Source organism: Helicobacter pylori, assembly GCF_017594925.1.
Lineage (GTDB): Bacteria > Campylobacterota > Campylobacteria > Campylobacterales > Helicobacteraceae > Helicobacter > Helicobacter pylori_DP.
The window spans coordinates 1-56,810 of the sequence record NZ_JAALNT010000009.1; the positions used below are offsets into that span (position 1 = coordinate 1).

General features: G+C 38.8%; 49 protein-coding genes, 4 tRNA genes and 4 pseudogenes. 30 read left to right on the plus strand and 27 right to left on the minus strand.

Translation table 11 applies throughout. From position 1 onward, the window contains the following. The 5 genes and pseudogenes from G6069_RS04450 to G6069_RS04470 form a co-directional block, all read right to left on the minus strand. Nucleotides 1–85 (minus strand): annotated as a pseudogene (locus G6069_RS04450) (exodeoxyribonuclease VII large subunit); the annotation flags it as partial. Next, nucleotides 81–380, minus strand: a pseudogene (locus tag G6069_RS04455) (site-2 protease family protein); the annotation flags it as partial. The pseudogenes G6069_RS04455 and G6069_RS04450, both read right to left, overlap by 5 nt. A gap of 1,152 nt (nt 381–1,532) precedes the next feature. Then, nucleotides 1,533–2,690 (minus strand): cell division protein FtsZ, encoded by a 1,158-nt coding sequence (gene ftsZ / locus G6069_RS04460; protein ID WP_000233610.1) that lies wholly within the window; start codon nt 2,688–2,690, stop codon nt 1,533–1,535. A 128-nt stretch (nt 2,691–2,818) separates the two neighbouring features. Further along, the gene (gene ftsA, locus G6069_RS04465) at nt 2,819–4,300 is read right to left on the minus strand and encodes a cell division protein FtsA (RefSeq protein ID WP_197293507.1); all 1,482 of its coding nucleotides are present in this window, start codon (nt 4,298–4,300) and stop codon (nt 2,819–2,821) included. A 14-nt stretch (nt 4,301–4,314) separates the two neighbouring features. Continuing rightward, nucleotides 4,315–5,778 (minus strand): peptidylprolyl isomerase, encoded by a 1,464-nt coding sequence (locus tag G6069_RS04470; protein WP_197293508.1) that lies wholly within the window; start codon nt 5,776–5,778, stop codon nt 4,315–4,317. 128 nt (nt 5,779–5,906) lie between these two features. Here G6069_RS04470 and G6069_RS04475 point away from each other — a divergent pair, with 128 nt between their 5' ends. Continuing rightward, entirely contained in the window at nt 5,907–7,226 is a 1,320-nt protein-coding gene (locus G6069_RS04475) for an adenosylmethionine--8-amino-7-oxononanoate transaminase (protein WP_197293509.1), read from the plus strand. A 96-nt stretch (nt 7,227–7,322) separates the two neighbouring features. On the opposite strand, the gene gatC is transcribed toward G6069_RS04475, so the two are convergent. Genes gatC through G6069_RS04490 form a run of 3 tightly spaced genes read right to left on the minus strand, consistent with a single transcriptional unit; the run spans nt 7,323 to nt 10,189 of the window. Continuing rightward, nucleotides 7,323–7,604 (minus strand): Asp-tRNA(Asn)/Glu-tRNA(Gln) amidotransferase subunit GatC, encoded by a 282-nt coding sequence (gene gatC / locus G6069_RS04480; RefSeq protein WP_121029221.1) that lies wholly within the window; start codon nt 7,602–7,604, stop codon nt 7,323–7,325. Nucleotides 7,605–7,618: 14 nt separating this feature from the next. After that, the gene (gene gpmI, locus G6069_RS04485; RefSeq protein ID WP_197293510.1) at nt 7,619–9,094 is read right to left on the minus strand and encodes a 2,3-bisphosphoglycerate-independent phosphoglycerate mutase; all 1,476 of its coding nucleotides are present in this window, start codon (nt 9,092–9,094) and stop codon (nt 7,619–7,621) included. A gap of 12 nt (nt 9,095–9,106) precedes the next feature. Next, a complete protein-coding gene (locus G6069_RS04490) occupies nt 9,107–10,189 on the minus strand; it encodes a hypothetical protein (protein ID WP_197293511.1) in 1,083 nt (360 codons plus the stop codon). 111 nt (nt 10,190–10,300) lie between these two features. Here G6069_RS04490 and glyS point away from each other — a divergent pair, with 111 nt between their 5' ends. From glyS to G6069_RS04575, 17 genes and pseudogenes are all read left to right on the plus strand, one after another. Continuing rightward, entirely contained in the window at nt 10,301–12,406 is a 2,106-nt protein-coding gene (glyS, locus tag G6069_RS04495; protein ID WP_197293512.1) for a glycine--tRNA ligase subunit beta, read from the plus strand. After that, nucleotides 12,396–13,694 carry a TolC family protein gene (locus G6069_RS04500; protein WP_197293513.1) on the plus strand — a complete coding sequence of 433 codons (1,299 nt, stop codon included), beginning with the start codon at nt 12,396–12,398 and terminating at the stop codon, nt 13,692–13,694. Before glyS ends, G6069_RS04500 begins: the two co-directional genes overlap by 11 nt. Beyond that, nucleotides 13,691–14,770, plus strand: coding sequence for an efflux RND transporter periplasmic adaptor subunit (locus G6069_RS04505; protein ID WP_197293514.1), 1,080 nt, complete (start codon nt 13,691–13,693; stop codon nt 14,768–14,770). Before G6069_RS04500 ends, G6069_RS04505 begins: the two co-directional genes overlap by 4 nt. Further along, on the plus strand, nt 14,770–17,829 hold the full coding sequence (locus G6069_RS04510; protein WP_197293515.1) for an efflux RND transporter permease subunit: 3,060 nt from the start codon (nt 14,770–14,772) through the stop codon (nt 17,827–17,829). The genes G6069_RS04505 and G6069_RS04510 overlap by 1 nt, the downstream gene beginning before the upstream one ends. A 15-nt stretch (nt 17,830–17,844) precedes the next feature. Further along, nucleotides 17,845–18,126 carry a DUF3240 family protein gene (locus tag G6069_RS04515; RefSeq protein ID WP_000880326.1) on the plus strand — a complete coding sequence of 94 codons (282 nt, stop codon included), beginning with the start codon at nt 17,845–17,847 and terminating at the stop codon, nt 18,124–18,126. 456 nt (nt 18,127–18,582) lie between these two features. Continuing rightward, nucleotides 18,583–20,235 carry a dynamin-like GTPase family protein gene (locus G6069_RS04520; protein ID WP_197293516.1) on the plus strand — a complete coding sequence of 551 codons (1,653 nt, stop codon included), beginning with the start codon at nt 18,583–18,585 and terminating at the stop codon, nt 20,233–20,235. Further along, entirely contained in the window at nt 20,232–22,571 is a 2,340-nt protein-coding gene (locus G6069_RS04525; protein ID WP_197293517.1) for a dynamin family protein, read from the plus strand. The genes G6069_RS04520 and G6069_RS04525 overlap by 4 nt, the downstream gene beginning before the upstream one ends. Further along, nucleotides 22,568–24,154 (plus strand): annotated as a pseudogene (locus G6069_RS04530) (dynamin family protein). Before G6069_RS04525 ends, G6069_RS04530 begins: the two are co-directional and overlap by 4 nt. Nucleotides 24,155–24,263: 109 nt before the next feature. Next, a complete protein-coding gene (locus G6069_RS04535) occupies nt 24,264–25,202 on the plus strand; it encodes an NAD(P)H-dependent glycerol-3-phosphate dehydrogenase (RefSeq protein WP_000401698.1) in 939 nt (312 codons plus the stop codon). A 13-nt stretch (nt 25,203–25,215) separates the two neighbouring features. Next, complete coding sequence (gene glyQ / locus G6069_RS04540; protein WP_197293518.1) at nt 25,216–26,112, plus strand: glycine--tRNA ligase subunit alpha; 897 nt, start codon at nt 25,216–25,218, stop codon at nt 26,110–26,112. 1 nt (nt 26,113) lies between these two features. Beyond that, the gene (locus G6069_RS04545) at nt 26,114–26,845 is read left to right on the plus strand and encodes a GTP cyclohydrolase I (RefSeq protein ID WP_197293519.1); all 732 of its coding nucleotides are present in this window, start codon (nt 26,114–26,116) and stop codon (nt 26,843–26,845) included. 9 nt (nt 26,846–26,854) lie between these two features. Beyond that, nucleotides 26,855–27,634 (plus strand): zinc ribbon domain-containing protein, encoded by a 780-nt coding sequence (locus G6069_RS04550; protein ID WP_197293520.1) that lies wholly within the window; start codon nt 26,855–26,857, stop codon nt 27,632–27,634. Beyond that, nucleotides 27,635–28,816: a lipid IV(A) 3-deoxy-D-manno-octulosonic acid transferase gene (gene waaA / locus G6069_RS04555; RefSeq protein ID WP_197293521.1), complete on the plus strand. Its 1,182-nt coding sequence runs from the start codon at nt 27,635–27,637 to the stop codon at nt 28,814–28,816. Nucleotides 28,817–28,834: 18 nt separating this feature from the next. Beyond that, on the plus strand, nt 28,835–29,563 hold the full coding sequence (locus G6069_RS04560; protein ID WP_197293522.1) for an RluA family pseudouridine synthase: 729 nt from the start codon (nt 28,835–28,837) through the stop codon (nt 29,561–29,563). An 8-nt stretch (nt 29,564–29,571) separates the two neighbouring features. Further along, a complete protein-coding gene (gene lgt / locus G6069_RS04565) occupies nt 29,572–30,426 on the plus strand; it encodes a prolipoprotein diacylglyceryl transferase (RefSeq protein WP_197293523.1) in 855 nt (284 codons plus the stop codon). Next, complete coding sequence (rdxA, locus tag G6069_RS04570) at nt 30,423–31,055, plus strand: oxygen-insensitive NAD(P)H-dependent oxidoreductase RdxA (RefSeq protein WP_197293524.1); 633 nt, start codon at nt 30,423–30,425, stop codon at nt 31,053–31,055. The genes lgt and rdxA overlap by 4 nt, the downstream gene beginning before the upstream one ends. A 64-nt stretch (nt 31,056–31,119) precedes the next feature. Further along, nucleotides 31,120–31,686: a hypothetical protein gene (locus tag G6069_RS04575; protein ID WP_197293525.1), complete on the plus strand. Its 567-nt coding sequence runs from the start codon at nt 31,120–31,122 to the stop codon at nt 31,684–31,686. A 2-nt stretch (nt 31,687–31,688) separates the two neighbouring features. Here G6069_RS04575 and G6069_RS04580 read toward each other — a convergent pair whose 3' ends face one another. Both G6069_RS04580 and recO read right to left on the minus strand, forming a co-directional pair. After that, nucleotides 31,689–32,345 carry a CinA family protein gene (locus G6069_RS04580; protein ID WP_197293526.1) on the minus strand — a complete coding sequence of 219 codons (657 nt, stop codon included), beginning with the start codon at nt 32,343–32,345 and terminating at the stop codon, nt 31,689–31,691. A gap of 10 nt (nt 32,346–32,355) precedes the next feature. Further along, complete coding sequence (gene recO, locus G6069_RS04585) at nt 32,356–32,970, minus strand: recombination protein RecO (RefSeq protein ID WP_197293527.1); 615 nt, start codon at nt 32,968–32,970, stop codon at nt 32,356–32,358. Between the two features lie 80 nt (nt 32,971–33,050). Here recO and accD point away from each other — a divergent pair, with 80 nt between their 5' ends. From accD to G6069_RS04600, 3 genes are read left to right on the plus strand one after another with little or no spacing between them, the layout of a single operon-like run. Then, the gene (accD, locus tag G6069_RS04590; RefSeq protein WP_022576453.1) at nt 33,051–33,920 is read left to right on the plus strand and encodes an acetyl-CoA carboxylase, carboxyltransferase subunit beta; all 870 of its coding nucleotides are present in this window, start codon (nt 33,051–33,053) and stop codon (nt 33,918–33,920) included. Nucleotides 33,921–33,933: 13 nt separating this feature from the next. After that, the gene (gene rlmH, locus G6069_RS04595; RefSeq protein ID WP_001203878.1) at nt 33,934–34,386 is read left to right on the plus strand and encodes a 23S rRNA (pseudouridine(1915)-N(3))-methyltransferase RlmH; all 453 of its coding nucleotides are present in this window, start codon (nt 33,934–33,936) and stop codon (nt 34,384–34,386) included. Between the two features lie 9 nt (nt 34,387–34,395). After that, nucleotides 34,396–35,409 carry a LapA family protein gene (locus G6069_RS04600; protein ID WP_197293528.1) on the plus strand — a complete coding sequence of 338 codons (1,014 nt, stop codon included), beginning with the start codon at nt 34,396–34,398 and terminating at the stop codon, nt 35,407–35,409. A 578-nt stretch (nt 35,410–35,987) separates the two neighbouring features. Here G6069_RS04600 and G6069_RS04605 read toward each other — a convergent pair. The 6 genes from G6069_RS04605 to G6069_RS04630 all read right to left on the minus strand — a co-directional run bounded on the left by G6069_RS04605 (nt 35,988) and on the right by G6069_RS04630 (nt 38,715). Beyond that, on the minus strand, nt 35,988–36,350 hold the full coding sequence (locus tag G6069_RS04605; protein WP_000953806.1) for a hypothetical protein: 363 nt from the start codon (nt 36,348–36,350) through the stop codon (nt 35,988–35,990). 277 nt (nt 36,351–36,627) lie between these two features. Continuing rightward, nucleotides 36,628–38,118, minus strand: coding sequence for a Na+/H+ antiporter NhaC family protein (locus tag G6069_RS04610; RefSeq protein WP_197293529.1), 1,491 nt, complete (start codon nt 38,116–38,118; stop codon nt 36,628–36,630). 126 nt (nt 38,119–38,244) lie between these two features. After that, nucleotides 38,245–38,332 (minus strand) — tRNA-Ser (locus G6069_RS04615). A gap of 34 nt (nt 38,333–38,366) precedes the next feature. Then, a tRNA-Cys gene (locus G6069_RS04620) sits at nt 38,367–38,441 on the minus strand. 73 nt (nt 38,442–38,514) lie between these two features. Beyond that, a tRNA-Leu gene (locus tag G6069_RS04625) sits at nt 38,515–38,601 on the minus strand. A gap of 39 nt (nt 38,602–38,640) precedes the next feature. Then, nucleotides 38,641–38,715 (minus strand) — tRNA-Gly (locus G6069_RS04630). Nucleotides 38,716–39,029: 314 nt separating this feature from the next. Here G6069_RS04630 and G6069_RS04635 point away from each other — a divergent pair. The 8 genes and pseudogenes from G6069_RS04635 to G6069_RS04670 all read left to right on the plus strand — a co-directional run bounded on the left by G6069_RS04635 (nt 39,030) and on the right by G6069_RS04670 (nt 48,125). After that, nucleotides 39,030–39,407 (plus strand): RidA family protein, encoded by a 378-nt coding sequence (locus G6069_RS04635; protein ID WP_000665796.1) that lies wholly within the window; start codon nt 39,030–39,032, stop codon nt 39,405–39,407. Nucleotides 39,408–39,429: 22 nt separating this feature from the next. Then, nucleotides 39,430–40,662, plus strand: coding sequence for an NAD(P)/FAD-dependent oxidoreductase (locus G6069_RS04640; RefSeq protein WP_197293530.1), 1,233 nt, complete (start codon nt 39,430–39,432; stop codon nt 40,660–40,662). Nucleotides 40,663–40,702: 40 nt separating this feature from the next. Further along, entirely contained in the window at nt 40,703–42,055 is a 1,353-nt protein-coding gene (locus tag G6069_RS04645) for an alanine/glycine:cation symporter family protein (RefSeq protein WP_197293531.1), read from the plus strand. A 6-nt stretch (nt 42,056–42,061) separates the two neighbouring features. Next, a complete protein-coding gene (gene alr / locus G6069_RS04650; protein ID WP_197293532.1) occupies nt 42,062–43,195 on the plus strand; it encodes an alanine racemase in 1,134 nt (377 codons plus the stop codon). A gap of 67 nt (nt 43,196–43,262) precedes the next feature. Beyond that, nucleotides 43,263–44,033, plus strand: coding sequence for an amino acid ABC transporter substrate-binding protein (locus G6069_RS04655; protein WP_197293533.1), 771 nt, complete (start codon nt 43,263–43,265; stop codon nt 44,031–44,033). Next, entirely contained in the window at nt 44,017–44,730 is a 714-nt protein-coding gene (locus G6069_RS04660; RefSeq protein ID WP_197293541.1) for an amino acid ABC transporter permease, read from the plus strand. Before G6069_RS04655 ends, G6069_RS04660 begins: the two co-directional genes overlap by 17 nt. A 63-nt stretch (nt 44,731–44,793) precedes the next feature. Continuing rightward, nucleotides 44,794–46,491 (plus strand): annotated as a pseudogene (locus G6069_RS04665) (DUF262 domain-containing protein). Between the two features lie 251 nt (nt 46,492–46,742). Continuing rightward, nucleotides 46,743–48,125 (plus strand): MFS transporter, encoded by a 1,383-nt coding sequence (locus tag G6069_RS04670; RefSeq protein ID WP_197293542.1) that lies wholly within the window; start codon nt 46,743–46,745, stop codon nt 48,123–48,125. A gap of 354 nt (nt 48,126–48,479) precedes the next feature. On the opposite strand, the gene G6069_RS04675 is transcribed toward G6069_RS04670, so the two are convergent. From G6069_RS04675 to recR, 11 genes are all read right to left on the minus strand, one after another. Next, a complete protein-coding gene (locus G6069_RS04675) occupies nt 48,480–48,719 on the minus strand; it encodes an outer membrane beta-barrel protein (protein ID WP_231627969.1) in 240 nt (79 codons plus the stop codon). Between the two features lie 101 nt (nt 48,720–48,820). Continuing rightward, complete coding sequence (locus G6069_RS04680) at nt 48,821–49,306, minus strand: GNAT family N-acetyltransferase (RefSeq protein ID WP_197293535.1); 486 nt, start codon at nt 49,304–49,306, stop codon at nt 48,821–48,823. A gap of 88 nt (nt 49,307–49,394) precedes the next feature. After that, nucleotides 49,395–50,150, minus strand: coding sequence for a 7-carboxy-7-deazaguanine synthase QueE (locus tag G6069_RS04685; RefSeq protein ID WP_197293536.1), 756 nt, complete (start codon nt 50,148–50,150; stop codon nt 49,395–49,397). Continuing rightward, nucleotides 50,147–50,749, minus strand: coding sequence for a 6-pyruvoyl trahydropterin synthase family protein (locus tag G6069_RS04690; protein WP_039084972.1), 603 nt, complete (start codon nt 50,747–50,749; stop codon nt 50,147–50,149). Before G6069_RS04690 ends, G6069_RS04685 begins: the two co-directional genes overlap by 4 nt. A 1-nt stretch (nt 50,750) precedes the next feature. Next, complete coding sequence (locus tag G6069_RS04695) at nt 50,751–51,410, minus strand: hypothetical protein (RefSeq protein ID WP_197293537.1); 660 nt, start codon at nt 51,408–51,410, stop codon at nt 50,751–50,753. Next, complete coding sequence (surE, locus tag G6069_RS04700) at nt 51,407–52,210, minus strand: 5'/3'-nucleotidase SurE (RefSeq protein ID WP_039083081.1); 804 nt, start codon at nt 52,208–52,210, stop codon at nt 51,407–51,409. Before surE ends, G6069_RS04695 begins: the two co-directional genes overlap by 4 nt. Further along, the gene (locus G6069_RS04705) at nt 52,207–53,118 is read right to left on the minus strand and encodes a polyprenyl synthetase family protein (protein ID WP_197293538.1); all 912 of its coding nucleotides are present in this window, start codon (nt 53,116–53,118) and stop codon (nt 52,207–52,209) included. Before G6069_RS04705 ends, surE begins: the two co-directional genes overlap by 4 nt. Before the next feature lie 15 nt (nt 53,119–53,133). Continuing rightward, nucleotides 53,134–53,676 carry a GTP cyclohydrolase I FolE gene (gene folE / locus G6069_RS04710; protein WP_022576468.1) on the minus strand — a complete coding sequence of 181 codons (543 nt, stop codon included), beginning with the start codon at nt 53,674–53,676 and terminating at the stop codon, nt 53,134–53,136. Next, entirely contained in the window at nt 53,677–54,609 is a 933-nt protein-coding gene (gene htpX, locus G6069_RS04715; RefSeq protein WP_231627980.1) for a zinc metalloprotease HtpX, read from the minus strand. Continuing rightward, a complete protein-coding gene (truD, locus tag G6069_RS04720; RefSeq protein WP_197293540.1) occupies nt 54,596–55,741 on the minus strand; it encodes a tRNA pseudouridine(13) synthase TruD in 1,146 nt (381 codons plus the stop codon). Before truD ends, htpX begins: the two co-directional genes overlap by 14 nt. Next, nucleotides 55,738–56,319: a recombination mediator RecR gene (gene recR / locus G6069_RS04725; protein ID WP_001099598.1), complete on the minus strand. Its 582-nt coding sequence runs from the start codon at nt 56,317–56,319 to the stop codon at nt 55,738–55,740. Before recR ends, truD begins: the two co-directional genes overlap by 4 nt. Before the next feature lie 147 nt (nt 56,320–56,466). Here recR and G6069_RS04730 point away from each other — a divergent pair, with 147 nt between their 5' ends. Beyond that, nucleotides 56,467–56,673 (plus strand): 2-hydroxymuconate tautomerase family protein, encoded by a 207-nt coding sequence (locus G6069_RS04730; RefSeq protein WP_001115888.1) that lies wholly within the window; start codon nt 56,467–56,469, stop codon nt 56,671–56,673. Nucleotides 56,674–56,810 lie beyond the last annotated feature (137 nt).

The window sequence follows — 56,810 nt, forward strand, 5'->3', positions numbered from 1 at the left end:
TAGAAGCCCTTAAATCCGCTACTAAATCGCTCAATAAAAAATCGCTCTCATGCCCAATAGCTGACATGCTGAAAGTTCTAGCCAAACAATATCCATAGCTTTTGGAAAGGGCTTTTTTGCGCGTAGCTATCATTTGCTTGATGGGTTTTATTTTCTTCATTTTCTTCTTTATCCATGCCCTTTAATTTCACATAGCCCCCAAGCGGGATCAAAGACAAAGCGAATTGCGTGCCAAAAAGCTTAAAAAAACAGAGTTTTTTACCAAAACCAATGCTAAACACTTCTACTTTCACCCCACAAATCCTAGCGATAATGAAATGCCCTAATTCATGGACAAAGATTAAAAACGCCAGCATCAAAACCGCTACAATGAACATCATGCTCCACAGCTTACACGACGCTTCCCTGAAATGTGGCTAAAATTTTTTCTCATGGCCATTAGCATAGCTTCTTGGGGTGGAAAACAGCAAAACTAACACGCCTACCATTTACTTTTTAAGAAAAAATGGCAAGCGTATTGAGATCCTAGACTATCATGGTTTAAGCTATGAGACATTAAGAGAGAAATTGTTAGAATGCGCCGCAGCAAGAAACAAAATGGACGACCTAGAAAGAAACAAAAGCTACAAAAGGAGACGTTGGAGCTAGGATTAACCTATGAAGACTATAAAAACAAATAAAGCAAAATAGGGTGCATGAGAGCTTATTATCGTTTTAAGCAACCTAAAAAGAGCGTGGGGCGTGGGTAAAACCATTCCCCTTTTTTTTTGTTATAATAAGCAAAGAAAACAAAGAAAACAAGATAAAACTAAAGGAGCAAATAAGATCATAACGCCTATTGGCATGAACAGAGAGCAAGAGCTATGTTTTAATAGATAACCATGATAGTTGGGCGGTATCATCTTGGAGTTTAGAAAACATGGAAGCACATAATCTAAAATCAACATCAGAAGCATTGACTATTGATTTTGTCAAATCGGAGCAAGTCAATCAGAAGTGAAAAAAGTGGCAAGCAAAGAATGAAACAAGACAAAGCCGAGCGTAAGCGTTGGTCTTATTGCGAGCATGTTAGAAGACTCATAAAACTAATGAGCGAGAGTTTTTCACTGATGCGTGCGATTTCTTGAAAAAAGATTATCAAAGAAAGTGATGACTTGTCTGATAGAATCACTGCCGCTATCAATTATTTTGATGGGAAAAATAATCTGTATTTGATGAGATGTGAAGTTCAATCAAATTAAAAATGCATTGACTTACCAAATCTATAACGGAGTTTATGAATTTACGCAAGCATGAAAGCCCTTGGTTTTTGCCAAATGGGTTTCTAGCGTTTCATTAACCAAGGGGTGCTTTGGGATATTCCCCTTTAAGCACTTTAAAATCTCTCTAAACGCTCTAAAAATCAGCATAACGAAAAATCAAAGTTTTAAAATCAAAGCTTTTTAATTTATTCTAAAAAACGAATGAGAGCAAACCCAACAAACCGCTTTATTATGACCCTATAAAAATAGGGGGGAAAGCGAGATTTGCAATCAATCTTGCTGGATCCTTATGGCTGTGGGTGTGGATAGTTCTTCTTCAGTAGGGATTCTTAAAAAATCGCTATTACCCACTTTTCTTGTTTGTTTCACCACAGGCTGAGAGGGCGTAGCGATAGATTCCAAACCCGCTCCACCGCTGTTTCTTTCAGCACCGGTTGCAATGATAGTAACGCGCACATGATCAATAGGGATACTCTCGCTCGTGTGTTGGCCAAACTTAACATCAACATCTTGATTGGCTCGTTCTTGAATAGATATGCAAGCTTGAGAATAAGCATACATAGGATAATCAGGGTGGTGTTCAAAAAAGACAATAATGCTCTTAGCCCCATCAATAGAAGCGTCATCAAGAAGAGGCGATTGGATCGCATTTTCCACCGCTAATTTAGCGGATTCTTCGCCAGTGGCTTCACCAATACCCATTAACGCAAAGCCTTTAAAACCAAGAGCGCTTTTTAAATCGGAAAAATCAACATTAATATCACCGGGCTTAGTGATGATCGTAGAAATACCGCTCACAGCCCTAACCAAGACATCATCAACTTCTTTATAGCATTCTTTGGTGCTGGCGTTTTTTTTCATGGTCAAAAGAATTTTATCATTAGGGATAACCAAAATAGAATCGCTAGATTGCTCCAATTCTTTTAACCCCTCTTCGGCTTTCTTGCTTTTTTGAGACCCTTCGTATTTGAAAGGCTTAGTAACGATAGCAATTGTGAGTGCTCCCACTTCTTTTGCGATTTTAACGATAGTGGGGGTGGCTCCAGTCCCAGTCCCTCCTCCAAGCCCTGTAGAGACAATGACTAATTTGGCGTCCTTAATCGCTTCTCTAATTTCATCAGCGCTTTCTTCAGCGGCTTTCCTACCAATATCAGGAACCCCTCCAGCGCCTAAACCTCCGGTAGATTCTTTGCCTAAAAGGATTTTAACTGGGGCGGGATTGTTTTTGAGATGTTGGCCATCAGTGTTCGTTGCAATGGGGGTAACATCTTGATGCACGCCGTATTCAACCAGGTGTTTAATCATGTTAGACCCCCCACCTCCAACACCGATGACGACAATCTTAGCCCCTTTATAAGCTGGATCGCTTACTTCTTCAATGCTCGCTTGACCGATATTATAATTTTCCATCTCTGATTGATGAACCATAGCCACTTTCCCCTTGAGACGATTTTTGCAAATCTTAAACTTTGTATAGATAGTTAGGGATTATACCATGTTTTCTGGCTTTTGATAACTATCAAGCCGTTTTTATCGCATGAAGAAATCGCTATATCTTAAAAGATTTTAGAAATCTTATCAAGGAAACTTTTAAAAAAACCTTTTTGTTCGGTGGTTTTTATAGGCAAGAAGTCATCGTTTTTAGCGGTGCTTAAAGGAGCGCTAGGGGTTTTTAAATCGCTCAAATTCCTTTCTGTGGGCGATGAATGGATGTGGGGGGTAGGGTTTGATTGGTGGGCTTTTTTTATATAATCATCGCTTTCATGATAACGGATAATCCCTTTAGAATCCCTTTCATAATTAGTATGCCCTCCTGCTTTGTATAAAATCAAGCCGACCACGACTGAAAAGCGAGGATCTTTCAAATCTTCAAACATGCCCATGATATTGTATTTTTCCACAGGGGTTGCCAAACGCACCGGGTAATTAGTGAAATGGGTTCTGGCTAATTCCTTGATCCCTTTCATTAAAGCCATGCCACCGGTTAAAACAATGCCCCCACCCAAATGCTCTTCTAAACCGCTATCTTGAATGCTTCTGTGGATGATTTTAAAGGTTTCTAAAGCCCTTTCCCTCATGATAGTTTGGATTTCACTAAGCGGCACTATATGGCTTTCATGGCCATCCGAGCCGGTGGTAGGGATTTGGACACTTTGAGAGGGCGTTTCTGCACCGCTTTCAAAAGAAAGATCCCCGTATTTGATCTTAACTTCTTCAGCGTAAGGGAATGGGGTATTGAGCATGTGCGATAAATCCGTAGTCAAATGGTGAGAGCCTACGGGTAAATATTTGTTATAGCGTATGGAATTGCCGCTATAAATCGTAAGGTTGCATGTCTCTCCGCCCATATCCACGCAAGCCACACCCAATTCCCTTTCATCATTAGACAAGGTAGCAATAGAGGCCGCATAAGAATTGATCACGATGTTTTCAATCTCTACCCCAGATTGGATCATGATTTTTTCTAAATTTTCAATGTTGTTTTTTTCTGTATAGACAATGTGGATAAAGACTTCTAGGCGAGTCCCGCTCATCCCTAAGGGGTCATTCACTTCCTGTTTGTCTAAAGTGAAGCGATAAGGGAGAGCATGCAAAATGTGTTTGTCGTTATCCAAGCCTGCTTTAGCGCATGCGTTATTGATAGCGCGATTGATTTCATCTATAGTAACCACATTGTCTTTAGTGCTGGCCACACCGGTAACATCTCTAATGCTTTCGGTATAAGCCCCAGAAAAAGAAACGATCGCCTTAGTTTTAGGGTGATACGATTCTCTAAAGGAGGAAATGGGATTGTTTCTGTCTTCATCAGCGTTCAAACCTGCCATTTTTTTAGCGCTATTAATCACTTCTTTAATGGCGTTAGAAGCGTGAGCAAGGCTATTGATACGCCCTCTTTTAATGGCTTTTGAATTGATTTCTTTAGAGTCTTGATGAGCGGTGCCAATGATGCGTAGAATCCCGTCTTTAAATTCAGCCACTATCGCGCAAATCTTTCTAGAGCCTATATCAACCCCTATAACGATTTCTTTATGTTCCATGATTTCCCCTTGCATTATTGAATGTATTTGACTATCTTATAGCGTTTTTTCAATTCTTCTATCAACGCTTTATCAAAAAAATCCGTTTTAGTGTTATTGACTAAACGCTGCATGTATTGGCTTTCTTCTGCGCTAAAGGGGTGGTTGAAATTTTGCTCTGTGATTTGATAAAGCACCACTTTATTACCAATAGTGATAAACCCTTTTTTTTCCTGGCGGTTAAAAAGGGTGTTGATAAATTTAGCGCTCTCTTCTTGATTCAGCTCGTTGATAGTACCTCCAAAATTAGGGCTTACATAACCCACGCTTTTCCCTTTAAAATCCTTAAGCTTTTCTTTAGCTAAAGTTTGCAACGCCATAAGGGTTTTTTCTTGAGTCAGACGGGTTTTAAGAGCGCTTTTGGCTTCATCAAAATTTTGCAATTCGTCTTTAACTTGAGAGACAAGCTGCACCACGATAAAACCATCTTTAAAAGGCTCTGGTTTTAGGACTTCAAGGGGCTTAAGAGCGGTGAGTTTTTGCGTGATTTCAGCAGTATAGGGGGAGCTGTTTTCTTCAAAATCTTGCGTGGTGTAGTTTTGTGCATTCCCCTTTTTTAGAGCGATATAGTTCCTTAAGGCTTTTTCATTCGCCTTTTGCATGCTTAAATCGTGCTTGACTTGCTCTTGAACGCTTTTAAAATCCTGTAATTTCCCCTCTTTGTCCAAATAAGACACCTTGTTTTTATGGTAGTATTCCTCCAACTCTTTCAAATCAGTTTTTTCTAAACTAGCGTCAAAATATAAAGAGTGCGTTTTAAAATTCGTGGGCTTTTTAAAATCCTTTCTATGGTTTTCATAATATTTTTTCATCTCTTCTTCATTGAAAGAGATTTTAACATCATCAGGGTTTAGGATAAGAATGTCTAATTTGTCTTGCAATTTTGCCCAAAGCGATAAACTAGATTGCTCCAAAGGGGTAGTGGTTTTGGGGAATAAAGTGCTGATTTTTTGAAGGATTAAAAGCCTTTCAACGCTTTCTTCAAAGTGTTTGGGGCGGTAATGGCTTTGTTTTAAGATATTTTTATACAATTCCTCATCAAAAACCCCATCTTTTTGAAAAACGCTTGTTTTTCTGATCTCTTTGGCCACTTCTTGTTTCGTAGCGCCAAGCCCTAAATCTAAAGCGAAATTCCTCAATAAAGCTTGATTGATGAGCGAATCTAGTGCACTTTTTTCCAAATGCATGGCTTTGATTTGATCTTCGGTGAGTTCTTTAAAATCAGGGATAGACTCAGCATAAGCGTCTTTAAGGCGGCGGTATTCTTGGGCTAATTCTTCTTGAGAAATCCTAATCTGTCCCACTTTGGCAGCGCTATCGCTATCTAAAGAAAAGCTGTATTGCCCCCAGCCTATCATCCCGGCAGCAATAAAAGCGATCGTGCTTATCCATATTGTAACCACTAAATATTTTCTATGATTTTGCATCCATTCAATCATAAGAACTCTAATCCCTTTAAAAAATCAAAAATGTGAAATTCAGGTTTAAACAACCTTATAGTAAAATCAAATAACCCTATTTTAACCAAAGGTTATTAAAATTATCCTTATTATAGAGAGTTTTTAACATGAATTTTCAAGAAAATCTGGCCGCTTTGGATTTAGAATACCTTTGGCACCCTTGCTCGCAAATGCAAGAGCATCAAAATTTCCCCATTATCCCCATTAAAAAGGCTCAAGGGATTTACCTCTATGATTTTAACAATAACGCCTACATGGATTTAATCAGCTCATGGTGGGTGAATCTTTTTGGGCATAATAACGCCTACATCAGCCAACAGCTTAAAAATCAAATTGATAATTTAGAGCATGTCCTTTTGGCCTCTTTTAGCCATAAGCCCATCATCACGCTCTCTCAAAGGCTTTACCAGCTCACCGGTATGGACAAATGCTTTTATGCGGATAACGGCTCATCTTGTGTTGAAATCGCTTTGAAAATGAGCTATCACGCCCATTTTTTAAAAGATCAAACGCGCCCTAAAAAGCTTTTTTTATCGCTCTCTAATTCCTATCATGGCGAGACTTTAGGAGCGTTAAGCGTGGGCGATGTGAAACTTTATAAAGACACTTACACCCCCTTATTGCTCAAAAATCTCATCACGCCCGTGCCTAAAAACGACAGCGAGATAGAAAATAGTTTGAACGCTTTAAAGCGTTTGTTAGATGAACATGGTAGAGAAATTTGCGCCTTCATTGCAGAGCCGCTTTTGCAATGCGCGGGGAATATGCATATTTATAGCGCGAAATATTTAAAACAAGCCGTTTGGTTGTGCAAGCAAAAAAACATCCACATTATTTTTGATGAAATCGCCACCGGGTTTGGGCGCACAGGGAGCATGTTTGCTTATGAACAATGCGGAATTAAGCCCGATTTTTTATGCTTGTCTAAGGGGATTAGCGGGGGGTATTTGCCCTTAAGCGTGTTATTAACGCATAATGAAATCTATAACCAATTTTACGCCCCCTATGAAGAAAATAAAGCGTTTTTGCATTCGCACAGCTACACAGGAAACGCTTTGGCATGTGCATGCGCGAACGCCACGCTGGATATTTTTGAAAAAGAAAATGTTATTGAAAAAAACAAGGCTTTGAGCGAGTTTATTTTTAGTGCGCTCCAAAACGCGTTAAAAGACTTGATAGAGCAGCAAGTGGTGTCTAATCTAAGGCATTTGGGCATGGTCTTTGCCTTTGAAGTCTTTATTCAAACCAAAGAGCGTTTGAGTTTGGCGGTTTTTAAAAAAGCTCTAAAAAAAGGCTTGTTACTGCGCCCCTTAAACAACACGATCTATCTCATGCCCCCTTATATTATCACGCATGAAGAAATCACAAAGGCGATTGCGGGGTTAGTGGAAGTGATTGATGAATTAAAAAAGGCTGAAAACAAATAGTAAAGAGCTTGAATTTTAGTCAAGCGATAGCTTTTTCTGTTTGTTTGGTTTCAAAAATCAAGTTTTTAACTCGATATAAAACCTATTCAATCAAACCTATTCAATGATTTTAGGCACAACGAAATAATGATCCTGGCTGTGTTTGTTGTGGCTTAAAATCTCTTTGGCGATGTGGGGTTGGCTTTTAGGCTCGTCTTCTCTTAAAGGGGTGCATAGCTCTGTATCCGTTTTTAGTGCATGAGTTTCTAAAGCGAAGATGTTTTCTACAAAGCCTAAAATCTCCGCTAAATGGCCTTTAACGCTCTCTTTATGCTCGTCTTTAATCTCTAACATGCTCAATTTTTCCAAGCGTTGTAATAATGCGTCATCAATTTGCATTCTTTTCCTTTAGTTTAAAATAGGGGTTCGTCCATCGTTGCTGGGGCTTTAAGGCCCATGAGTTTTAACACGCTGCTAGCGATATTGTTCAAAGCTCCGTTTTTTATGGATTTGACTCCATCCCCTAAAACAAAGCAATACACGCTCCCAGCGGTGTGGTTGGTTAAGGGGTTTTGGTTTTCATCTTTCATGCGTTCGCAATTCCCATGATCGCTTGTTAAAAGCATGGCGTAATCCAATTCTTTAGCCAGTGAAAGGATTTCCCCTAAGCATGCATCCACGGCTTCTACCGCTTTAACACTCGCTTCAAAATTCCCCGTATGCCCCACCATGTCGCCATTAGCAAAATTCACAATGATCAAATCCGTGCCTAGTTTCATTTGCTCCAACACCGCAAGGGTTACTTCTTTAGCGCTCATTTCAGGCTTTAAATCATAAGTGGTAACTTTTGGGCTTTGGATAAGCACCCGGTTTTCATTTTTAAAAGGCGTCTCCACTCCGCCGTTGATGAAAAAGGTTACATGCGCGTATTTTTCAGTTTCAGCGATATGGCTTTGGGTCAGGTTGTGTTGAGACACCACTTCAGCGAGCGTGTTTTGAACGCTTTCTTTGGGGAATAAAACAGGGTAGGGGAAAGTGTTATCATAAGGCGTCATGGTAGCGATATGGAGTTTTTTAAAAGCTTGGCGTTTAAAGCCGCTAAATTCCTTTTGGCCTAAAGCGCTCACGATTTCTCTAGCCCTATCATTCCTGAAATTGATAAAAATGAAGCTTTCATCATCTTGCATGCCGCAATAATTTTTAAAACAAGCGGGCATGATAAATTCATCAGTGATATTTTTATCGTATTGGCTTTGGATATACTCGCTAGGGCTTAAAGGCGTGTGATTAAGCCCCATTAAGCTATGATACGCAAGTTCAATCCTTTCAAAGCGATTATCCCTATCCATCGCATAAAAACGACCGCTTATCGTAGCGATTTGAATGTTTTCATTGCAGATATTTTGCATGGTTTCTAAATAAGTTAAAGCACTTTTAGGAGCGACATCGCGCCCATCGGTGATTAAATGCAGAAAGACTTTTTTATGGGATTTTTCACACTCTAAAGCCAGAGCGATAAAATGCTCAATGTGTGAATGCACGCCCCCATCGCTCATCAAACCCATAAGATGCACCACAGGGCTTTTTTGGATCGTGTTTAAAAAAGCGGGGTTGTTTTTTAGGTCATCGTTTTGAAGACTTAAAGAAATTTTGACTAAATCCTGATAGAGCACCCTACCAGCCCCAATGCACATATGCCCCACTTCAGAGTTTCCCATTTGCCCCTTAGGTAAGCCCACGCTCAAGCCATGCGTATCAATCAGGCTATAAGGCAAGGTTTTAAACATCAAGTCATAAGTGGGTTTTTTAGCATGGAAGAAAGCGTTATGATCGCTATCTTTACGATACCCAATGCCATCAGTGATAATCAAAAGAGTTTTTTGCGCCATTTTTAGGACTTTTTAAAGCTCTTGCATGAGAGTGATATGGTTGGCTAAAATCGCGTTCCTTTGCCCTGGAGAGCAATTTTTGCACACTTCTTTATTTTTGGAATTTTTGGAAGCGGTTTTAGCGTTGCTTTTAGTATTATTTATATTATTTTTGGGGGAGCGTTTTGGACTCACTTTAGCCGGTTTTTTGGGGCTTTTTTTAGCGGGTGTGAAATCAGCGCTATTGATTTGAGCCAAATACATGGGTTTATCTTTTTCTTTTTCTGGCTTGTTGGTTATTTGCTCGCTAGTTGCCTCTTTCATTTCTTGAGATTTTTGCGTTTGAGTTTCCTCTATTTGAGTTTCTTTGGTCTCTGTTTTAGCTAAAGTTTGGGGCATGGCGTTGCCAATAGGGTCTAGATCCAAGTTACTATTAGCGCTTTTTTGCAATTCTTGATCATTGCTAGACTGCGAGTCAAAGATTTTAGATTCTTTCAAACGCCTGATTTTATCTTGTATCTCTTCATAATATTTTTCAGCATCAGCGTTAGCTTTCTCGTTTTTTTCCCAACGACTGCCTTTATTGTAAGACTTGATCATGTCTTTTAGATTGTCGTGGTAGCGCGTTTTCCAATAGAGTAACTCTTTTAGGGCCACTTCAGAAGCAAACGCATCGTCTTTAATGAGCAATTCCCCCATCACATTACGCAAAAAGGGGCTGTTATTATGCCCATAGCTTTTTAAAACGCTAGGGATATACGCATGGTAAATGCCCGCACTCGGATCCGAAAAATTGATTTTATAAGTCCCTGCGCATGATTCTTTCCACGCAATGCCTGCCATTTCATAGCCTAAATTTTCTTTAGAGCCGAATTGATAGGCGGCTTTTAAGACTTCTTTTTGCTTAGCGTTAAAATCTTTAAGATTATCGCAATTGGTCATCATGACTTTAGTAACGGGCGATTTGGGTTTGTTTTTAACCCCCTTAGCGGGCTTAGGCTCTGTTTTAGTAGGGCTTTCTTCAGCGTTCAAATTCAAACTTAAGAACACGCTTAAGGCTGTACCTAGCCATAAAGCTTTAAAAGGGATATGAATGAGTGGGGCTAAATGTTTCAAAACGCTCACCTTTTGTATTAAGAAATAAACTAAACTAAAAATAAATTCAAGTATAATTCTAACATGATTTAGTCTTAAAAGTGATTTTGTTTTTTAGGGAGAATTGAGATTTTGCATTCAGATGAATTGTTAGTAGAGATTTTAGTTGAAGAATTGCCCGCACAAGCGTTGTTGAATGAATATAAAGAAATGCCTAAAAAACTCCACGCTCTTTTTCAAAAACGCGCTTTAGAAGTGGGAAATATAGAGGTTTTTTACACCCCCAGGCGTTTGTGTTTGTTCGTTAAAGACTTTCCTCTTTTAACCCAAGAAACCAAAGAGGAATTTTTTGGCCCTCCCGTTAAAATCGCATGCAATCATCAAGATAAAACGCAAGGCTTGAACGCTCTAGGTTTAGGGTTTTATCAAAAATTAGGACTAAAGGATCACCAGCATTTCCAAACGGCGTTTAAAAACAATAAAGAAGTGCTTTATCACGCTAAAATCCACGCCAAACAGCCCACAAAAGATCTGATCATGCCCATTGTGTTAGAGTTTTTAGAGGGTTTGAATTTCGGGAAGTCTATGCGTTGGGGCAATGTGGAAAAAAGCTTTATCAGACCCATTCATAATATTTGCGTGTTGTTTAATGGGGAAAATTTTAACGGTATTGAAGTTAAAGAGTATGGTTTTAAAACCAAGCAAGCCACCAAAGTGCACCGACAAGAGGGTTTTGATTTCATCCAAGTGGATAGCCCTAAAGCGTATTTTGAAGTTTTAGAAAAAAACCATGTCATTTTAGACCCTAAAAAGCGCGAAGCTAAAATCTTGCAAGAAATTAAAGAGTTAGAAACAAAGCATCACATCATCGTAGAAATGGATAGGGATTTATTAGATGAGGTTGTAGCGATCACGGAATACCCCACGGCACTTTTAGGGGAGTTTGACAAGGCGTTTTTAAAATTACCCAGTGAAATCATCACCACTTCCATGAAAGAAAACCAGCGCTATTTTGCAACCTTTTGTCAAAAAAGCCAAGAAGAAAGCCCAACATTACACAACGGCTTTATCGTGGTGAGTAACGCTATCAATAAAGACAAGCAAAAAATCATTTTAGGCAATCAAAAGGTTTTAAAAGCCCGTTTGAGCGATGCGGTTTTCTTTTATGAAAACGATCTCAAAAAGCCTTTAGATAACGCCCCTTTAGAGAGCGTGGTTTTTGTGCAAGGTTTAGGGACTTTAAAAGATAAAATGGAGCGCGAAGCGATCATCGCTCAATACTTGACGCAAAAATATATTTCATCTTTAAACATGCCTTTAGAAAAAGCCCTTGAATTGGTTAAAAGAGCCGTTCAAATCGCTAAGGCGGATTTACTCAGTGAAGTGGTGTATGAATTTAGCGAGCTTCAAGGGATCATGGGCTATTACTACGCTTTAAAACAAAATGAAAACGAGTTAGTCGCCTTGAGCTTGAAAGAGCAGTATTTGCCCGCAAGCGAAAACGCCCCCTTGCCCTCTAGCGTTTTTAGCGCGATCGTGGCTTTGAGCTTGAAATTAGACAGCCTGTTTTCTCTTTTTAGCATGGGTAAAATCCCTAGCGGATCTAAAGATCCCTTTGCTTTAAGGCGCTTGAGTTTTGGATTATTGAAAATCATCGCGCATTACGGGTTAGAATTTGATTTGAAAGCGGATTTAAAAAACCTCTTTCAAAAAGTGGGCGTTTATCAAAGCTTTGATTTAGAAATTTTAGAAAAGTTTTTACTGGAGCGCTTTAATAATTTAATAGATTGCAACCCCTCTATTATAAGAAGCGTGTTAAACACCAACGAGCGAGACATTGCTAAAATCATTCAAAAAGTCAAAGCCTTAAAACGCTTTTTAGACGATCCCAAGAACGCTCAAAAAAAAGAGTTGCTTTTTAGCGCTTTCAAACGCCTAGCCAATATCAATAAAGACAGAAACCCTAACGAATCAAGCGGGTTTTCTACGAGTCTTTTCAAAGAACCAGAAGAGCATGCCCTTTTTGAAGCGTTCAATGCGATCAAAATGAGCGCTTTTGAGAGTTTGGATAGCAAAATAGAGGCTTATTTTGGTTTGCATGCACCTTTAGAAGAGTATTTTAAAAGCGTGCTAGTCATGGATAAAGATATAGAAATCCAAAAAAATCGTAAAAATTTCTTGTGGGGCGTGTATCAAAGTTTCTTAGAGATTGGGGATATTAAAGAAATTGCGATTTAATGCTATCAAACGCAAAATCCGGCGTTTTTTTGGGGTAACTTTTTTAATAAGCATGTTTAGTGTGGGCATGCTTAGCGCTAAAATCTTTACCCTACAAGAGTTTTTTAAAGAAGTGGAAACCAACTCTATGGAGTTGATCGGAAAAAAAGCCGATTTCAAAAGCCGTTTGAATGAGCAACGATCCGTGAACGCGTGGGATTTCCCTTACATTGAGAATGAAACCTCTATGGTGAAAAACTTCCAAGGCATTATAGAAGCACAGCCCAGAACCCTTTTAGTGGTAAGACCCAAGCTCCCATGGGTGAGTTCGCTTTTATCCAAAAGCCTTTCTATTAAAACCATTCAATACGATAAAAGCTATCAATTAAATAAAAATCTCGCTTTTATTGGCGCTAAACGCCTTTATTTGACTTATGTGATGACTAAAGAAAAATATCAGGTGTATGTGCAACGGGAAGCGAACTTTTATTCGCAGCTCAAAATCGCTAAAGAAAAAGTCAAAGCCGGCAGCATGAGCGAAAAAGATTATATCAACTTCAATAACTCTTATTTGGAATCCAAACTCGCTAAAACCAATGTGGAAACCAAACTCATAGATTTAGAAAAAATGCTAGACACGATGCTCGCTATTGTGGAGCCGGTCAAAGAGGGGGCGCATTTTGACACTTATTTAGACCATTTGCATGACGTCAAGGTGATCGGTTTGGATTTTGAATACGTGCGATTAGAGCCTGAAGCTTTAAAGTTCAAATTGGATCGCTCGTTGTATGTGGATATTTTGGATTTGACGGCTAAAGATTATCAAGTGAATGCGAAATTGGCTAATAGAGATGTGTTTAATGCATTTGAATTCGGGATTGGCTCTGAAAGCTATAACTCTTCCACTAATCTTTCTGTAGAAGTGCGTATCCCTTTGCCGGTAACGCCTAAAAACATCTATCAAAAGCGTAAATTCTTGGATTTGCAAAGCGGGACGCTTGCGCAAAATGAAGTGATGAAGCGAAACATACGAATCAACGCCAACTCCTACTTAAACCAGCTCAAAACCAAAGAAGCATACATTGAAACCCAAAAAGAAGCCATTGCCAATAAGAAGCGTTTGATGGAAATGGGGCGCATCGCTTATGAAGCCCAAAAAATCGGGCTTTTTGAATACTTGATTTATCAAAATTCTTACATGGACGCTCTCATCACTCTAGCGGAAGCTAAGATTGAATACATTGATATTAGCGCGCTTTTAGAAGAGACTTTAGGGGAGAGCTTGACCAGATTAGGAGAATTGCATTGAATCGGGCGTTATGGTGGCTTATGTTAATGGGCGTTTTTTTAATGGGTGTTTCTTTAAAAGCCAAAGAGTATCCAGAAATTATTTTAGAAGAAAAAAACTTGCAACCCATGGGGTTAAAGGTGATTAAATTAGATAAAGAGATTTTCAGTAAAGGGCTTCCTTTTAACGCTTATATTGATTTTGATAGTAAAAGTTCTGTGGTGCAGAGCTTGAGTTTTGATGCGTCTGTGGTCGCGGTTTATAAAAGAGAGGGCGAGCAGGTGAAGGCTGGAGATGCGATCTGTGAAGTGAGCTCTATTGATTTGAGCAATTTGTATTTTGAATTGCAAAACAACCAAAATAAATTAAAAATCGCTAAAGATATTACTAAAAAAGATTTAGAGCTTTATAAGGCTGGTGTCATTCCTAAAAGGGAGTATCAAACGAGCTTTCTAACCAGTGAAGAAATGGGCTTAAAAGTCAATCAACTAGAATCCACTTTTAAAAGCTTTGGCGTGGATCCCAAAAACCCTAAAGGGCAGTATGGTTTTAGGATTGTGGCTAGAGATGGCGGTCTTTTAGCGTTAGCGCCTAAAAATGTGGGCGAAAAGATTTTAGCTTTCACTAGCTACGTGCGCATTTCAAAAAGCGATGATTTGATCGCTCAAATCAAATTGCCTGTAGGCGTTTCTAAAACCATTAAAAGAGATTCGCCGGTCTATAATGAAGAGGGGGAAAAAATCGGAAAGATCCAAAGCGTTTCGGTGGTGTTAGATAAAGGCTCTAACACGATTTTAGCCACCGCTTTATTAGATGAGGGCAATTACCATGTGGGGGAAATGGTAGAAATGTATATTCAAGGCTCTCAACCCAAAGACTCCGTTTTAATCCCTTCAAACGCTTTAATCAGAAATGGGAAAGATTACTTAGTGTTTGTGAGAACGCCTAAAGGTTTTAGGCCTGTGGTGGTTCAAGTTTTAGAAGAGCGCAGCAAGATTTTTATCGTGAACGCTCAAAATTTACACCCTAATGACAGCGTGGCAGTGGGGTCATTGATAGGGTTAAAAGGCATGATCAACAATTTAGGGGAAGAATAATGCTCGCTTCCATTATTGAATTTTCCTTACGCCAGCGGGTGATTGTGATTGTTGGCGCGATTCTTATTTTATTTTTTGGGACTTATAGTTTTATCCACACTCCAGTGGACGCTTTCCCGGATATTTCGCCCACTCAAGTCAAAATCATTTTAAAACTCCCTGGCTCTAGCCCTGAAGAAATGGAAAACAACATCGTGCGCCCTTTAGAATTGGAACTTTTAGGCTTGAAAGGGCAAAAATCTTTAAGAAGTATTTCAAAATATTCTATTTCAGATATTACGATAGATTTTGATGACAGCGTGGATATTTATTTAGCGAGAAACATTGTTAATGAGCGCTTGAGCAGTGTGATGAAAGATTTACCCGTGGGGGTTGAAGGGGGCATGGCGCCCATTGTTACGCCGCTATCAGATATCTTTATGTTCACCATTGATGGCAATATCGCCGAGATAGAAAAACGACAGCTTTTAGACTTTGTGATCCGCCCGCAATTAAGAATGATTAGCGGCGTGGCGGATGTCAATTCCATTGGAGGCTTTAGCAGGGCGTTTGTGATCGTGCCGGATTTTAATGACATGGCGAGGCTTGGGGTGAGTATTTCTGATTTAGAATCGGCTGTGAGAGTGAATTTAAGAAACAGCGGAGCGGGGCGCGTGGATAGAGATGGCGAAACCTTTTTAGTCAAAATCCAAACCGCTTCTTTGAGTTTGGAAGACATTGGCAAAATCACCGTTTCCACGAATTTAGGGCATTTGCACATTAAGGATTTTGCAAAAGTCATCAGCCAGTCTCGCACCCGTTTGGGGTTTGTCACTAAAGATGGCGTGGGCGAAACCACAGAAGGCTTAGTGCTTTCTTTAAAAGACGCTAACACCAAAGAAATCATCACTCAAGTGTATCAAAAACTAGAGGAATTAAAACCCCTTTTACCGAATGGCGTTTCCATTAATGTTTTTTACGATCGCTCTGAATTCACGCAAAAAGCCATTGCCACCGTTTCTAAAACGCTCATTGAAGCCGTTGTTTTAATCATCATCACGCTTTTTTTATTTTTAGGGAATTTGAGGGCGAGCGTGGCTGTGGGGGTGATTTTACCCTTGAGCTTGTCTGTGGCGTTTATTTTTATCAAACTCAATAATTTGACTTTAAACTTGATGAGTTTAGGGGGGTTGGTTATCGCCATAGGCATGCTCATTGACTCAGCCGTGGTGGTGGTGGAAAACGCTTTTGAAAAATTAAGCGCTAACACTAAAACCACTAAACTCCATGCGATCTATCGCTCTTGTAAAGAAATCGCTGTTTCAGTGGTGAGTGGGGTGGTGATTATTATTGTGTTTTTTGTGCCGATTTTAACCTTACAGGGGTTAGAGGGTAAGATGTTTAGGCCTTTAGCGCAAAGCATTGTGTATGCGCTTTTAGGCACTTTAGTTTTATCCATCACTATCATTCCTGCAGTGAGCTCTCTTGTCTTAAAAGCCACGCCCCATAGCGAAACCTTTTTAACGAGATTTTTAAACAGAATCTATGCTCCTTTATTGGAATTTTTTGTGCGTAACCCTAAAAAAGTGATTCTAGGAGCGTTTGTTTTTTTAATCGCAAGCCTTTCTTTATTCCCTTTTGTGGGGAAGAATTTCATGCCCGCTTTAGATGAGGGCGATGTGGTTTTGAGCGTGGAAACCACCCCTTCTATTTCTTTAGATCAATCTAAAGATCTCATGTTAAACATTGAGAGCGCGATTAAAAAGCATGTCAAGGAAGTTAAAAGCATTGTCGCGCGCACAGGGAGCGATGAATTGGGGCTGGATTTGGGGGGATTGAATCAAACCGATACTTTTATTTCCTTTATTCCTAAAAAAGAATGGAGCGTGAAAACCAAAGATGAATTATTAGAAAAAATCACAGATTCCTTAAAAGACTTTAAGGGGATTAACTTTTCTTTCACCCAACCCATTGAAATGAGGATTTCTGAAATGCTTACAGGGGTTAGGGGGGATTTAGCGGTTAAGATTTTTGGAGATGATATTGGCGAATTGAATGGGTTGAGTTTTCAAATTGCGCAAGTTTTAAAAGGGATTAAAGGCTCTAGTGAGGTTTTAACCACGCTCAATGAGGGCGTGAATTATTTGTATGTAACGCCTAATAAAGAATCGATGGCGGATGTGGGGATTACTAGCGATGAATTTTCCAAGTTTTTAAAATCCGCTTTAGAGGGTTTGATCGTGGATGTGATCCCTACAGGGATTTCACGAACTCCGGTGATGATCCGCCAAGAGAGCGATTTTGCAAGCTCTATCACTAAAATCAAAAGTTTAGCCTTGACTTCAAAATACGGCGTTTTAGTGCCTATCACTTCTATCGCTAAGATTGAAGAAGTGGATGGCCCTGTTTCTATCGTGCGTGAAAATTCAATGCGCATGAGCGTGGTTCGCAGTAATGTGGTGGGGCGCGATTTAAATTCTTTCGTAGAAGAGGCTAAAAAAGTCATCGCTCAAAACATCAAACTCCCTTCTAGCTACTATATCACTTATGGGGGGCAGTTTGAAAACCAGCAACGGGCCAATAAAAGGCTTTCTACCGTTATCCCTTTAAGCATCTTAGCGATTTTTTTCATTCTTTTTTTCACTTTTAAAAGCATTCCTTTAGCCTTGCTCATTCTTTTGAATATCCCTTTTGCGGTTACTGGAGGGCTTATTGCGTTGTTTGCGCTAGGGGAGTATATTTCCGTGCCAGCGAGCGTGGGCTTTATCGCTCTTTTTGGGATTGCGGTTTTAAATGGCGTGGTGATGATAGGCTATTTTAAAGAGCTTCTCTTGCAAGGAAAAAGCGTGGAAGAATGCGTTTTATTGGGCGCTAAAAGGCGTTTGAGGCCGGTTTTAATGACCGCTTGCATTGCCGGTTTGGGTTTGATACCTTTATTATTTTCTCATAGCGTGGGATCCGAAGTCCAAAAGCCTTTAGCGATCGTGGTGCTTGGAGGCTTGGTTACCTCAAGCGCTCTAACCTTACTCTTACTGCCACCCATGTTTATGCTCATCGCTAAAAAGATTAAAATCGTTTGAGTTAAGGGATTTTGCATGCTCGCTTTAGAAATTTATATTGATATTTGCTTGAAAGACGCTTTAATAGATTATTTGTTTGAAAAAGGCTTTGATGATTTTTTTTATGTGGAGTGCTATAAATACGCCGCTTCTTCATTGCTCTTAAGCCAAAAAGAGCAGGTGAGCGGGCGTAAAGACTACGCTAAATTCAAGCTTTTTTTAAGCGAGGAAGTCGCTTTACCTCTAGCCCAAGCGTTAAAAAACCAGTTCGCTTCTAAAGAGATGAAATTGTTTTATTCTCAAACGCATGGGTTGTAAAACGCATGGCGTTTTTCATTAAATACCAATAACTAAAATTTTTAACTTTTTTAAAAAAATGGGGTTTTAGTTACTTTGTTTTTGAAACTCATTCTCTTAAGGGGATAGGGGGGTATTTTGCGCTTAACTCTCCCCCCTTAACCCCCAACTAAATCCCCCTAACCCAAGAAGACCGCTTTTTATAAGCTATCGCTTGATTAAAATCAAGCTCTTTAATATTTTTGAGTTTTTTAGTTTTGATTGTGAAAAATCAAGTATAATACCAACCATTAAATGGTGCTAGGAGTTTGTAATGATGATTATTCTTAAAAATTCGCTTTTTCTCTCTCTCTAGTCAGCCGTTTTATCTTTTCACCCCCATATAAACCCATACCCATATAAACCCTATTCATATTTTAGGGATTTTTGCGTCTGATTTAGATTTTAATTTTTAATTTTTAATATAAAGGATTGGTAATGATTTTACGCACGCAAACGAATTTCGTGGAGTTTTTAGAACAGGTTTTAGAAGTTTTAAAAGGAGTGGAGATCGATAAAACAGAATGCTCTACTCTTTTAGCAAGCATTCAAAAACAACAGCTTGTGATACCCGTTGTGGGGAATTTTAGTGCAGGGAAAAGCACGCTATTAAACCGCTTTTTAGAAAAGAGCGTTTTGCCTACCGGTATCACGCCAGAGACTTCTTTAGCCACTGAGTTGCACTATAGCGCCAATGAACGCATAGAGGCTTTTTCAAACAATGATGAAAAAACAGAGAGTTTTGAACTGAATGAGCAAAGTTTTGAGGTCATTAAAGAGAATGTGACGAAGTATTCCTACCTTAAGGTTTATTTGAATAATGAAGCTCTGGAAAACAGCGCTCCTTTAGTGTTTGTGGATATGCCAGGCTTTGATAGCCCTATTTCAAGCCACACCCATGCCATTTTGGAATATTTAGAAAGAGGCGTGCATTTTGTCATTCTCACAAGCGTAGAAGAGGGCAGTCTCACTAAACGCATGGTTAGGGAATTGAAAAACCTTTTAGAGTTTGACAAAGGCCTTAGCTTTATTTTGAGTAAAACGAATTTAAGAACGCCTTCGCAAGTGGGAGAAATTTCTCACTACATTCAAGATCAAATCCAAGATCACCTTGATTTGACAACGCATCTCATTCATTCTAATAAAGACAATAACGCTCTTTTAGAGGTAACGGATAAAATAGACGCTGAAAAGCTTTTTAGCGCTTTGTATTTGAAACGATTGAAGTTTTTAAATTCCCAGTTACAAAACAGTCTAAAAAGCGTGATTGAAAGCTTTGATTACTCCAAAGAAAAGGCTTTAGAAGAAATACAAGCTTTGGATTTGAGCGTTAAAGACATTGAAAAAACCTATGAAAAATTAAGGGCTAATTTAGAAGAAGAATATTCTAGCGTGGCTGTGGGATCGGTGGTTAAAAAAGTAGTAGAAGAGGTTAGGGAGCAAAAATCCTATTTAGCCTCTTTAATCAACAAGCCTAACGAGTTCAATAGCGAAATAGAAAGCATCATGCAACAAAGCTTGATCAAAAACGCTAAATTAGAGATTGAAAAGATCAACCTTTCTTTTTCAAAAGATTTTTGCGCAGAATTTGAAAGCTTGAACAACACGCAGCTTTCTAGCGATCTGTCTGTGAATTTAGAGCATAGCCTTGAATTAGGGATCAATGCCTTAAGCGTGATTTTAGCCAAGAACCCAGTTACAAGACCCTTCGCGCTGATTTTGCAAGGGTTGAAACCTCTTTTAAAAGAATTATTGATCTTACTGCCTAATATCATCGCTTCATTCTTTAGAAACGAGGAAAAAGAGCGGGCGAAATTAGAAAATCTGATTGAAGTTAAAGTGATACCAGAGGTTCAATACAAGCTTAAAAAAGTTTTACCGGGCTTGTTTAATGAATGCTTGGAAAATTCCCTAAAAGGTTTAAAAGATCGGTGCGAATTAGAAATCACGCATAAAAAACAAGAAATCGCGCTCGCTCAAAAGGAAAAAGAAAAACACCTTAACGATTTAGAAGATCAAAAACAAATCTTAGAAAACAAGATCAACGCTTTAAGCGATCTAGAACAACAATATTTAAAGGATCAACAATGAACGCGCAAGAACTCATTCAAAAAAGCGCTTTAATTGAAAAAGTGCTAAAAGAACAAGGCTTGCAAGAAAGAGCGAAGCCTTTTATGAGCGAAAACGCTGTGATTAAAACCGAAGAGTTAGAGAAAACGCTAAAAGAAATGCAGGCTGAAGATAGGGATCTTAAAGTCGGTATCATCGGGCGCGTGAAAGCGGGTAAAAGCTCGCTCTTAAACGCTTTGATTTTTGAGGGTGTAGAGGTTTTACCCAAAGCGGCAACGCCCATGACCGCTAGCCTTACCATTTTAAAATACGCCAATACCCTGAGCGCTGAAGTGGAGTTTTATAGCCCAAAGGATATTTTAGAGCTTGAAAACGAACATGAACGGTATGTAAGGGAGTTTAACAGGATTGTTGATGAAGAAGTCAAAAAGCAAAAAGAAAAACAGAGCCTTTCAAATAGGGCTAAAGAGAGATCTAGGAATGTTGTCGGCAAAATGCTTGGCAGAAACAAAAACCCTGAAGAAGCGCCCAAAGAGAGAATTTTAAGCGATGAAGAAATATTGGAAAAGGCTAGAAGGATCGCTAAAAATACATTAAATGAGGATACGAAGCTCGTTTCATCATACGATCAATACGAAAAAATGAAAAAAAGCGGATCACTCAACACGGAAAAATTGGATCCGTGCATTCAAGCCAATAGTTTAGAAGAACTGAATCAGAAATTGCTCCAATTCGTGGGCGCAAACGGGAAGTTCATGCCATGCACTAAAGCGGTGCAAATTTCTTTGAATAACCCCAACCTTAAAGATTTGGAAGTGATTGACACCCCGGGAGTGAACGATCCGATCACTTCCAGAGAAGAGCGCACCAAAGCCTTATTGAAAGATTGCGATGTGGTGTTTATTGTAAGCCCTTCTAATCAGTTTTTAACGGATAGCGATATGGATTTGTTTGATAGGGTTTCTAATAAAGAAGGCCTTCAAGAAATTTATTTTGTGGCAAGCCAAGCCGACAGCGCTGTTCTTTCTATGAGTGAGGTAGAAAAATCCAACCAACACCTCCCTACAGCCTTTGAAAACGCGCAAAAAGCCCTTTCATCTCAATTAAATAGCATCATGGGAGCGTTTATTGAAAACTACCCTAACCAACGAGAGGTTTTTGAAAAAGCAATCAAAAATGGCGTCATTTTGACTTCAGGGGTTTGCTTTAGCATGCATAAAGATTTTGAAAACCAAGCTTCTTGGGAAAGAAGCCAAAAAACAGAAGAGTATCACAACGCCTTACGGAATTTAAAAGATTCTTACCCTGACGCTTTTAGTAGCGATGATAAGTCTAAAGAAAGCTTACTCTTTTTAAGCAATATGGGTGCGATTGAAGAGCGTTTAAAAAAAGCCGCAAAAGAGAAAGAAAAAATCATGTCTCAAAAATTGCAAGGTTATGCAGAGAGCCAAGCCAACAACCTCCATTCATTAATAGCGCAGTTGTTGCAAGACCTAGAAGATGAAAAAAAGAGGATTAAAAACGCTGATATTAGCGCTATCAAAGAGCAAATAAAGGCTTATGAAAATCTCTCTGGTGAAATTGACATGAAATTTAGGGAAGTGTATGAAGAATTTATCTTGCATTTCATCAAAAACACTAGAGATGGCTTGAATGAAACCTTAACGAAAGCTATCCAAACGGCTAAAACGCGCTCTAGAGAAGAAGAGGAAAAAGAGCGTTACACTGAAAGAGTGAAGCAAGGCGGTCTTTTTGGAAGCTTTAAAAGGAATTTTTTGCATATATTTGATGATGATGCGGGCTATAATAAAGTAGAACGCACAAGAGCAACCATTAAAGCCGGAGCGGTGCTTGATTATTTAACAGAGATGCATGAAAGCTGTGAAAGCGCTTTGAATGACAGCGTTGGATCTTTTAAAATCGTTTTTAAAAGAGAACTCTACGCTAAAGTCTTTAAACAATTGCGCGAAATCATCTCTGATGATTTGATTGATGAGGTGGCTTTCCAAAAAAGCGTGATGGCTGTCTTGGATCGCATTGAATTTAAAGAGTTTGATTATGCCGATAAGCTTCCTGGCGAGATAAGGGGGAAAACGGGCTTTTTAAAAGGCGATGAAGCTAATGCTTTTATACAAAGCGTGGAAATGCATGTGAGAAATTTTAAAGATGAGACTAGAGAACATATGAAAGGCTATATCCAAGGTTTAAGAGAGAATTTAGAAAAGCAAAATTTCGCCAGCGATACGCTTAAAAAACTTGAAGAAAACATGCAAGACTTGCACAATCAAGTTCAAAATAAAGAGCAATCCATCGCTCAATTAGACGCACAAATCCAAGCTTTAAAGGGGATCCAATGAGTATTAATTTTTTTAATGGTATTTTTGATAACAATAGCAAGGCTGAAAACCACCACAATACAGAGGGTTTAAAAGAACGCTACGATTTGATCGCTCGTATTTTAAACGCCAAAATGGAAAATGAAGGACTAGAAGAATACCAGAGCGTCTTAGACAACGAGTTTTTAGAGTTCGCTAGCGGCGTGGATTCGCTCAAAGAAAAGGAAATAGCGTTACTGACGCTCCAAGGAATCCAAAAAGAATTGCAATTGGTGGCGAGCTACCCTAGTTTGTTTCAAAAAACCATCGTTGCGGTGGGGGGAGGGTTTAGCGCGGGCAAATCCACTTTTTTAAACAACTTGTTGGGCTTGAAATTAAAACTCCCTGAAGACATGAATCCCACCACAGCTATCCCCACTTATTGCCTAAAGGGTAAAAGGGAAGTTTTAATGGGGTTTTCTCAAAATGGGGGCATGGTGGAATTACCTAATCTCGCTTTTGACCATCAGTTTTTAAAATCCCTTGGCTTTAATTTGAAAGAAATCATGCCTTCCATGCTTTTGAGCGCTCCTAGCGTGCCTTTTGAATTTTTGTGCTTCATAGACACGCCTGGTTTTAACCCTGCCAATCAAGGCTATACGGGTGGGGACAAAGAAGCCTCTAAAGAATCCCTAAAGCACGCCAAACACATTCTATGGCTCGTTAGTTGCGAGCGTGGGGGCATTGAAAGCGATGATTTAGAGTTTTTAAAAGACTTATACGAAGAAGGCAAGCAGGTTTTTATCGTATTGAGTAGGGCTGATAGGCGCACCAAAAGCCAGTTAGAAGAAGTCGCTAAACAAATTAAAGAGACTTTAAAAGATAATGGCATTGAATTTTTAGGGATTGGTGCTTATAGCGCTACAAGGTATCTAGAAATTAAAGAGTTCAGCGAAAAAAGCCATGTTTTCAATTCGCTTGAGGAATTTCTAATGAAGTTAAATCAAAGGAGCGAGAAACAAAACGAAATTTTAGAATCTTTATACGAGGTGCATCGGATGTATGAAAAGGCTATTGAGCAAGACGCTAGTAAATTCAAACGCTACCAAAAGGCTTTGCATTCTGTCAAACTGGATTTGATGCAAAAAGGGCTTTGATGATTTTAGTGATAAAATTTTTAGAAGAATTGAGATTTTAAAAAAAGAATTTTCCGAGCAAGAGAAAACCAAAAGAGAGAGTTTAGTGCGATTGAACGGAGTGATTGACTTGTTTAAAGAAAGCGTTGATAAGGTTTTTGATCGTGTGAGCGCTTTCACTTGGGAAAAATACAAAGAAGAAAACGACGATGGAGAGGACGATGAAGAAAACTACCGAGAATTTGAAGAAATCAAAAAATGATCTTGGAGTGTAGGGATTTTTATAAGCGTTATATGGAAGACAGGAGAGCAGAGTTGAACCCTAAAGCATTCAAGAGATGTAAAGAACAAGTGGATGAGTGTAATGATTTGCTCCGATTGGACTATTCTTCAAAAAATTTAAAACAACTCAAGCAATTCAAAAATGATGTTTATAATAAAACTTATCAAGAAGATCTTCAAAAAAAATGGAGAAGATCAAAAAGATAGCCCACGCATAAAGACCGCATGTTTGTGCCAAAGAATTTGCTAATAAGGGCTATTTTAAACTTATTATTGTAAAATGGTGAGTTTTACAATCAATGAGATTAGGAATTTAATGGAAATTGCAGTATTTGGTGGCGGGGCGTGGGGGAGGGCTTTAGCCTTTGCTTTTGGAGAAAAGAATGAAGTCAAAATCATTTCAAGGCGGGATTTAAACGAGCCGTTAAAAAAGCTCAATGACGCTTTGATTTCTAAAGGTTCTGCCCCCATAGAGCAAGTGGATTTACAAAGAGGCTTAAAAGCGGCGCTCTATGTGATCGCTATTAGCGTGCAGCACTTGAGGGAATGGTTTCAAAACGCTTCTTTACCCAAAAACGCTAAGGTTTTAATCGCTTCTAAAGGGATAGAGGTGTTAAATAAGGCGTTTGTGAGCGAGATCGCAAAGGATTTTATCGATCCTAATTCTTTGTGTTTTTTAGCCGGCCCGAGTTTTGCGGCTGAAATCATTCAGGGCCTGCCTTGCGCGCTAGTCATTCATTCCAATAATCAGGCTTTAGCGCTAGAATTTGCCAATAAAACCCCCTCTTTTATCAGAGCCTACGCCCAACAAGACATCATAGGGGGTGAAATCGCTGGCGCGTATAAAAACGTGATAGCCATTGCGGGGGGGGTTTGTGATGGCTTGAAATTAGGCAATAGCGCTAAAGCGAGTTTATTGTCTAGGGGTTTAGTGGAAATGCAACGCTTTGGGGCGTTCTTTGGAGGCAAGACAGAGACTTTTTTAGGGCTTTCTGGGGCTGGGGATTTGTTTTTAACCGCTAATTCTATTTTATCTAGGAATTATCGTGTGGGCTTGGGGCTAGCCCAAAACAAGCCTTTAGAGGTGGTTTTAGAAGAATTGGGCGAAGTGGCTGAGGGGGTGAAAACGACCAACGCCATTGTGGAAATCGCTAGAAAATACGGCATTTACACGCCCATTGCGAGCGAATTGGCCTTGCTTTTAAAGGGTAAGAGTGTGCTAGAAAGCATGAACGATTTGATCAGACGCGCTTAAAAGGAAAGAGAGCATGCAAGATTTTTCAAGTTTATTATTAAAATTACAAGAGTATTGGAAAGATCAAGGCTGTTTGGTGATCCAGCCTTATGATATTCCTGCAGGAGCTGGGACATTCCACCCGGCCACGCTTTTAAGGAGTTTGGATAAAAAGCCGTGGAATGTGGCGTATGTCGCGCCCTCTAGAAGGCCTACTGATGGGCGCTATGGGGAAAACCCTAACCGCTTGGGGAGTTATTACCAATTCCAAGTAGTCATCAAGCCAAGCCCTTCTAATATCCAAGAAATGTATTTAAAAAGCTTAGAAGTGTTAGGGATAAACCTTAATGAGCATGATATACGATTTGTAGAAGACAATTGGGAGAGTCCGACTTTGGGGGCATGGGGGCTTGGCTGGGAAGTGTGGCTTGATGGCATGGAGGTTACGCAATTCACTTATTTCCAGCAAGTGGGGGGCATTGCTTGTAGTCCTATTCCGGTGGAGATCACTTACGGCTTGGAAAGATTAGCGATGTATGTGCAAAAAGTGGAAAATATCCTAGAGATTGAATGGGCTAAAAAAAATCATGACAGCGTGCGTTATGCGCAAGTGCATTTAGAAAGCGAATATCAATTCAGCAAGTATCATTTTGAAACAGCGAGCGTAACAAGGCTATTAGAAATGTTTAAAAACGCTCAAGCTGAAGCCTTGCATTGCTTAAAAAACAAGCTCCCCTTGCCGGCTTATGATTTTGTGATGCTATGCTCGCATTTTTTCAATATTTTAGACGCCAGAAAGGCGATTTCGGTGGCTGAAAGGCAAAATTATATTTTACAAATCAGGGATTTAGCCAAAGGGTGCGCGCTTCTTTATAAAGAGCAAGAAGAAGAAAGAGAAGAGCGCTTAAAAAACGCTTTAACAAAGGCTTAAAATGGCGTTAGTTAAGGAAGTGTTGGAAGTTTTGAACCGCCTTTCGCCTTTTGAACTTCAAGAATTGTGGGATAATAGCGGGTTGAATGTGGGGAGTGGAAATAGCGAGTTTAGCGAGATTATCGCATGCTTAGAAATCACGCTTCAAATCGCTCTAAACGCGCCGCAAAACGCCCTAATCATCACGCACCACCCTTTAATTTTCAAGCCCTTAAAAACGCTAAATTATGAGACTTATCCGGGGAATATTTTAAAAATCTTAATCCAAAAAAACATTTCAGTCATCAGCATGCACACGAATTTTGACAAAACGCATTTAAACAAGCATTTTGCTAGCGCGCTTTTAGGGTTTGATGGCTTGATGGAAAAAGGCCTTATGTTAGTGAAAGAAAACGCTAATATAGAATTTGATGCGTTGGTGAAAAAAATCAAATCTTCTTTAGGGGTGGGATCCTTAGCATGCGTCAAAAGTTCTCAAATGATTAAAGATTTAGCGTTTGTGTGCGGATCGGGAGCGTCCATGTTTTCTTCTTTAAAAGTGCAAAGCTGTTTGGTTACAGGCGATGTGAAATACCATGACGCTATGATCGCTCAATCTTTAGGGATAAGCTTGATTGACGCCACGCATTATTATAGCGAAAGGGGTTTTGCACTGATTGTGGCTGAAATTTTGCATTCTTTCAATTATTTGGTTACAATAGAGAATTTTAAAAACCCCTTGCAAATCATTTAAAGGAAAGCGATGAACACCCACCTCAAACAATTGATTGAAATTTCGCATTTGGATAAAGAAATTGACTCCTTAGAGCCGTTGATCAGAGAAAAACGGAAAGACTTGGATAAAGCCTTGAATGATAAAGAAGCTAAAAATAAAGCGATTTTGAATTTAGAAGAAGAAAAATTAGCCCTAAAATTACAGGTTTCTAAAAACGAGCAAACCCTACAAGACACGAACGCTAAAATCGCCAGCATCCAAAAGAAAATGAGCGAGATCAAATCCGAAAGGGAATTGCGATCTTTAAACATTGAAGAAGATATTGCTAAAGAACGATCCAACCAAGCCAACAGAGAAATTGAAAACCTGCAAAATGAAATCAAGCACAAAAGCGAAAAACAAGAGGATTTGAAAAAAGAAATGCTAGAGCTTGAAAAATTAGCGTTGGAATTGGAAAGTTTAGTGGAAAACGAAGTCAAAAACATCAAAGAAACCCAACAGATCATCTTCAAAAAGAAAGAAGAACTCGTGGAAAAAACCGAGCCTAAAATTTATAGCTTTTATGAAAGGATCAGAAGATGGGCGAAAAACACGAGCATTGTAACGATCAAAAAACAGGCTTGTGGGGGTTGTTTTATTAGACTAAACGATAAGATTTATACCGAAGTGCTAACGAGTGGGGATATGATCACTTGCCCGTATTGCGGGCGTATTTTATACGCTGAGGGCGCGTATGAAAACAGCGTTCAACCTCCAAAAGAAAGCCAACCAAAAGAAAGTCAAGAAGAAAGCCAAGAATTAGTTTGATTGTTTAAGTTTTTCTACCTTTTATTGTTAACTTTGGGGCATCTTTTTGGTGCGCCTTTCATCTTGCTTTTGAGTTTTAAAGAAAAATACCGCCATTCTTTAAAGGCTCGTTTTTTTCTCAAAGACAATTTTTTAAAAAGCGAGCCGACTTTTTGGTTTCATGCATGCTCTTATGGGGAGGTCAAATCTTTAGAGCCGATCATTCAAGCTTTAAAAGAGCCGATTTTAATCAGCGTTACCACCCATACCGGCTTTGAATTAGCCGCTCAAACTTATCAGCGCTCTCAACACATAGAAGTGCGTTACCTGCCTTTTGAAACCCTATTATTTGCATGGGAAAAAAACTTAAAGCGTTTAAAAACTTTGGTGGTTACAGAAGCGGAATTGTGGTTTAATGTGTTTGATACGGCTCAAAAATTGGGGGCAAAAACCATGCTCATTAACGCTAGGATCAGCGTTCGTTCTTACCCCAAGTATCAGCGTTTTTCTTTCTTTTATGCGCTTTTATTCAAACGCATTGATTTGATTTTAGCGCAAAGCAAGGACGATCAAAAGCGCTTGTTGAATCTAGGGGCTAAAAAAGTGGTGGATTTTTTGAATATCAAGCGTTTTTCAAAGCCTGTGATCACTTCGTTTTACCCTAAAAACCCAAGCGCTTTAAACATTGTTTTAGCCAGCACGCATGAAGGCGAGGAGGAATTAGGGTTGAAAGCGTTTTTAGAATTGAAAAAGACTTTTAAAAATGCAAGACTGATTGTCGTGCCGCGCCACCCGGAGCGTTTTAAAAGCGTGCAAAATTTGTTGCAAGATATTTTAAAAACGACGCCTTTTAGTTTGGAGTGTTTTTCTTCAAAGGGTTTTGTGGAATGCGATATTTTGTTAGTGGATAGCTTGGGGGAATTGAATAACTTCTATGCGATCGCAGATATTGTCATTTTAGGGGGTTCGTTTGTCAAAATGGGGGGGCATAACCCTTTAGAGCCGGCGTTTTTTAATGCGCGCTTAATCACAGGAGAGCATCTTTTCAACCAAGTAGCGTTGTTTGAATTAGTCAAGCCTTATAAAATCGTTCCAAAAGAGGATCTGTTAGACGCTCTTTTAGATTACAAAAATTTAGGCGTGGCGCGTTTTTTAGAAAACGGGCATGATTTAAACGAATTGCTCGCTTTCATTAAACATTAAAAAGGACAAAGGATAAACATGGAAAAAGCTTATAAAATATTGAGCGTTCAAGAAAACATTTCGCATAAAAAAGCTAAGGCTTTGATTGATTTGGGGTTAGTGAGTATAGGGGGGAAGAAATTGATGGTCGCCAGAAAAGAATTGCCCAAAAACACGCGCTTTAGCGTCCAAAAGGTTGAAAAACCCAGCGTGATTTTTGAAGATGAAAACGTTCTAGCCCTTTTTAAACCCCCCTTTATAGAGAGCTATGATCTGGTTTCTTTTTTCAAAGGTTGGGTTTTGTTGCACCGCTTGGATAAAGAAACAAGTGGGGTGATTTTATTGGTGAAAGAAAATTCAGAATTCCACTTAAAAGCTAAAAAGGCTTTTAAAGACAGGGCGGTTAAAAAAGAGTATTTAGCGATCGTTCAAGGCATCATAGAAGAAGAGCGAGAAATCAACGCCCCCATTCTTACGATTAAAACCACTAAAGCTTTCAGTAAAATCTCTAAAAAAGGGCAAGAAGCGGTTACGATCATCACGCCCTTAAAAATCATCAACAAAAAAACCCTTTTAAAAGTGGGAATCAAAACCGGAAGAACCCACCAGATCAGAGTCCATTTAAAGCACATCAACCACCCCATTATAGGCGATACGCTTTATAATAACGAGCCAAGTTCCGCCAAACGATTGATGCTCCATGCGCATAAAATCGCGCTACTAGGGTATGAATTTGAAGCGATCGCTCCTAAAGAATTTGAATTTTAAGGATGAGCATGAACGCTTGGAATACGATTTATGAACGATTTAACCCCATCGCTTTTAGTCTTGGCGGTATTGAAGTGCATTGGTATGGTTTGGCGTATGCGTGCGCGATTGTTGTCGCTTTTTATATGGCGTTAAGAATGATCCAAAAAGACCCCAAACGATTCCCCATTGAAAGGAAGGAATTTGAGAGTTATTTTCTATGGGCGGAGCTTGGCATTGTGCTAGGGGCAAGGATAGGATACGTTCTTATTTATGAGCCTAATTCCAGCTATTATTTGACGCATTTTTGGCAAATCTTTAACCCCTTTGATAGCCATGGGAATTTTATAGGCATTCGTGGGATGAGCTATCATGGGGGGTTAGTGGGGTTTTTGATCGCTTCGTATCTTTATAGCCGTAAGGATTTGAAAAAGCTTTTGATTTATTTGGATTTGATTGCGATCAGCCTGCCTTTAGGGTATGTTTTTGGGAGGATTGGGAATTTTTTAAACCAGGAGCTTTTTGGGAGAATCGTCCCCAAAGACAGCCATTTAGGGCAGATCATAGGCATTATGGTGGATAATGAACTGCGTTATCCCAGCCAGTTGATTGAAGCGTTTTTAGAGGGGGTTGTCGTGTTTTTTATGGTAATGTGGGCTAAAAAACACACCAAAACGCATGGGCTGCTCATCGTGGTTTATGGCTTGGGGTATTCCTTGATGCGCTTTATTGCGGAGTTTTACAGAGAGCCAGACAGCCAATTGGGGGTTTATTTTTTGAATTTGAGCATGGGGCAGATTTTAAGCTTGTTTATGGTAATTGTTTCGTTAGGGATTTTATTGTATGCTACGAAAAATTCTAAAAAAATAAAGGAAAATCAATGAAATTTTTGGATCAAGAAAAAAGAAGACAATTATTAAACGAGTGCCATTCTTGCAAGATGTTTGACAGCCATTATGAGTTTTCTAGCGAAGAATTAGAAGAAATCGCTGAAATCGCTAGGCTATCGCCAAGCTCTTACAACACGCAGCCATGGCATTTTGTGATGGTTACTAATAAGGATTTAAAAAAACAAATTGCAGCGCACAGCTATTTTAATGAAGAAATGATTAAAAGCGCTTCAGCGTTAATGGTGGTATGCTCTTTAAAACCCAGCGAGCTGTTACCACACGGCCACTATATGCAAAACCTCTATCCGGAGTCTTATAAGGTTAGAGTGATCCCCTCTTTTGCTCAAATGCTTGGCGTGAGATTCAACCATAGCATGCAAAGATTAGAAAGCTATATTTTAGAGCAATGCTATATCGCTGTGGGGCAAATTTGCATGGGCGTGAGCTTAATGGGATTGGATAGTTGCATTATTGGAGGCTTTGATCCTTTAAAGGTGGGCGAGATTTTAGAAGCGCGTATCAATAAGCCTAAAATCGCATGCTTGATCGCTTTGGGTAAGAGGGTGGCAGAAGCGAGCCAAAAATCAAGAAAATCAAAGATTGATGCGATTACTTGGTTGTGATTAAACAAAATCAAAAACTTTTTAACTATAATCAAACCTAAATTAAAGTTTAAGGAGTGGCATTTTGTTTAAAAGAATGGTTTTAATCGCTCTTTTAGGGGTGTTTTCAAGCGTTTCATTAAGTGCTAAGAGTTTTTTAAGAGATGATGGGATTTTAGTCTCTGATTTAAAGGGCATGAAATCAGAATTGTCTGATGCTCCCGCTTGGGTTTTTGAAGACCCTAAAGTCCCCTACGAAGAAATGGGCGTGGCGTATATCCCTGTTAATAATAAATATTTGGGGATTGAGCAAGCGACCTTAAACGCTAAATTGAGCCTGATCGTGGTTTTTCATGAAATCATGTTGAAGTATAAAAAACGCTTCATGGAGCAATTCCATGAGTCCGAGCAAACGACTACGAATATCAGCTACGCTATCTATAATTACCTAGCGACTAAGATCCAGGTAGCCTACACCTATACGAATTTAAAATCGGAGGTGGCTGTGGTGAAAATCAAGCTAGTGGGTTGCCAGATTGAGCAAATCAAAAGGTATTTAAAAGCGAGCGTTGAAAACCTTAACGATAATGAAATCGCTTACATCGCTAAAGTCGCTCAAAAAGAATTCGGTAGCGTTTGCGCATTAAGGTAGTTTTATAGCATTCTAGCGAGCATGTTTAGGGCATGCTCTACGCTTTTATTTTGAATGCTTTCTCTGTCCCCTTTAAAAAAACAGCGATCAATTAAAGCTTGAGATCCTAACTTTTGCACACCAATATAAATCGTGCCTACCGGATTAGCCTTACTCCCCCCATTAGGGCCAGCCACCCCGCTAATCGCTAGCGCTAAATCCACTTTAAAATTGAAAAACACGCCTAATAGCATTTCTTTCACGCATTCTTCGCTATAAACCCCAAAGACTTTTAAAGTCGTGGCATTGACTTTCAACAATTCGTGCTTGACCTCTTCGCTATAACACACAACACCCCCCATAAAAACCGCTGAAGCCCCGCTAATGGAAGTGAATGCATGCGATAATAACCCCCCAGAGCAGCTTTCAGCCACCGCCATTTTTAAATCTAAAGATTTCAAGCGCTCTATTAAAGCGTTTGCGCTTTTTTTGTTATCGTCTAATTCCACAACGTTAGAATTAAAAAGCGTTTGAAGATAAATTCTCGCTTGTTCTGTGTTTTCGCCTTTTAATTCAATGCAATCTTCTTTGACTTGAGCGGTGATTTTCAATCGTTTCAATTCTTTTTCAATCAAAATAAAACCGCTCTCATTATCCATATTCAAAAATTTAAATTTCATCTTTAACCTTTCAAAACCCTAAATTCAGCGTGCGCCATAATTCTTCCACTTCTTCTGTTTCTAAATCAATCGTGCTTTGAGTGCAAAAAAAAGCTTGAATTTTTTCTAAATCCAGGCTTTTAGCTTTCAAGCAAGAGGGGTGCGCTAAAATAAACCCTTGCGCTAAAGCGACAGAACGCTCTAATTTTGCATCGCATAAAAAACAAGAATTGTAACTTTGCAAGCGCCCTTCAAAATTCAAAAGCGTTGCATACATTTCTAAAATCACTCTTAAGGGGTGCTGTTTGGAGAGTTTGTTAGCCCCATCATCTAAAGTGTCAAAATAGATACTATCCAAAGAATGCACGCCCTCTAAATGCCTAAACAAGAGGGCGCAAAAGCGTTGCCAAAAAAACAAGCGCTCCATTTCTCTTTCCCAAATATAGCCTAAATGCAAAATATTCCTTAACTTTGGTAAAAACTTATCATCGTTTTCTTCTTCAAAATCAATTTTACGCCCCACATTCAGCACGCTATGGCGTTTGCCATAGAAACGATAGAGGGTTTTGAGTTGGTTTTTGGTTAAAACGCGCACGATCAAATCTTCATCTCTTATGCTTTGTGTTTGTAAAAGAAACCCTTGCATCACTACTCTTAAGATAATTTGGTTTATTATAAGCAAAACTTGGATACAATCCTAATAAAACTGCAAAATTAAGGAAAAACATGGGATTTGCAGATTTCTTTAAAAATTTTAAGATCAATAAATTGCGGACAGCACCAAGTAAGGAAGAACAACCAAGCCATTGGGTGAAATGCCCTAAATGTTATGCGTTAATGTATCATAAAGAAGTGTTTGGCAAATACAGCGTGTGTTTGAAATGCCATTACCATTTCCGCATGAATGCGACTGAAAGGATTGAATTTTTATGCGATGTGGGGAGTTTTGAAGAGTTTGACAAGCATTTACGGCCTAATGATCCTTTAAATTTCGTGGATAAAGAGAGCTACAAGCAACGCATTAAAAAATACGAAAAAAGGACTAATCGCCCAAGCTCAGTGATCAGCGGTGAGGCTAAAATTAATCGCATGCCTTTGCAGATCGTGGTGTTTGATTTTAGCTTTATGGGGGGGAGTTTAGGCTCTGTGGAAGGCGAAAAGATCGTAAGAGCGATCAATCGCGCGGTCGCCAAAAAAGAAGCGTTACTGATTGTTTCAGCGAGTGGGGGGGCTAGGATGCAAGAATCCACTTATTCGCTCATGCAAATGGCTAAAACGAGCGCGGCTTTGAACCGATTGAGTGAGGCTAAACTCCCTTTCATTTCGCTCTTAAGCGATCCCACTTATGGGGGCGTTAGCGCGTCTTTTGCTTTTTTAGGGGATCTCATCATCGCAGAGCCTGGGGCGATGATAGGTTTTGCAGGGCCTAGGGTGATTAAACAAACCATAGGGGCGGATTTGCCTGAGGGCTTTCAAACGGCGGAATTTTTATTAGAGCATGGCTTGATTGATATGATTGTGCATAGGAAGGATTTGAAGAAGACTTTGAGCGATCTCATCGCTATGATGACGCATAAGACTTCAAAGATTTTTTAAAGTTTTAAGATTGATGCGTTGCGTGGTGTATTCTATCGCTAAAAGTTCGCCTTTAGAGTTAGTGAAAATCTATCAAAAGCAATGCAAGCGATTTGATTGCGAGTTGGAATTAGTGGATTTATTCCCTAAAAATACCGCCAACGCTCAAAAAATTTCTAAAGAACTCGCTCAAAAAAGCTACTCTCTAGCCTTTGAGCCGTATTTAAACCCTAAGGCAAAAAATATCGCCTTACACCCTAAAGCTCAAAGGGGCGATAGCTTTGCGTTTAGTAAAATGTTAGAAAATCATCTTAATATTAATTTTTTTATCGCTGGAGCGTATGGGTTTGAAGAAAATTTTTTAAAAGATTGTCAAGCTTGGAGTTTGAGCGAGATGACTTTTAGCCATGAAGTGGCTAAGATTGTCTTATGCGAGCAAATCTATAGGGCTTTAAGCATTATTTTTAAGCATCCATACCATAAATAGGAGGTGCACATGCGTTTTTACATTATCTTTACATTTTTGTTCATTGTGGGTTTTGGTGTGTTTGTTTATAGTATTGATCCGCAAGCTTATGCCTTCAATTTAGGGAGCTACAGCTTTAATTTTCCCATTGCGGTATGGCTTATGGGCGTTTTAGGCATGTTCGCTTTTTTTTCATGGGTTTTTTTATTCAAGCACAATCTCAGCCACAAAATCCGCTTATACCATGAAAAAAGGGATTTTGACAAATTGCTCAAACAAATCCTATCCCAAGACACTCAAAAGACTTTTTTAAAAACGAAATTTAAAAGCGATCTCGCTAAAAATCTCTCTCAAATCTTAGCCCGCTATGATTTAAAGGCTGATTTAAACACGCCAAATAGCGGGTGCGAAAAAGTGGATAACCTTTTTAAGCATTACCACAATATAGAAAACAACACCCTTGAGCCTAAAGATCACGATAAGCATTCGTTAGCTTATGAGCATGCTTATTTTTCTAAACGCTTGAAAGCTTTCATCCATAACGATTTGAAAAACGCCTTTGAAGTTTTAACAAACGTGCAAATCCCTTTGGAATTACGCCGCTACGCTTTTATAGAAATCGCCCAAAAAGGCAACAAAAAAGAGGTTTTAAAGGCTTTGAATGCGATGCAAGAGAACTTGGATAAAGAGTGCGTGAAGTCTTTTTTAAAAGCCTTTTTTGAAAAATCTTTAAACACAGACACTTTAAAAATTTCAGAGCTTTGCAAAAGGGTGGGTTATGACAAGAACGATTATTTAAAGCTCGCGCAAAAAGCGCAAAAATTTCTTGTCCCCGATCAATGGTTCCAATTTTTTGAGATTTTAAGCCAAGAAGACGATAAGGCGCAAAAAGCCTTTTTATTCGTGTTGTTAGAATTAGAAATGAACGATCTCGCTAAGGAGCATCTAGCGGTTTTATCCTTTGAAGAATACATGCTTTTAAACGCTTATATGGATTTGAAACAAGAGCATAAAAAAGCTTATAAATTAGAAGCGTTTTTGTAGGGGGTTTGTTTGGCTTCATGTTTTTAGGGCAGATAAAAATAGATGGTTGCAAGAAATTCAAGAAATGGGCTAATTGGATCGCTTTTAGCACCAAATGATAAGAGGAAAGAGACTAATCCTTTAAACCCTGATGAGACTAATCCTTTAAAAAGAAACAATTAAAGCCAAAAATACGCTATAACCTACCATAAAAGGTTTTAGTAACCCGTATTTGATGGAAACAAAGCCTTTTTATTTTTCTTCTACGAATTTTTATCCATATCTTGAAAATACCCCACTCAATCAATGTGAGAGTGTTCCTTTCTAAAGAAAGAAGCTTCCTAACTAAACATTGAACGCTAACACGAAAGGCTTTGTTTTTTAAAGTCTGCATGGACATTTCCTACCCTATAAAAGACTAGGGGGATTTTAACCTCTTTTAGCCTAACGGCTATGTGCTTCTTGCGCCCTAAAGGACAGGGTTTTTCGCACTAGTGGGATAAAAAATCCTAAGAAGATTTAAAAAAGCTAAATTTGTGTTCTTAAAAGATAATAAGAAAAAGACGATAAGGGTATTAAAGAATACCCCAAATAACGCTTTAAAAACGCACCACCATAGTGGCCATGTATGAACCTGATTTGAAGTTGCTAGGAGCGCCTTCAGGCAATTTGATATGGAAATACTTTTGACAACCATTAACCGCTTTTTCATAATTTTTAGTGAAAGAATGATGATGGCGGTTTTCCAAAGGCCCTTTCATGTGTTTGCTCATTAACGCAGAATGCTTCAATTTGACAAACAAAAGCAAGTTTTCACCGAACAATGATTTCATCGTGAAAACGAACGCTCGTTTATAGAATGTTCGTTTGTCAATATCAATCCCAATAATCCCACTTCCAGCCGAATAGACTAAAGGCTTTGAATACAATCTCAGATCATCGCCATTCAAAACGCTTAACAAAATCCCTAAACTTATTAGTGTCCTAACCCCATTTTCTTTCCTTAAGATATAACATTATCCGTATGTTTAACAGATAAGGAAATTTAACCTAAAACACCTTAATGGTTGATTAAAAAATTAAAAAAAATGTATTTTTTAAAAAAGCGTTACTCTTTAGAGAATTGTGAATATTTTTATAATTGTATGGTTATTTTTGAACAACTTTTTTTAATTGATTGATAATGAGATAAGACTCTTTTTTAATCCAATAGGGATCGCTAAAACCTTATTTTAATTTTTAAGTTTTTAGATTTTCACCATACAACCTTTTTAAAAGATAAAACACCCCCACAAGCAAAGCCACACCGATTAAAAGAGCGAGCGAGCGTGAATGCATAAAACTTGCCACCCCCAAACTCACCGCACTGCAAAGCATCGCAATAGTCGCATAAGGGAGTTGCGTGATAAAATGGCTTTGCACCGAACACCCTGCCCCCGTAGCCGATAGTATAGTCGTGTCAGAAATGGGGCTTGTGTGATCGCCATAAACCGCGCCTGAGAGGATCGCTGAAACAATCAAAATAATATCGCTTTCATTGGCCATGCCCGCTCCAATGGGCAGCATGATCGCAAACGCTCCCCAGCTTGTGCCGGTAGAAAAAGCGATAAACCCAGAGATTAAAAAAAAGATTAAAGGCATATATGCACCTCCCCCACTATTTAAAAATCCCTTGCTGATGTGGGCCAAGTAAATCCCCGTTTGAGCGTCGTCCCTAATCACAGGCCCGATAGCCCAAGCGAGCGTTAAGACTAGTATCGCTGGTCCCACACTCTTAAAGCCATCTAACATGAGTTTAAAAAAACTCCCTTTTTCTAAAAACTTATAAGCTAAAAGATAAGTAACAATGAGCGAAAACAGCCCCCCATAAAAGAGCGAAAAACTCGCATCGGTGTTTTTTAAGATCACTGCGGTATAGAAAATCAATGATGAAATGGACACGATCAATAATAAAATGGAAAGGGGTAACAAGCTTAAGGGGGCTAGTTTTGAAGAATCCTCTTCTTGTTCGCTATAAAAATCCTTCACGCCTATGTTTTGATACTTCCTCATGCTAGGGAGGTTGATTTGCCATAGAATGGTGAGAAAGACTGCAATGAGCGCAAAAATCGCATAATAATTACTGCTCAAGCTTTGCACAAGCACCGAAAAACTATCTTTTAATAAGGGCGAGCTGTCGTTATTCATGATCCCCATAATATACGCCCCCCAGCTAGAAATGGGGACTAACAAGCACACTGGCGCTGAAGTGGAATCTATAATATAAGCTAGGCGCTCTCGTGTGGAGTTATGAGCGTCGTTTAAAGATTTTGAGATTTGCCCCACGGTTAGGGCGTTAAAATAATCATCTACAAAAATAATGATGCCTGAAAAAAAGGCGATAAATTCGGGGGTTTTGGCGTTTTTAGAGTATTTTTTGGCTTTTTTAACAAAGTTTTGCACGCTACCGGATTTTAAAATCACCTGGCTTAAGACGCCTAAAAAGATTAAAAATCCAAAAACATAGAGGTTGGAAAGATTGAAGTTAAGCCCCTTTTCTGGCTCGTAAGTGTAAAAAACGGAAGTGATTTTGATATAGGCATATTCTACGATGTAAGAAAGGTGTAACGAATGCATTAAAACAGCGCTCACTAAAATGCCTACAAACAACGAGAGCGCGACTCTTTTAGTAAAAACCACCATTAAAATAACGCTAAGAGGAACAATGAGGCTTGATGCTGACAATCCCACTATAATAAAATCCTTTAAACTAATCTTTAAATTTCAATTAAAAGAGACAATCAATATTCACAAAATTCTTTGTTAAAAGAAGAGATGAATTTGCCAAAACCAATCGCTCAAAGGATTTCAATCAAGTGGCCGGGAGAGAGGGATTCGAACCCCCGGAGGTATGACCCTCAACGGTTTTCAAGACCGCCGCTTTCAACCACTCAGCCATCTCCCGCTATTTTTATAAAAGTCCCTAAATGACTACAATATGGAGGCGACACCCGGATTCGAACCGGGGAATCAAGGTTTTGCAGACCCATGCCTTACCACTTGGCTATGTCGCCTTAAATTTAACAATAGTGCGTCTATTGAGATAACAAAATCAAACCATGTTTAATTTGGTTTAATTTGCAACGATGGTGCCCAAAGCCGGACTTGAACCGGCACGGTATTGCTACCGAGGGATTTTAAGTCCCTTGTGTCTACCAATTCCACCACCTGGGCAAACTAAATAGAAACCATGCTCTAGAAGTTAAATCAATATGGAGCGGGAAACGGGGATCGAACCCGCGGCCCCGACCTTGGCAAGGTCGTGCTCTACCACTGAGCTATTCCCGCACTCTTTATTCAAAAAGACGATTGTTATTGTATCTAAACTCAATAATAAAAGTCAAGGGCTTATGAAAAATTTCAAAACTGATTTTAAAACCAATCAAAACAGCCAAAACCCCTTTTATTTAAAAAATGAACAATAATGTTTTGAGTTTCCATTCAAACAAAACCCGTTTAAGAATTTCTAAATATGGGTAAAAAATATACAATACCTTATAATAAGATGAAAATTCATGGCGTTTTGCGCTCATTTTCTATTTCTTTTTAATTTGATTGCATAATAATAGCTGACATAACACATCATCATAGGAGTTTCAATCATGAAAGAAGTCATCCATTCAACGCTAGCCCCAAAGGCTATAGGCCCTTACTCTCAAGCTATCGCTACTAACGATCTTGTTTTTGTCTCTGGGCAATTGGGCATTGATGCGAGCACCGGTGAATTTAAAGGTGCGGACATTCATTCTCAAACCACGCAATCCATGGAAAATATCAAAGCGATTTTAAAAGAAGCTAATTTAGGGATGGATAGCGTGGTTAAAACGACTATTTTATTGAAAAGTTTAGACGATTTTGCGGTGGTGAATGAAATTTATGGGAGTTATTTTACAGAGCCTTATCCGGCCAGAGCGACCTTTCAAGTGGCCAAACTGCCTAAAGACGCTTTAGTAGAAATTGAAGCGATAGCCATTAAGTGATCTTATTAAGGGGGTTATCAGCATGAAAAAAGAAGTCGTGGTAATCGGCGGTGGGATTGTAGGGCTTTCTTGCGCGTATTCTATGCACAAGTTAGGGCATAAGGTTTGCGTGATTGAAAAAAGCGATGGCGCAAACGGCACTTCTTTTGGGAATGCCGGGCTTATTTCTGCGTTTAAAAAAGCCCCGCTCTCATGCCCTGGTGTGGTGTTAGACACCCTAAAGCTCATGCTCAAAAACCAAGCCCCTTTAAAATTCCATTTTGGGCTTAATTTAAAGCTCTATCAATGGATTTTAAAGTTTATGACAAGCGCGAACGCCAAATCCACGCACCGCACCATGGCGTTGTTTGAACGCTACGGGTGGCTGAGTGTTGATATTTATCATCAAATGCTAAAAGACGGCATGGATTTTTGGTATAAGGAAGATGGGCTTTTAATGATCTACACTTTAGAAGAAAGTTTTGAAAAAAAGCTTAAAACTTGCGATGACAGCGGCGCTTATAAAATCCTTAGTGCAAAAGAAACCAAAGAATACATGCCTATTGTTAATGACAATATCTGCGGGAGCGTGCTTTTAACCGAAAACGCGCATGTGGATCCGGGCGAAGTGATGCACTCTTTGCAAGAATATTTACAAAATGTTGGCGTGGAGTTTCTTTATAATGAAGAAGTGGTTGATTTTGAGTTTAAAAATAATCTCATTGATGGCGTTATCACGCATAAGGAAAAAATCCAAGCAGAAAGAATCATTCTAGCCACCGGGGCTAACCCCACTCTCATTAAAAAAACTAAAAACGATTTTTTAATGATGGGGGCTAAAGGTTATAGCATCACTTTTAAAATGCCTGAAGAATTAAAGCCCAAAACCTCTTCTTTATTTGCGGATATTTTCATGGCAATGACCCCACGAAGAGATACCGTAAGGATCACCTCTAAATTAGAATTAAACACCAACAACGCCCTCATTGATAAAGAGCAAATCGCTAACATGAAAAAGAATTTAGCCACTTTCACGCAGCCTTTTGAAATGAAAGACGCCACAGAATGGTGCGGTTTTAGGCCCTTAACCCCTAATGATATTCCTTATTTGGGCTATGACAAACGCTATAAAAACTTAATCCATGCGACAGGGCTTGGGTGGCTTGGCATCACTTTTGGCCCGGCCATTGGTAAAATCATCGCCAATTTGAGCCAAGACGGAGCGAATGAAAAAAATGCCGATATCATGCTTTTTTCTGCATTTTTTAGGGATTAAGGAATTTCTTTTTTAAACCCTAGTTTATTAAGGAGCTTTTATGGAAACGATTGATTCGGTGGTGCGTTTATTATCCAATTTTGTGTGGGGGATTCCCATGCAAATTTTATTAGTAGGCACCGGCTTGTTTTTAACCTTTTATCTTAGGGGTTTGCAATTCAGTAAGATCTTTTATGCGATCAAAATCCTTTTTGACAAAGAGTCCCAATCTAAGGGCGATATTTCGCAATTTTCCGCTCTCATGCTTTCTTTGGGGGCGACTGTAGGCATTGGGAGTATCGTAGGCGTAGCGACTGCTATCAGCATCGCAGGGCCAGGAGCGGTGTTTTGGATGTGGGTTACTGGGCTTGTTGGCATGGCGACTAAGTATTCTGAGGGGATTTTAGCGGTGAAATACAGGGAAAAAGGGGCGTTTGGATACAACGGAGGGCCCATGTATTACATCAAAAACGGCCTTAACATGCCCAAACTCGCCATGGCGTTTGCGATTTTTACGATTATTGCGAGCATTGGCACCGGTAACATGACGCAATCTAATGCGGTTTCTTCCATTTTAAGCGAACAAGCGAACCTGCCTACTTGGGTTTCAGGCTTATTGCTCACTCTTTTAACCGCTGTTATTGTCATAGGGGGGATTAAATCCATTGGTAAATTCACTTCTTACTTAGCTCCTATTATGGTGCTTTTGTATTTGATCACTATCATTTATATTATTGTTAGCCATTTTGATTTGGCCCTTCAAGCGATCAAACTCATTTTTGAAGAAGCCTTTAACCCCAAACCCGTTGTGGGCGGAGCGAGCGGCGCGTTGGTAGCGACAATGATAAAAACGGGCGTGGCTAGGGGGTTGTATTCTAATGAAGCGGGGTTGGGGAGTTCGGCTATTATTGCTGCGAGCGCTCAAACGCGCCACCCGGTGCGCCAAGCCTTAGTGTCCATGCTCCAAACCTTTATTGTAACCTTAATAGTGTGTTCGGCGACAGCGAGCGTGATTTTAATGGCGCCAGAATACAACACCTTGCTCCCTAATGGGGAAAAATTAAGCGCTAATTTGCTCACTCTAAAAAGTACGGAGTATTTTCTAGGCTCATTAGGGGCGGTAGTGATTTTTTTGACCATGATCTTTTTTGCCTACTCTACGATTATTGGTTGGGCTTATTATGGGGAAAAATGCACGGAATACGCCTTTGGTGAAAAAAAAGTGAAATATTACCGCTTGATCTTTTTAGCGAGCGTGATGGTGGGGGCTATGGCTAAAATTGATTTTGTGTGGAATTTAGCGGATCTTTCTAACGGGCTTATGGCTATCCCTAATTTAATCGCTTTGATTTTATTGCATAAAGTGGTGTATTCTGAAACTCGTTGGTATTTTAGCAAGCATTCTAACAAGTAAGATGGTATGTTAAAAAGGGCGAGTTTTGTAGAAGTGAATACCGCTTCTTTAAGGCATAATTTTAGCGCAGTCAAAAGCATTGTCCCTAAAGACGCTTGTGTCATGGCGGTTGTCAAGGCGAACGCTTATGGGGCAGGGGCGATTAAAGCGAGCGAAATTTTTTTACAAGAAGGGGCTAATTATTTAGGGGTAGCGGCCTTAGATGAAGCTTTAGAGTTGCGTTCTCGTTTTTCTAAAACCCCCATTTTGATCTTAGGTTATAGCCCTAACGCTAACGCTTCCATGCTGATTGATAACGATTTGAGCGCTATGGTTTTTAGCCTTGAACAAGCGGAAGTTTTTTCTCAAATGGCTTTAAAAGCCAAAAAACGCTTAAAAGTGCATCTCAAAATTGATACCGGCATGCACCGCTTGGGTTTAGAACCTAATTTTAAAAGCATAGAAATCATTAAAAAAATCCGCACTTTAAAAGGCTTGGAAATAGAGGGGATATTCACGCATTTAAGCAACGCTGATGCTAACATTAAAACCCATGCTAAAAACCAAATGAAAGCCTTTAACGCTTTTTTAGAGCAGCTTTTGGATCAAAAAATAGAATTTCAATACCGCCATGCCTACAATTCCGCCGGCATCCTTTCTTTGTGCAACGGGAATGAAAATCGTTTGTTAAACCTCTATCGCCCAGGCATCATGCTCTATGGTTTTTACCCCTCTAATGAAATGAAAGAATCATGCCCAACCATCTTGAAAAATGTTATCAGTTTGAAAGCGCAAATCGTTCAAATCAGAAGCGTTAAAAAAGGCGAATTTATTGGCTATGGCGAGCATTTTTATACCAATGAAGAGACTTTAGTGGGTGTTTTAGCTCTAGGGTATGCGGACGGGTTAGCACGCGCTTTAGGCAATCGCATTCAAGTAGTAATCAATAACCAACTGGCCCCCCTTATTGGCAAGGTGTGCATGGATCAGTGCTTTGTCAAACTTAATGGTATTGAAGCCAAAGAGGGCGATGAGGTCATTTTGTTTGGGGATAAAAGCACTAAAGCTAATGACGCAAGCGAAATCGCCACGCTTTTAAACACCATTCCTTATGAAACCATTAGCACTTTGTCCAAACGCTTGGAGCGTGTCTATATTTAAAATCAAACCATGCAAAATTTTTATTTTGTGTTAGAATGCTTGAAAAAATTCAGGATTAAAATATAAAATGAAAAAAGTTTTATTTTTGTTAGTAATAAGCTTTTTTTGGGGTTTTTTGAACGCTTCTAGCTTGTATGAAAAACTTATCAATAGGGAAACGATCAGCGTTGGCACAGAAGGCATTTACCCCCCTTTCACTTACCACAATAAAGAGGGCAAGCTCACCGGCTATGATGTGGAAGTGGCTAGGGAGTTGGCTAAAGAGCTTGGCGTGAAAATCAAATTCCACGAAACTTCATGGGATATTATGCTGACAGGTTTGAAATCGGGGCGTTTTGATATGGTCGCTAACCAGGTGAGTTTGACGACTAAAAAACGCCAAGCGGCTTTTGATAAAAGCTTGCCTTATAGCTATTCAGGCACCATCATGTTAGTTAGGAAAGATGAAAACCGCATTAAAGACATTAAGGATATTAAGGGCTTAAAGGCGGCTAACACCTTAAGCTCCACTTATGGGGAAATCGCTTTTAAATACGACGCTCAAATCGTTTCGGTGGATTCTATGGCGCAAGCCTTGTTGTTAGTGGCGCAAAAACGAGCCGATTTGACCTTAAATAGTTCTTTAGCGATCTTAAATTACCTAAGCACCCATAAAAACAGCCCCTTTAAAATCGCATGGGAGTCCCAAGAAAAAGATGGGGGCGCTTCCTTTGTTATTAACAAGCACCAAGAAAAAGCCTTAGAGCTTATCAACCAAGCGATGCAAAGATTGATCAATAAAGGGGTTTTAAAACGCTTAGGCGAACAATTTTTTGGAAAAGATGTCAGCCAGCCCTAATCTGTCTTTGTTTTTTGAATCTTTAGATTTAAGCAAGGAGCGTTTGGAATTATTATTAGAGGCTTTCTACCCCATGCTAAAAGCCGCTTTTTGCATTTCTTTGACTTTAGCGATCATTTCTTTTATTTTGGGCTTATTGATTGCTATTGTGGTGGCTCTCATTAAAATCGCTCCCTCTAAACATTTCATTCATAAGGCTTTATTAGCGGGCGTGAATTTTTATGTGTCAATCATTAGAGGTACGCCTTTATTGGTCCAAATTGTGGTGGTGTTTTATGGTTTGCCCGCCCTTGGGGTTTATATGGATCCAATCCCAGCAGGCATTATTGCGTTTTCTTTTAATGTGGGGGCATACGCTTCAGAGACTTTAAGGGCGAGCTTTCTTTCTGTCCCTAAAGATCAATGGGATTCAAGCTTGAGTTTGGGTTTGAATTACTTGCAAACCTTTTGGCATGTCATCTTTTTTCAAGCACTCAAAGTCGCCACGCCAAGCCTGAGTAACACCTTCATCAGCCTTTTTAAAGAAACTTCTTTGGCTTCTGTGGTAACTATCGCAGAGGTTTTTAGGATCGCACAGCAAAAAGCGAACGCCAGCTATGACTTTCTGCCTATTTACTTGGAAGCCGCTTTGATTTACTGGCTTTTTTGCTTGGTTTTAGAAGTGATCCAAAAGCGCGTGGAAAAAATCTTAAATTAAAGTTGGCTCATTCTAATATTTGATTATAATACAGCCTAAATAATACAAAATAAGGAAATTCCCATGGGTGTGTTCTTGGATAAGACCATTAAAGAAGTGGTAGATGGATTGAATGATCGTTATTTTTTGCCTGACATTCAGCGTGAATACGTGTGGCTCAAAAAAGCCGATGAAAAAAAGATAGAGCAACTTTTTGACTCCATTCTCAGGGGCTATCCTATCGGCTCTTTTTTATTTTGGAAATTACAAAAGGAGGATATAGCCAAGAGTGATGAACAAGATAGCGATAAACTCAATTTCCAACTTTATCAATTCATTACAAACTACGATGAGCGAAAGCCTCACAATGAAAAAATCCGTATTGAACAAATCAAGTGTGATGATTTGTATATCGTCCTAGATGGCCAACAGCGTTTAACCTCGCTTTATATCGGGCTTAAAGGCACTAGAACGCTTAAAAAAAAGTGGGCTAAAAACAATAACCCTAACGCTTACGAAGAGAAGCGTTTGTATTTGAACTTGAAGCACCAGCCAAACATGGACAACCCAGAAGACAATTACCAGTTTGAATTCCATGCCAAAAAGCCTGAAAACGATGAAGAACATTGGTGGTTTAAGGTGGGGGATATTTTAGAGTTGGAAAGTGTTTGGGATTATGCGCAAGAACATGATTTAAAAGGTGATAGATTGAAATTACTAGAAACACTAAACAAAGCTTTTCACACCAAACAACTCATTTCATTTTTTGAAGAAACAGAAAAAAATCTTAATAAAGTTTTAAATATCTTTATCCGTGTCAATAGTGGCGGGGTCAAGTTAAGCTATTCTGATTTATTGATGTCTATTTTGACAGCAAGCTTTTCAAGCGATATTAGAAAAAAATGAATGAGCTAGTAGATACTTTAAAAGATAAAGGTTTTCCAAATGTGGGGAAAGACCAGGTGTTAAAAACTTGCTTGCTTCTCATTGGTAAAGACACTACTTTTGAATTAAAAAATTTTAATAAAAAAAATATCAAAGAGATTGAAGAAAATTGGGAAAAAATTACAGAAAGCATTTATAACGCTACAGAACTATTAAAAAATTTTGGTTATGCGGGCTATTTGGGTTCAGCTTATTTTATCCAGTTTAGCCTATTTTTATTTTTTAAATTCAAAAATGGATAAAAACGATGAACAACAAGCCCTAAAATTTGTCCGTAACGCTCAAATCACGAGTTATTTCACTCCTTCAACGGATACAAAATTAAACAACATAGCCAATAGCATGAAAGATGCGCAAACCTTTGAATCATTCAACCATAATTTAGCCAAACACCAAACATGCCCTTTAAAAATCACTAACGATATGATAGAAGAGATGGTGAACTATAAATATAGCGATCAAGTCTTTCCTATCTTGCAAATCTTATACCCAAACTTGAACTACAAAACCACCACTTTTCATATAGACCATATTTATCCAAAGTCCAAGTTTAAAAAAAATAAAAAATTGGATAAAGATTTCTATGAGTGTGAGAATCATTTATTCAATCTCCAGCTTTTAGAAGGTGCAGAGAATATTGCTAAAAAGGATAAAGACCCTGAAGTGTGGCTCAAAGAAGAATATAAAAATCAGCAAGCCATAGAAGAGTATAAAAGAAAAAATTATATTGACCCTACCCTAGAATTAGAATGGGAAAATATAAAAGAATTTCGTGAAAAAAGAGAAGAAGCTATCATTAAAACATTAAAAGAAGTGTTATTGCCCAAGTCTTCATAGGAGTGTTTTTGTGGCTGATATAATCGGGTAAAGCGTTTTGACAAAACGGGTAAAACAAAATTTAAACTCGTTTAAGTCATGCTTAATGATAAAAAAGATAGAATGAACCAATTTTTGAACGCTAATAAATTTCATTTACTGCTTGTTATCTAAAAATGCCGTTAAGGTGTAAGGTATCTATATTAATTTTATCAATCTTAGTTTCAAAATGAAAAATTAAAAGGGCGATAGCCTTAGTGAAAGGATAATCAATAAAACATTTAGGCAAAAAAGAGGTAAGAACCTTAGGGTTATCTTCGCTTGGGGGGACTTTAGAATTTTATGATTTTATTATCTTTGTATTTTTTACAAGCATCATTGCCAAACACTTTTTCCCAAACACGCTCAGCCCTATTTGGTCTGAAATCAACACTTATGGTATCTTTGCTGCAGGCTATCTAGCGCGCCCGCTTGGCGGCATAGTGATGGCCCACTTTGGGGATAAATTCGGCCGTAAAAACATGTTCATGCTCTCTATTTTATTGATGGTAATCCCAACCTTTGCGCTCGCTTTGATGCCAACTTTTAATCATTTTGTGAGTTTTGGCGTTGATAGCATGGGACTTAGTCTAAAAAACGCTCATTATCTTGGTTACATAGCTCCTGTTTTTTTGGTGTTTGTTAGGATTTGTCAAGGTGTTGCTGTGGGTGGTGAATTGCCTGGCGCTTGGGTTTTTGTCCATGAACATGCCCCGCAAGGCCAAAAAAACACTTATATCGGTTTTTTAACCGCTTCTGTAGTTTCTGGGATTTTGCTTGGGAGTTTGGTTTATATGGGGATTTACATGGTTTTTGACAAGCCTGTTGTTGAAGATTGGGCTTGGAGGGTTGCCTTTGGGCTTGGAGGGATTTTTGGTATCATTTCTGTGTATTTGAGGCGCTTTTTAGAGGAAACTCCTGTTTTTCAGCAAATGAAGCAAGACGATGCCTTAGTCAAATTCCCGCTTAAAGAGGTGTTTAAAAACTCTCTCTTTGGCATATCAATCTCCATGCTTATCACTTGGGTTTTAACCGCTTGTATTTTGATTTTTATCCTTTTTGTTCCCAATTTCACTCTCATGCATCCCAATTTTAATTTCACTCCGTTTGAAAAAACCTATTTTCAAATTTTAGGACTTGTTGGTATTGTAAGTTCTATTATTTTAACCGGGTTTTTGGCCGATAAAATCAAACCACACAAAGTTTGCATGGCTTTTAGTGTGGCCTTTGCCTTTTTTGGCTTTTTATTCTTCAAAGAATTTTATTCTAACGCGCCAAGTTTAGTCAATACCATAGTTTTATACTTTTTAGCGTGTTTTTGCGCTGGTATTATGAATTTTTGCCCCATTTTTATGAGCGATGTGTTTAGCGCCAAAATCCGTTTTAGCGGGATTTCTTTCGCTTATAACATAGCCTATGCTATAACCGCTGGCTTTACCCCTCAACTTTCAAGCTGGTTAAATGCAAAAGCCATAGCAGCACCTGAAAGCTTGCAAAGTTATGGTCTAAGCTTTTATATTTTTGTGGTTGCTTCAATCGCTTTTCTCGCATCGCTTTTAATGGCACCAATTTACAACAAATCTAATACCCAACACGAAGTGTCGCCCACAGCATGAAAGAAACGCAAACCTTTGAATCATTCAACCAAGATTGAGCCGATTTTCATTAAACCATATTTTAAAAAAATCGTATTGACCCTAGAATTAAAAATATAGAGGAATTTCGTGGAAAAAGAGAGAAAAAGCTAAAAAGGAAGCGTTATTATTTAAGTTTTAATAGGGTGTTTTAGCACCATTTGTTGTAAGGGTTTAACGCTTGGCGTTGGTGGATTTTGGTAGCAATGGAATTCTTAACCTTCAAAGATTTTTGCAAAGATTTTTGAACTTATCGTTTCAAGTTTCATTTTGTTGTAAAACTCTTAAGGGGGTGGGGGGATATTGTATTCCTCTCTGCAACCCCATTAAAATCCCCTAACCCCTATTTTTATTGGAGTAAGTGGTGATGAAATCCACCAACAAATCTATCCCACCGCCATAGCTTAATTGCTGGACTTTCTCACTGCTCGCTTTAGCGTAATTGTATTTGATGATGCCATAATAAGCTAATCCTATAAAATCATTAAAGTAGTTTTGATAGCCTATTTTAGCGTTAACCCCTAAAATAGGGCTTCTAAAACTTTGCGAAGAGCTTGAAAAACAAAATTTTAACAACAAGCGTTTGTTTAGGGTTTATTTAGCATTAATTTAGGCTGTGTTAATGAAAGTTTGATAGTTTGAATGTCGCTTGGGCATGTGTCAAATGGATGCGCCAATCAAGACAGGATCTTTTCCATAAAAAGAGTGGGGAAAATCAAAGCCTCTTCGCCCAACTCCACCACACAATCCTCTTCTTTGATGCGCGTAAAACCCAGCTTTTGATAGAGGTTGCATGCCTTGATTTGACTCTTGCTCACATGCAGAGAGATTTTAGTATAGCCTTTAATTAAAGCGTATCGCTCCACGCTCTCATAGAGTTTTTGACCCAGCCCTTGGGATTGATAAGCGGTATTTATGTGGAATTTACACAGCTCTGCTTCTGTTTTATCAACATGATTAAGCCCGCAGATCCCAATGAGCTTTTCACCCTTTCTCATTTCAAAAAATTCCCCGCCATGCTCGCGCAATTTTTGAACGAACCCGCTAATGCTGGGCAAAAGATCCAATCGTTGGATAAACCCTAAAGGGTTATCAGCGATGCGCTCAGCGTAAAACTCTTCTAATTCAGTGGGGTATTGGGGCGAAAAAATTTTGATGGTCATGATTTCCTAACTTTAGAGGTAAAATAATCCCTTAATGGTATATGATAACAATTTTTAGCTTAAAATAATAACGCCTTGTATGATAGTTTTAAAACCCTTTCTTATTGTCCCACAAGCGGATATGAAGCCTATCGCTCAGCCTGAAACCATGCTCTATGGCTAGGGGGGCTAGGGTTTTTAGATTTTTGTCTAGCTCGTTATTGGTTGTGCCTAAGGGCATTAAAAAGATTTCATTATTTTTTAAGGAGAGTTGTTTCAAAAGGCTTTGAATCTCTGCGATAGATTGAGCGGCGTTTTGACTCTCCAATACGAATTTAAAATGCGCGCTTTTAGCGTTATTTAAGATATTTTGCAAGGCTTTGAGGTTGATCCGCTTGCTTTCTTGCTCCAAAGAAAAAGAGAGTTTGACGCTTAGGGTGAAATGCAATTCTTTTAAAATAGGGCTAAATTCAAAAAAAATAGAGCCATTGCTCTCTACAAATAAAGGGATTTTTTTATGGTAAAAATGCTCTAAAACGCTCAATAAAATAGGGTTATTAAAATACAAGCTTGGCTCCCCGCCTGTAAGAATGAAATCAAAATCCTTATAATTAGGGGCTAAATTAACTAATCGTTCAATCAAGGGCTTAGGCTCATTGTAATAATCCCAAGATGTTTGGAATTTAGGATGCACCGCATACAAGCTATCGCAACCTGTTAGGATTTCATCATTGAATAAGGTTTTACAATTAAAGCCCTTGCATGAAAGGTTACACCCCCCTAAGCGCAAAAAAAGACTGGGCTTACCTATCCTTTGGCCTTCACCCTGTAAGGAAAAAAAGCTCTCAACGACCGGGAGTTTCATGGGATTTGGTGTAAGGGCTTAGCGTGAAAAAAGCATTTTTCTTCATCGCTAATGATTTTATTGAAAAAATCCTTATCATGCCACAAATTTTGAATGCCTTGCGAGAAAGAGACGCAATGATTATGCACTAAAGATTTAAAATGAGGGTTTTCTAAATCTTTTAAAAAGCTTTCCGCGTAGCCGTTTTTAGTCTCATGCACGCGCACGCTAGAGATTTTTAACTCCCCTTCATTATTAGAAAAAACGCTTTTTTGTAAAATCCTTGTCAAGTAGTATAAAAACATAAGAGCGTAACTTTCCGCGCTCAAATTAAACGAGCATTTCACGTAACGAACGCAATGATTTTCTATAAAACGCTGAAACTCAAGGCTTTCTTTATCCCAAAAATGATGGGCATGATCAAAGGAGTCTATAAAGGTTTGCATCTCTTGTTGCATCAACCCAAAATCTAACGCCATGTTCGCGCTATCTAAACGGTTGGTTTCAATAAAAACTTCCACTTCATAATTATGCCCATGGATATTTTGAGCGCATTTTAAAGAAGAACAATTGCGCACCACATGGCTAGCGCAAAATTTATACAATCGCCTGATAACCATTTCATTCTCTATAACATGGCTGATAAAGGGGCAGTCTTAAATTGTAGTAGTAGCGTTCAGGGCGGTTAAAATCAATGCGCTTGATCGTGCTTTTAATCAAATCCCTATAAAGCATTTGATAGCCGCAAGTCTTCCCGCTCACGCTCCCATCCACATATAAAACCCGTTTTTGCAGCACCACATCATACCAATCCAAAATAAAATGCGAATTAGCACTCATTAAAATTTGCTCGCTAAAGCCATTGATAGCGTAGTAATCGGTAGGGGTTTGGGAGCAATAAAACTGCCCCCCAAGAAAATAACAAGGTTTATTGACCTGATCAATCAGTTGGTAATTGTATTGATAAAACGGCACAGCTGAGATATTACGGACAATGCGCGCATAGATCACATTTTTGGCTTTATCTAGCGGGAATTCCGCTTGCGTGAAGACATTGTAAAAGCCTAATTTTTGTAATTCATAAACAATCACATTGATATAATAAGAAGTCATCGCATCGCTTCTGTCATAAGCCACCACGATAGTGGAATTATAGTTGAACAAATAATCCCCTGTAACTTCTGAATAATACCCCATGTGCAAGCGGTGCTGGCATGCATTAAAGAAAAAAAACACCCCAACAATTAGCCCTAAAAAAGCCAAGCGGTGATTTTTACTCACTTTAACATTCCCTCATGCCAAGATTCCAAGCTTTTTAGATCATCATAACTGGTTAAGTCTAAATTTAAAGGCGTGATAGAGGCATGGTTTGAAGCAATAGCGTCAAAATCAGAGAGTCTGTCTTCATTTTCGCGCTTTTGCCATTCTAAAGGGTGTAACCCTAGCCAAAAATAGCTTTCATTCTTGGGGTCTGTGCGTTTGTGCACTTCTTTTTTATACAGCCTATAGCCCTTAGGGGTGATGCGTTCACCCTTATATTCTTGTAAGGAGCAATTAGGGACATTCACATTCAGGAGTTTGCGCCCTTTTAAAGGGTAGCCTTTGGTGAAGATGTTTTGGACTAAATCCTGGATGATCTTTTGAGCCAGATCAAAACTTAAGGGAGTGTTTTTGTTTTTGTTAGAAAGGATTTGAGAAATCGCAATGGAAGGCACACCCTGGATCGTGCCTTCAATCGCTCCGGCCACCGTTCCCGAATAAATCGTGTCTTCGCCCATGTTAGATCCAAGATTGATCCCTGAAATCACTAAATCAAAACAAACATGTTTAAACAACTCATTGATCGCCAAATACACGCAATCGCTCGGCGTGCCATCATCAATCCTATAATGCCGGCCTTCTTTGCCCTTAATTTTCTCCGCTCTCAAAGGCGCGGTGATAGTGATGCATTGCGAGCATGCGCTTTTTTCATGCTTGGGGGCGACCACATAGATTTCTGCCATGTTTTCTAAAGCTTGTTCTAAAGCTTTAATGCCTTTTGCATGGTAGCCATCATCATTGGTGAGTAGAATTTTTTTCATGTTTTGCCTTTAAATAGAGTGTTCAATAATGCGTTTAAATTTTCTTGCAATAAAGGATAAGCGGATTTTAGTAGATTTAAATCGTTTAAAACCTCTGTTTTTAAAGTTTGAGCGTAATTATTCGCCCTCTCTAGCCCCAATAAATTCACAAAGCTGTTTTTAGCGCTGTCTAAATGAGTGGTTTTACCGCTTTCTTTTTCATCTTGCGTAACATCTATAATATCATCTAACACTTGAAAACAAAGACCCATTTTTAACCCAAAAGCCTGAAGCCATTTAAAAAGCTCTTCATCTTTAATACCGCTTGCAACAAGCCCCATCACCAAGCTCGCACTAATCAATTTAGCGGTTTTATGCTCGTGTAAGAAAGTGAGCTGCTCTAAATTTAAGGGCGTGTTTTCAAAATAGCAATCCAAAGCCTGCCCTAAGATCATGCCTTTAATCCCCCCATTAACGCTTAAGATTTTGATCAATTCCACAATGATATGGCTTTCTAGTAAAGCGTTTGAGAGCAATTCAAAAGAATAAGTGTTGAGCGCATCGCCGATTAAAACGGCTGTGGTTTCATCGTATTTAGCGTGTAAAGTGGGGTGGTTTCTCCTTAAAGCGGCATTATCCATGCAAGGTAAATCGTCATGGATGAGCGAATAAGTGTGCAAGCATTCAATGCTTAAAGCGATTTTAAAATACTCTGTTTGCTGGTTAGAATAATCTTTTTGACCCACTAAAGCACAAAGCACGGCTAAAAAAAGCTTAGGGCGGAACCTTTTGCCTCCATTAAGCACCATTTCAAAAAAGGCTTTTTCCAAATAAGGGTGGAAGCTTTCAAGGTGTACATGATGGTTTTTTAAAAAGCTTTCAAAACGCTCGCACTCATTATAATAAAAGGATAAATTAGGGTTACTCATGCATAGAATTATAACCTAAGATTTTAAGAGTTTCATAAATTCAGCTCTGGTTTTAGGGTCTTTTTTAAAGAGGCCTCTTAACACGCTTGTTTTAATGATCGCATTTTGCTTTTGCACCCCTTGCATGCTCATGCACAAATGTTTGGCTTCACAAACCACGATCACGCCCCTTGGCTCTATGATTTCATCAAAGGTTTCTGCAATTTGAGTGGTCAGCCTTTCTTGGATTTGTAGGCGTTTGCTATAAATTTCAATGAGTTTAGCGATTGCGCTAATGCCTACAATCTTTTCCTTAGGGATGTATCCCACGCTAATATTCCCAAAAAAAGGGAGCAAATGGTGCTCGCAAGTGGAGTAAAATTCAATGTTTTGAGCCACTATCATTTCATCGCAAACGCCTTGAAAATACGCGCTTTTTAAAGCCACTCTAGGATCTTCTTTATAGCCTTTATACAAGAATTTCCATAATTCTTGAACCCTTTTAGGCGTCTCTTTCAAGCCTTCTCTATTCTTATTTTCGCCGATGTTTTCAAAAAATTGGTTGAAAAAATTTTCCATTTAAATCACACGCTTTCTTAAGGATTGGATACGATTTTTAACGCTAGGGTGGGTGCTAAACATTTCAGCGTTAAAAAGATAAGCCGCTGATCGGGTGGAGTTTTTATCTATTTCTTTATAATCGTTATTGGTGTAATCGTTAGAAATTTTTTGTAAGGCTCTAATCATGGGCTTATTGTCATGCATTAAAAACGCCGCCCCGCTATCGGCCATGTATTCTCGTGTGCGGCTCAAATACATTTGCAAAATAAGCGTTAAAAAAGGCAAAACGATCTGTAAAGCCCATAAAATCATTCGGGCTAAATTCGCCCCACTATTCTTGTGATTCCCCATGAAAAAATACACGCTAAAATTAGCCACCAACAGCATGATATTGCTTAAAATCCCCACGCACATGGTCAAGCGGATGTCATTGTGCCGTATGTGGCTGAGCTCATGAGCGATCACGGCTTTCAATTCATCTCTATCCAACCTCTCTATTAAAGCGCTTGTAAGAGCGATAAGAGAATTAGATTCATCCCACCCGCTCGCAAAAGCGTTCATGTAAGGGGCGTTAATGATATAAAGCTTAGGCTCAAAATGAAGATTAGCCTCTTCTAAAAGCTCTAACAAAAGGCGATGGATTTGATTTTCTTTGGAGCTTAAAACCTTGCTTGTGTCAATAAGCTTGTATCCATCACCGCTTAACATGATAGAGCTAAAATTTTGGATACAAACAACAATAATGACAAAAGCCGCTAAAAACATGATAATGGTGATCGTAGGAAAAATTTGAAAAGTGATGAGTTTAAAAAGGGCTACGCCTAAATCATTAGCGTTGATTCTAATAGCATCCACCAACAACCCGATAAAAGCAAAAATCACGCAATAAGTGGTTAAAACCGCGTTCGTTTTGAGCCTGTTTTGCGCGATAATCTTTTCAAAATTCGTCATTATTTTCTCCTTTCTCATGCTTGATTTCTTTGAGCAACGCGCTCGCATAACTCCCTTTAGGCAAGTAAAATCCCAATTCAAATTGCGCTTTTTCTTTGATATATTGAGAAGTTACATTTTCTGCAAACACCCAAAAAAACCGCCTAGAGCCTAGCGTTTTAGCATGGCTACTTAAAAGGTTATGCTGGAATTCTTTTTCAATTTCAAAACTCAAATTTTTTGCATAAAGAGCTTTTTTGCCGTCTAGTAACCCTGTAGGCACAGCTTCTTTTTTCAAAAACCTTTCGCTCTCTTTTTCTAATTCTAAAGCGTCAAAAAACTTCCCATAAGGGTAATGGCACATCACATCGCCTTCTAAGATTTTAAAGGGGTGGGCTTGGTTTTTAAGGGTTTTTAAGGTGTTTGAATTAACGCTTAAATTTTTTTGTTTAAAAAATTCTAAATTTTCTTTTAGGCTAAAAGCGCTAATGATTTTACTGATTTCTAATCGTTTGCTTAAAAGCGAATTAAACAAATAACTTTGATAGCTTGAAATTAAAAAAGCGTTTAATTTTTGATGAGCGAATTTCGTTTCATTTTGCAAGATTTTTAAACCCTCTTTATGGTTGTCATTGAACTTCCCAAAGCGTTGTGAGCCAAAATAATTAGGCATGCCAAACTGCGCGATTTGTTCTAAAACCTGCTTTGTTTTTTGAGCGTTTAGGGGGGTCATTTTTTTAAAACGCATAAAAAAGCGATTCCCTTTCAAATGCCCTAATTTGATTTTATTGTGATGGTAATTCAAAGATAAAATCTTAAGGTTTCTTTCTTGCAAATTATGCGTATTTTTTTCTAATAAAGGGGCGTATTTTTTAGGGAGTGAGATGAATTGAGTCGTCAGCGCGTTTTTATCTTTCAAGCCCGCATAACCCAATTCAGCGATTTTTACCCCTAAAATTTGAGAAAAAACTTGAAGCATTTCCAAAGTGCTTAAACCGCTTTTCCTCACTTGAATAACGGCATGCTCGCCTGTGTTGCTAAATTCATACAAAGGCACTTCATGCACGCAAAAATCCCTAGCGCTAGAATTGAAATGAAAATCAATGCTCGCATGGTTATAAGCATGCAATAAGGGCATAAAATTTAAATTCATGCTTTGATCCTTGAATTGAACGCCCTTGAGAGCGAAACGGAGTCAATGTTTTCAAAATTCACTCCAGTAGGCACGCCTTGAGCGATTTTAGTGAAAGTGAGGTGGAAATGCTGTAGTTTATCTTCAATATAAAGCATTAAAGAATCATTGGCTAAAGTGGGAGGGAAAGCAAAAATGATTTCTTTAATGTTTTCTTCAATCAGGCGTTTTTCTAGGGCGTTAAAATCCACTTCTTCTATAGAGTTTAACACATAATAGCGCCCTAAAAAGTCCTTTAAGTCTTCTAAAATAAACACGTCTCTTGGGTGTAAAACCATGCAAAGCTGAGAATTTTGTCGGCTTTCATCAGAGCAAATCTCACAAACCTCACTCTCACTGAGCGCGTTACAAGATGCGCATGTTTTAAGGTTTTCTAGCGCGTTCTCTAAAGCGTGCGTGATTTTGAGCGCCAGATAGGGGTTTTCTAAACCCAAATGATACGCCATTTTAAAGGCAGACTTTTTACCCACATTGGGGATTTTTTCTAAACAATCCACTAAATTTAAAAAGTGATTCAAGCTGTTTTTATAAGTATTCATTTTGTTAGTATATCAAACTTAACTTGACTTGAAAGCCACTAAAAGGGCTTTTATTGTTTTTTATAAAGAGGGTTTAATGATGAAAGGCACTAATAAAGCGTTTAAATAAAAACGCTATAATGCGTTATCTCAAATTAAAGGAATACTATGCCGTTTATCAATATCAAACTTGTGCCAGAAAATGGAGGGCCAACAAACGAGCAAAAACAGCAATTGATTGAAGGGGTTTCAGATTTGATGGTTAAGGTGTTAAACAAAAATAAGGCTTCTGTTGTGGTCATTATAGATGAGGTGGATTCTAATAATTATGGTCTTGGGGGCGAGAGTGTCCATCATTTGAGGCAAAAAAACTGAAGAGTTTTTGAAATTCAAAGGTTGCGGTGCACCAACATTTAAGGGGTGTTTGTTTCCCTACCCCCCTAAAAACTATAAACATAACTCACATTAAACACCACAAGGCGTTTGAAAAAGAGGGAAGCGTTTAACCCTTT

Bases quoted from the DNA above. Each gene is read 5' to 3' on its own strand.
- ftsZ (WP_000233610.1), bottom strand. From the start codon at position 2,690: ATGGTTCATCAATCAGAGATGGAAAATTATAATATCGGTCAAGCGAGC.
- ftsA (WP_197293507.1), bottom strand. From the start codon at position 4,300: ATGGAACATAAAGAAATCGTTATAGGGGTTGATATAGGCTCTAGAAAG.
- G6069_RS04470 (WP_197293508.1), bottom strand. From the start codon at position 5,778: ATGATTGAATGGATGCAAAATCATAGAAAATATTTAGTGGTTACAATA.
- G6069_RS04475 (WP_197293509.1), top strand. From the start codon at position 5,907: ATGAATTTTCAAGAAAATCTGGCCGCTTTGGATTTAGAATACCTTTGG.
- gatC (WP_121029221.1), bottom strand. From the start codon at position 7,604: ATGCAAATTGATGACGCATTATTACAACGCTTGGAAAAATTGAGCATG.
- gpmI (WP_197293510.1), bottom strand. From the start codon at position 9,094: ATGGCGCAAAAAACTCTTTTGATTATCACTGATGGCATTGGGTATCGT.
- G6069_RS04510 (WP_197293515.1), top strand. From the start codon at position 14,770: ATGCTCGCTTCCATTATTGAATTTTCCTTACGCCAGCGGGTGATTGTG.
- G6069_RS04515 (WP_000880326.1), top strand. From the start codon at position 17,845: ATGCTCGCTTTAGAAATTTATATTGATATTTGCTTGAAAGACGCTTTA.
- G6069_RS04520 (WP_197293516.1), top strand. From the start codon at position 18,583: ATGATTTTACGCACGCAAACGAATTTCGTGGAGTTTTTAGAACAGGTT.
- G6069_RS04525 (WP_197293517.1), top strand. From the start codon at position 20,232: ATGAACGCGCAAGAACTCATTCAAAAAAGCGCTTTAATTGAAAAAGTG.
- G6069_RS04535 (WP_000401698.1), top strand. From the start codon at position 24,264: ATGGAAATTGCAGTATTTGGTGGCGGGGCGTGGGGGAGGGCTTTAGCC.
- glyQ (WP_197293518.1), top strand. From the start codon at position 25,216: ATGCAAGATTTTTCAAGTTTATTATTAAAATTACAAGAGTATTGGAAA.
- G6069_RS04545 (WP_197293519.1), top strand. From the start codon at position 26,114: ATGGCGTTAGTTAAGGAAGTGTTGGAAGTTTTGAACCGCCTTTCGCCT.
- G6069_RS04550 (WP_197293520.1), top strand. From the start codon at position 26,855: ATGAACACCCACCTCAAACAATTGATTGAAATTTCGCATTTGGATAAA.
- G6069_RS04560 (WP_197293522.1), top strand. From the start codon at position 28,835: ATGGAAAAAGCTTATAAAATATTGAGCGTTCAAGAAAACATTTCGCAT.
- lgt (WP_197293523.1), top strand. From the start codon at position 29,572: ATGAACGCTTGGAATACGATTTATGAACGATTTAACCCCATCGCTTTT.
- rdxA (WP_197293524.1), top strand. From the start codon at position 30,423: ATGAAATTTTTGGATCAAGAAAAAAGAAGACAATTATTAAACGAGTGC.
- G6069_RS04580 (WP_197293526.1), bottom strand. From the start codon at position 32,345: ATGAAATTTAAATTTTTGAATATGGATAATGAGAGCGGTTTTATTTTG.
- recO (WP_197293527.1), bottom strand. From the start codon at position 32,970: ATGCAAGGGTTTCTTTTACAAACACAAAGCATAAGAGATGAAGATTTG.
- accD (WP_022576453.1), top strand. From the start codon at position 33,051: ATGGGATTTGCAGATTTCTTTAAAAATTTTAAGATCAATAAATTGCGG.
- rlmH (WP_001203878.1), top strand. From the start codon at position 33,934: ATGCGTTGCGTGGTGTATTCTATCGCTAAAAGTTCGCCTTTAGAGTTA.
- G6069_RS04600 (WP_197293528.1), top strand. From the start codon at position 34,396: ATGCGTTTTTACATTATCTTTACATTTTTGTTCATTGTGGGTTTTGGT.
- G6069_RS04635 (WP_000665796.1), top strand. From the start codon at position 39,030: ATGAAAGAAGTCATCCATTCAACGCTAGCCCCAAAGGCTATAGGCCCT.
- G6069_RS04640 (WP_197293530.1), top strand. From the start codon at position 39,430: ATGAAAAAAGAAGTCGTGGTAATCGGCGGTGGGATTGTAGGGCTTTCT.
- G6069_RS04645 (WP_197293531.1), top strand. From the start codon at position 40,703: ATGGAAACGATTGATTCGGTGGTGCGTTTATTATCCAATTTTGTGTGG.
- alr (WP_197293532.1), top strand. From the start codon at position 42,062: ATGTTAAAAAGGGCGAGTTTTGTAGAAGTGAATACCGCTTCTTTAAGG.
- G6069_RS04655 (WP_197293533.1), top strand. From the start codon at position 43,263: ATGAAAAAAGTTTTATTTTTGTTAGTAATAAGCTTTTTTTGGGGTTTT.
- G6069_RS04660 (WP_197293541.1), top strand. From the start codon at position 44,017: ATGTCAGCCAGCCCTAATCTGTCTTTGTTTTTTGAATCTTTAGATTTA.
- G6069_RS04680 (WP_197293535.1), bottom strand. From the start codon at position 49,306: ATGACCATCAAAATTTTTTCGCCCCAATACCCCACTGAATTAGAAGAG.
- G6069_RS04685 (WP_197293536.1), bottom strand. From the start codon at position 50,150: ATGAAACTCCCGGTCGTTGAGAGCTTTTTTTCCTTACAGGGTGAAGGC.
- G6069_RS04690 (WP_039084972.1), bottom strand. From the start codon at position 50,749: ATGGTTATCAGGCGATTGTATAAATTTTGCGCTAGCCATGTGGTGCGC.
- surE (WP_039083081.1), bottom strand. From the start codon at position 52,210: ATGAAAAAAATTCTACTCACCAATGATGATGGCTACCATGCAAAAGGC.
- G6069_RS04705 (WP_197293538.1), bottom strand. From the start codon at position 53,118: ATGAGTAACCCTAATTTATCCTTTTATTATAATGAGTGCGAGCGTTTT.
- folE (WP_022576468.1), bottom strand. From the start codon at position 53,676: ATGGAAAATTTTTTCAACCAATTTTTTGAAAACATCGGCGAAAATAAG.
- htpX (WP_231627980.1), bottom strand. From the start codon at position 54,609: ATGACGAATTTTGAAAAGATTATCGCGCAAAACAGGCTCAAAACGAAC.
- truD (WP_197293540.1), bottom strand. From the start codon at position 55,741: ATGAATTTAAATTTTATGCCCTTATTGCATGCTTATAACCATGCGAGC.
- recR (WP_001099598.1), bottom strand. From the start codon at position 56,319: ATGAATACTTATAAAAACAGCTTGAATCACTTTTTAAATTTAGTGGAT.
- G6069_RS04730 (WP_001115888.1), top strand. From the start codon at position 56,467: ATGCCGTTTATCAATATCAAACTTGTGCCAGAAAATGGAGGGCCAACA.